Here is a 57120-nt window from a genome sequence, read left to right on the forward strand (position 1 = left end):
AATACCAACCCCAATCTTCTGTCTCAACTTCATCAAATGTCTCATGACCGCGTTGTTTAAAGTTTTGGCGAAGCATTTCAGCTAACGAATGTCCAAAAATTAGATTGATATCATTACGAGGCTCATTGATGATATCGAATTGCTTCGATTCAAAGGTTAAAAGTGTCATAATTTGCCTCTTTTTGTTCGTTTGAAAGAGGGATACACGAAACAATCTAAGTTTTGATTTACGACTTTACACAATTGTTATTTTTTCTGCGAAAGTCTGGTCAGTACGATAGGAATGTAACTCGTTATCAATGTAGAGTTCTAGTCTATGAGCCCACTCTCAAAAAAGAATCTGAAAGCAGCCGTGATAGAATATCTGCCGCTGGCGTTTGGATTGCGTATCCCGGGATTTATCAGAATCCATTTTCGCTATTTTGCCAGCAATCCTTTTATCTGGCTCGTGCTTGTCATTGCGCCTTTCATCATCGGCCTTATGACATTGTCGATGATGAACCAACACTGGGAAGAGGTGGCCCTATCGGGATGGCAGCGCTTTTTCATCGTTCTTTTTATCATCGCGATTGCGTTTTATTTTGCGGAACGTCACCGTAAATTCCGCCGTTTCTACGTGATAGCTATTCCCGGAATGGTGATCCTTAACGGACTGTTTCGGTTTGTGTTTGATGGCGGACATCTCTTTGGCGGAATTGTTACTTTTGCTATTTTAGCCCTTATACCCGCTTGGATATTGGCTCACTTTTCTATGGGCATGGGCTACCGGATGCTTAGTAATGGCGCGGATAAAAATTACCGCCCGGGGCGAGATCTTTATATGCAAGGGCATTATACCAAAGCGTTTTTACATTTAGAGCCTGCGGCCAAACGCGGCCACATGAAGAGTCTTTACCTGATGGGGCATGCCTGTGAGAATGGTCATGGCCGTCCGCAAGATAAAATCAAAGCCGCCCGCTTTTACGATAGATCAGCCAAAAAGGGTTACCGCAAAGCTCATGCGGCCTTTGAAGCCTTATTTAAGAGTTTCAGCGCGAAAGAGGTTGAGGCTTATGAAGCTGACCTTGAGATTAAGGGTCATGAGGAGCTGTTCTGACTGTGTTTAATGTATACGGTGATGTAAATCGCCTTTAGTGAAATTCAGTCTGCCAAAATCGCGACGATAGCCACGGATATCGCAAGGCTCATTTTCGACACAATATTTGACGGCTAATACCCTGCTTATTTCACCGCCGCTTGAAATTCTATTGTAAAGCTACTCGGGGTTAATGTGCCTTCGCTCATGCTACCTTTGGGGGCTATGCAGATAAATGTGATGTCTGGGTCATAAGTTCCAGAAGGCGTATCAGAACACGCTGCAAAATTAGCTGGCGCAGTTACAGATTTAGAAAAAGCCAAATCCGTAACAGGGTTAAATGTTAGCCCGCTATCATTATCTATAAAACTTACAGACCCCGTTTTAAAACTGAGCTCAGCGGGCATGGCGTCAATAATTTCAAGGCTATCTGTATCAATGGCGCCGCTTCCTGAATTCTCAACGTTAATGTCATAAACAACGTCACTGCCGGGAATGGCATAAGGGCTAGAATTTCCCGAATACATCTTAACGTCTTTATTAGCAGTCATATTTGGCGCTTGATTGTTATCAAAAATCCAATAACCAACATTCTCGGATGTATGAGTTCGAGTCTTATCACCAGCGACAACTTCTTCATCAATCGCCCAGCTGATTTGGTTAGAGGGAAGGGGATCGTTACCATAAAGGACAGCCCACCCACCTTGACCCCCATCCTCGCCTTGCTGTGTAAGAATGCCGATGTCAAAATCACCTGAGACCGTGTAATTATAGGGTGGATTATTGCCAACGCCCGCACCGCTATCCGGTCCTACGGCGGCAGCGAACGAGATATCATTGACTGTGCCGCTACTGGCTTCGATGACAATATAGCCCAGTGTTTCAGCCGCGCGGGAGCCGTTAATTTGGCCAATATGTTTGCCCACACATATACCGTCCGCTTGACCTGAAAAGAATGCGCCATTGCCGCGCGAGTCGCAATCATAGTTCCAAAATACACTCGCATTTGCATCGTTGAAGCTCATGACCTGTCCGACAACATGTGGATTGGCATATGTTTGAGTGATATCTGATGACACGTCTTCATTATTGATATTTCCCCATCCGCCCGGAACCGAAAGCCCGCTTGTTTGATCGGAAATTACCTTGCGGGCTTCGTATTTAAGCCCGCCGCTATTATAAGCGCCTTCGTCGGAAATAACGCAATGTACGTCAGATGGTGTCACGACAGAGCTATTTTCATATTGCTGAATGCGAAGCTGAAAGCTGGTAGAGGTAATATTTTGTATGCGGGTTACGACGGGCGGCGAAGCTGCGCTGGGCAAGTTATAGGTACAGACAACTATCGCATCACTATAAGTATTTTCCAGAGCGACAGTTTGCCAAGCCGCTCCCACATTTGGAACACGCTTTAATTCCAAATTATCGGTCATTATTTGCCCATATGCGGGCGCACTCATCATCAATAAGCCCGGGCAAATCATAGATAATAATTGCCGCATCATAACATAAGTATATTTTACGCTTTATTTACTAGGACTGAATGACTGTGCCTAATGCCGTTAAACAGATTTAACCATAAATTGACCTGTTTAGGTGGAAGTCTGTCTGTCAATTTGAGCTAATTTTTCCCAAAACTGTTAAAAATAGGGATTTACTCTCTCAGTTGATAAATCCGCACATAATCTATTTCCATCCGTGCGGGGACAGCTTTTTTGCTTATGCCTTTCTTCCCGCCCCACGTTCCGCCTATGGCCATGTTCAGAATAATGTGGTGAGGGCGATCAAAAGGCCAGCTGCTTTCGCCCTGGCCGTCATTCTCATAACGAAAATAATCTTGGCCATCCATAGCCACGGTGATGGTTTCAGGCGTCCATAAAAGACTATGGGTGTGAAAGGCCTTGCAAGCTGTTTTTACCTTTAAGGTTTCCCCGACTTGGTTGTTAAGTAGGTGATTATAGTCGCCAGTATGTACCGTTGCGTGGAATCGTTTTTTATCGTGGCCGACATATTCCATAATATCGATTTCGCCGCTATCGGGCCACGCACCAGGCTCTTCAGGCAATGTCCAAATGGCGGGCCATAAACCACGCCCGCACGGCATTTTTGCGCGGATTTCAAAATAGCCATATTGCCAAGCGCTCTTGCCTTTGGTGTAGAGACGGGCAGAGCTATAGTCCTGTCCGCCGTAATCCATAAAATCTTTCAATACATCGCCATCTTTATGCGCTTCGATAATAAGATGGCCTTTTTCGATACGTGCATTTTTGGCACGGCTTTCTGAATAATATTGTTCCTCTTCATTCCACCACCCATCTTTATTGCGGTAAGTATCATAAGCCCATTTCGCGGGGTCAGGCAGGCCTTCAACCTCAAATTCATCAGACCAGACCAAGCCATAGCCTTGGGGCAGAGCAGGAACCAGTTGGTCCGTGGCCTGTGCCATGGCTGCTGCACAGCAGCAGAGTGCAAACAAAGCCAAGGCTGTATGAGTGAGGGCGTATAAAATGGTTCTCATTATAGAATGATAGCGGTGTTTTTACGCGGGACAAGACTGTTTCATTCGTGCCGAGCCCGAGACAGACCCTAAGCCAGACGCATAAACAAAACCCGCGCCGCACCCCATGTCTTATCGGCGAGGACTTCAAAGCCTCTTGGGTCTAATTCCGCGTCTTTGCTTTCTTCTAAAATAATAATGCCATTTTCGGCTATCAGGTCATAGTCTTTTAGGCGTCTCAGCACAGGTTTCCACATCCCCTTATTGTAAGGCGGGTCCATGAAAATATGGGTAAAGGGGCCGCGGAGATTTCCGGGCGCGATCTTAAGCTTGGTTGCGTTATGACGGTGCAAACGTGTGCAGCCAAAGAGGCCCATCTTATCGACATTTTCTCTGATAGCGCCGCGGGCTTTGGGCTCGGTTTCAACGAAAAGGCAGAACGCCGCCCCGCGCGATATCGCTTCTAATCCAAGTGCTCCGCTACCGGCAAATATATCCGCAACAATAGCGCCTTCAAGCTGCGGCGCCCAATCCGCATGGGCAAGAATATTGAAAATAGACTCGCGTGTTTGATCACTGGTCGGGCGTGTGTCTTTACCTGAAGGGGTGGCAATATTTCTGCCGCGAAGTATGCCTGAAACTATCCGCATTATTTACGCCGCCCGGCTGGCTTGTTTGCTGTAGGCTTTCCTTTTGCGCTGCCCTTAAAATTCATCTTACGTCCACCGCTTGAGCCTCCGCCGTAACCGCTGCCGCCAGACTTATTTTTCTTGGCTGGCTTATGTGCAAATTTACCACGGCCCGTTGGCGCCGGCTTTCCGTCGTCTTTCTTCCCGTCTTTGGCGAAGCGTTTTGCGCTGGCATGGGTGCCGCGCTTAGGTTTAGACACGCGCTGTCCTTGAGGGCGCGCTAGTGGTTCAGGCACATCGATAAGGTGCCCGACCTGTTGTCGCAGAACACGGGCTTTGACTTCTTCGACCTCGCCTTTATCTAAATTGCCTAATTGGAAGGGACCGTAAGACACACGAATGAGGCGGTTCACGTGCAGACCAAGCGTATCGAGTGCGCGGCGCACTTCACGATTCTTTCCCTCGCGCAAGATCACGGCAATCCATACATTATCACCTTTCTGGCGTTCAAGCTCGGCTTCAATCGGGCCCGTTAGAATACCGTCAATTTTTATACCAGCTTTCAGCCCATCTAAATCGGCTTGGGTTACATGACCATAGGCTCTGACGCGGTATTTACGTTGCCACGCCGTGCTAGGCAGCTCTAACTGCCGCGCGAGTTCACCGTCATTGGTGAGCAGCAAAAGGCCTTCTGATGTAATATCCAAACGGCCAATAGAAATGACGCGGCCCATCTCTTCGGGCAAGCTGTCAAACACCGTCTCGCGGCCCTTTTCATCTTTGTGCGACGTCACAAGGCCGTCTGGTTTATGATAGCGCCAAAGCCGCGGCGGCTCTTTATCCGCGATTGGGTTATTGTCAAATAATACCACATCTTTCTCTGTGACCTTAAAGGCTGGCGTGGTTAGGGTTTTGCCATTGACCTTAATGCGTCCGGCTTCAATCAGCTTCTCGGATTCACGCCGCGAGGCGACACCTGAGCGGGCGAGGAATTTTGCGATGCGTTCGCCGTTGGGATTAAATTCCATGGTTGACCTTATTCGCCGCTCATATGAAGAGGGCATATGACTGATGAGGACTATATGCGCGAGGCGCTCCATGAAGCGCAAGCCTCTTCTGCTTGCGGGGAAGTGCCTGTCGGGGCAGTGATTGTCAATGCAGTGGGGCAGATTATCGCGAGAACCGGAAATGCCCCTATCAGTATTGTCGATCCAACGGCACATGCAGAAATTCTCGCTATACGAGACGCCGCTTATAAGGTGGATAATTACCGCTTAAATGGGACCACCCTCTATGTGACGTTAGAACCTTGCACCATGTGCGCGGGGGCGATTTCAAATGCCAGGATTGGCCGTGTGGTTTACGGCGCAAGTGATCCCAAAGGCGGCGCTGTGAAAAACGGCGTAAAGTTCTTTGAACAAACAACATGCCATCACAGACCCAAGGTTACGGGCGGGGTTTTGGGAAAAGAATCCGCGGAATTGCTTAAGGGCTTTTTCAAAGCGCGTCGAAGAAAATGAAAACTAACCTGCGTGAAGTCACTACCGCGCCGCTTATGGGTGAGGCGCAAAGCTCGGGTTTTGGGGGCCGAAATCTGGGCTACCTTTTGGCCCTGATTGGGACGGTTTTCTTTTCGATGAAATCGATATTTGTTAAGTTGATTTATCAGCCTGTAGACGGGATGGCAATTAACAGCGTTGAAGCCATCACCATCATGGCAATGCGTCTTGGGTTTTCCACGCCGATTTATGGACTAATATTGTGGCTCGCCTTGCGGCGGCGCAGGCAGCAAGGCCTACCGCCATTGCTGAAACGGGATATGGCGCTCGCCGCGTGCCTCGGACTGCTAGGCTATTACATCTGCGCTTGGTTGGATATTGAGGGGATTAAATATATCACCGCGCAGCTAGAACGGCTGCTACTGTTCACCTATCCCATTTTCGTCTTTATTTTTGGCGCGATGTTTTTTGGAAAGCCGCTGACCAAACAAGCAGTCTTCGCCGTCTTCATCGCCTATGCGGGTATCGGTTTAATTTTTGCGGGCGGTGATATTGCTGTCGGGCTTAATGTGCCTTTGGGCTCTGCCATGGTTTTGCTCTGCGCGGCGTGTTTCGCGTTCTTTCAGCTTTTCGCAAAGCCCATGATAGGGCGGCTGACAAGCCCGGTCTTTACCTGCTGCGCCATGCTGGGTGCGGGCGTCATGATTGCAGTGCATTTCACGCTTGAGAACGTAGTGTTGGGCGATGTGTCAGAAGTGTTGAACTTGCCGCCGCGTATTTGGCTCTTGGGTATTGCGCTGGCGTTTTTCTCAACGCTGTTGCCGTCCTTTATGGTCAATCTGGCGATTTCGCGCGTTGGGCCTCAAGCAACTTCCGCAGTCGGTATGATTGCGCCTGTCTCCACAATTTTTCTCGCGATATATGTCCTCGGTGAACCTTTCGCGTCGATAGATGGAGTCGGCACGCTCATCACTGTATCAGGTATTGCGCTTTATACTTACTTTGACAGACGGGCTATATCATCCCCGCTAAAGTCAAACCTCTCCACAGATAAATAATTCCGACGACCGTCACCAGATATTTTGTGTAGCTTTTGAAATGCACATCCGAGAGGCGGTGCAAAATACGGGTCCCGACATATGTCCCTAAAATGATGCAGGGCACAGCCACCGCAAACACCCAGAGCGGCGGTAAGGTGGTCAGGCCAAAAGCTGCGATAAGTGGCAATCCAAAATAGATAATTTTGACCATATGAGACGCAAACATGGTGACGGCTTTAGTCGCCACGATTTCTTTGCGGGTCAGGCTGGTTTTTACATAAAAGAAATCCAGTGCAGGGCCCGCGACACCCGCGGACAGGTTCAGCCCCATCACCACAGCACCACATAATATTGCATGGACGGGCTTGGCCGCGTCACCTTGGAACACACCTTTAGGAAGCCAGAGTATAAAGGGCAGTAAGCCTAACACAATAAAGAGTGTGGCTTTATTCGGCACGAAGGCAATAAACGCCAGAACGGCAATTGCTGGAAGCGCGCCCAGCAATGTGAAGCCCAAAATATCCCACCGAATATCCGGGCGAAGGAGCCAAGCCCGGGACGAATTACTCACGCTCTGCACCGCACCGTGTACCACCATGGCTTCAGCTACGCCCATGATAGAAGCAATGATGCCCATAAAGATCATGCCGCCTGCCATGCCGAATATACCTGAAATACAGGCCGTGATAGCGGCAGAGATAAGAATCAGCGCGGCGATTTTCATGCGACTATCTTACCTTTGAAACCTCTGCGGGACAGGGTTAAACCGCCCCTCATGTTAAAAGCCATGACAAAACGTGATTTTTGGAAATATCTGACCCGGGTGCATAAATGGGCGGGTCTTATTCTTGGTATTCAGATTGTAATCTGGTTTGCATCTGGGTTATTTATGGCGCTGTTTCCGATTGACGAAGTGCGGGGGTCGCATCTGGCAGAGAAAGCCACTTGGTCTCTGACCGATGCCAAAGTCATACCGCTTGAGATTGCGATGACGGCTTATGATGGGAACCTTACAGGGGCGTCTTTAACTTCAATTGCGGGAGAGCCCGCCTATGCGTTGATTGGGGATAAGGGTACGCAGCTTATCAATGCCCGAACCGGAGAGCCGTGGGAGCCTGTGGGGGAGAAGGCTATCCGCTTGGCTGCGGATAAATATTATAAAGGGGATGGCGAGATTGCGGCGCTAAAACGCCTGATCGAAACGCCAAAAGAATATCGCCGCCCTCCGCCCGTCTGGCAAGTGCAATATGATGATCGCGCAAAGACGCGGCTTTATTTGGATGCGCAGACAGCCGAGCTTCTCGCGGTGCGGACCAAGCTTTGGCGGGTTTATGACTTTATGTGGATGCTCCATATTATGGATTATGACACACGCGATAATTTCAACAGTTGGTGGCTTAGGCTCGCCGCGTTTCTGGCACTACTCTTTGCGATAAGCGGAATGATGCTTGTCGCGCATCGAGTATTCCTGCGGCCTAAGCCAAAACGTAAGCTTAGTTAAATGCACCCTTGCGCCAAAGTTTCCATCCAAGCACTGGGGAGCAGATGACGGGGTGTTTGCGCTGGAAGGGGGTGGGCTCAATGGTAACGCCTGAGTGGTTTTTTAGTTTCCGCAAGACATAATCTAATCCGCCTTCGAATGTCGCGGCGCTGTTAATGACGCGGATGGCTGTCATGGGTTTGCCGAGGAGACGGCGGACAAACCATTTGGTTTTTGTGGGGCCAGCGGGCAAGTCCGGCAGAATATATAATCCGTCTTTATCTGGGAGGCCGTAAAGCGCCGTTGTTAGCCTTGCATAGCGCTCTCCATAGCGATCTACGATTTCCGCCGCGCGGCCTTCACTGCTCTCGGGGCGAAGTTCCGTGCGGTAGCTTTCATAAAAGCCTTTGGCCCAAAATTCAGTTGACGTGATGGGCCTGTCTATGAGCGGCGCAATCTGCGCGGCCATATGCCGAACCGCTGTTTCGCGCGAGGCCATCAAGCGCTCAGCCACCATTTCCTTCTTGGGAAACAACATCACGCTGGGCTGACAAAACCGGCCCCAGACCATAGAGAGCAAAGCGTGGGCCCCGCAGCGTTTTTCAAATTCCGCGATGGAAATAATGGAATATTTACACGTGCTGAGCACACCATTTTCATCGGTTTGTTCGTAGTAATAAACGGCAGGTGGGATGAGGCGGTTAAGCATTGCGCGCAGCGGGTTCTGATGGGTCTTGCGATAGCTATCCACCACAACATAAAAATCGAGCATTTTTTCGGCCGTCTCCAAATCGCGCAAAGACGAGCCATAATACATAAAAGCTTGAACGCGCCCGGGATGCCGCGCGGCGATAGCTTCGCAGACGGATCTCACCCGCGCATTCGGGGCCACATTTTCCTCAGCCAATATATTTTTTATCGTCTCGCTCATGAGGCAAACCGAATAGGCCGTGTTGCGCGAATTTTAAAGCCTTTGGTTAATTTCAGAACTTCACCATCTAAAACGCAAGGCCCTTTATACTGATATGTCAAATCATCCGCCGTCCAGCTATACATACCGTCTCGGCTGCGGTCTTTTGATTTGTTTCCCAGCCAGAGACTGGCGACATGGCGCACAAGCTTTTGATATTCGCCTGCCACATATGTCACGCGCAAGGGACGGTCCCCTTCGCCCCAAAACGGATCAAGACCGAGCATAAGGCCCGGCAGGGTGGTGACAATCGTGCCTAAATGCGGACCGCGTAATTTTTGTTGGCCGTCAGCTTCAATACTCAATTTTACTTTGGTGGGGTGCGTAATCCGGCTTGTTCCAGTCGCGCCTTTTAGAATGCCGCCAATAACTGCAAGCGAGCCGCCAATACCTCGGTCATGTAATTTGTCTTTGGTATAATCTGTAACCTGCGGAAGGGCGCCAGAAGAAAATAGAAAGCCGTAATATTTGCGTTGTGCTTTATCTTTGATACGAAGCAACGGAGCGTGTTTCAAAGATTTATCTGCGCCCAACGCTTTTGCTACCGCTTGAGGGGTTGCGGCGGTCAGGCCAATATTTCGCGCGACTTGATTAGTGTTACCGCCCGGCACAATTGTGAAAACGGGCAGGTTGCGCGCTTTTTCCTGCCGCAGAAATTCCGTCAATATGCCTTGCACCGTCCCGTCACCGCCTTCGATAACGATATGTTCGGCTTTTGCCAAAAGGGCTTCTTTAACGAGGGCATCCACATCGGAAAAATCACCGACATCGCGCAATATGGCATTATGCTGCTCAGCTAATTGTGGGAGGAGAGCGCCCTTTTTTGCGACCTTTGCACTGGCGGAGTTAATAACGAACCATGGCCGTGCGGTCTGCATGGCCTAAAGGCTTTCGGCTTTCAGGCAAAGCCATGTCCCTAGAATGCCAAAAAAGACAATTGGCATTGCGATAGCAATGGGCACAGGCATCCCGCCTGATGCTGCAAATGTGGCCATGGCGCCGTCCAAAATCAGGAATAAAAAGCCGCCCGCTAAACCAATAATTAGCGCTTTATCGCCTGTATCTTGCCGCGCCGTGCGTTGCATGAGCGGGACCGCAACTAAGAGCAGTACAAAAGCTGCTAAAGGACGCGTGATACGATGCGCATGCCAAAATGTATATGCAAAGCGGGGTTTGGAACCTGAATTACCGCGTTTAGAAAAGTTACGCATTTCAGATATGGATAGGTCGCGAGGCTCAGCCGCCAATCGCGCAATGGATTTGGGGTCTTGGCGTGTTTCCCAGAGGCGCGGATTTAGCTCTGTGGAGGCGGAGCGGGGCTCGCCATCCGCGCCTTTAACGGGCAAGACCTCAACGCCCTCTAACGTCCAATTGCTGCCTTCATATGTTGCGCGTTCAGCCCATATAATTTCTTCAACGGCGCCAGAATCTGACCGGGCATAAAGCTCAAGATTGCCGAGTGTGTTATAATTTATTCGTCTGGACGCTTTGATAATACGGCCATTATCTTCAAGCCAGAGCGGGTTATCGGCTGTAATATTTTTGACTTTATATTCTCCAATGCCCCAAGCTTGTAGAGACCGCACTGCGGGGGCGATACTGTAATCAATAATCGTAATCGATGAGAAGGCTGCGGCCAGAACAACAGGTGTCATTAACAAAAGCTGTTTTGGCACGGATATACCAAAGCCGAGCAATGCGACAAGCTCATGCTGTCTTATCAATTTTACAAAGGTCAATAATATCGCCACGACAATGGTGAAGATGAAAATACGGTCGAATATTACAGGGGCTCTCAGCGCCATATATTTAAACGTATCGGCAAATCCGCCGCCGCCCCCCAGAATATCACTACCATTTGCGAGGCTGTCCAAGAGCCCGATAAGCACCAAAAAGCCAAACACTGTTGTCAGCCATGTGCCGATAAACATTTTGGACAGGTAAGACAGAAACTTAAGCATTATCCGGCCTCAGCTCCAAAGCGGTGAATGGCTTTAATCTTAGAGCTTATCTCTCCTTGGATATGGCCCATGTAATGCGACACAGAGGTGAGCGGCGGTTGTCCCATTTTATAGGCGCTCTTACGGAATATCCATAAAGCGAAAAGGGCGACGCCAATAATTATCGGCCAAATGCCGGCCCAGGGCGGTATCTTTCCTGCCGCGCCCAGGCTCTGTCCAAATTCTAAGGCTTTTTGCAAGGAAATGAGGAATATAACCCCTATCGCAATGCCCGCTGAGGACGGGTTGCGACCATAATTCAATCCAAAGGGCACAGCAATAAAGGGCAGAATAAGCAGTAAAACGGATTTGGCCAAGCGTAGGTGTAGCGTTGCATTATTTATATCGGCATTCACATTGAATCGGGTAACATTTCCTTTTCGGTTCTCGAGAAGCTCAAGTGAGGTCATTTCGCGCTCATCATCACCGCGCTGGCGAAAAATAACAGGGCTAGCAGCGCCCGCTATAGAACTACTTTCAAATTGCAGATCGCCATCCAATTTTTTACCTTCGACGACGCGGTAAATTTGTCCCTTTGAAAGCTGCAATACGGGGTCCATAGTTTTCTCGCGAATGATGATTTCGCCTTGGCTTGCTGTGGTCAAACGCACGCCAACTTGACGATATCCGTCCATCTGTTTTTCATAGATAAAAATAGGCCCAATAGCGGCGCCCGGCAGGTCTGTCCCGGCAAAGAATGTCCGGTTCCCAACACTGGTAAAAGTGCCTTCGCGCAGGGCTGCCGTGAAAGATTGTTGTTTCACAGAATGCTCAACTTGGCGATAATTATAGCGGCCCACGGGTTGCATGTAGCCTTCGATAAAAAGCGTGATGACAGCTAAAAAGGTCCCTAAAAGCAAAAAGGGTTTGGTCATGTGAAAGAGCGAAATGCCCGACCCAAATGCGGCGGTCAGTTCGCTTGAGCGGCTAAACCGGTCCACTGTGATGATAACGCCAAGCAGAAGCGCCATAGGCACGGCAATGCCTAAATAATAAGGTAAAAGGTTCACAATCATTTGTGATGTATCACTCGCAGGATTTGTCGAAGTGGCGACAACCTGAAAAATTCTCAGCAAGCGCTCCATTAAAAGTACGCAGCAGGCGAAGATAATGAGCCCGCCAATGGTAACGGCGGCTTTTTTCATGAGATATCGGTTGAGTCGGTCCATATGTTAAATTGCTGTGAAATCGCCTTTACTTAACGGGGCCAAATACCCATATGATAGCCAAGAATGGCCAAAACATTAAAGGCCGCAATATAGAGGCTTATCGGTGAAAGCAAACCACGCAGGCAGATTTTTTGCATCTCTGACGACTTTGTCATGTTTGGCGCTTATGTCAGCGCCTGCATTCGCGAATGATGATTACAAACCCGGAGACCTTGAAGGCGAGCACGGTACAATATCTCAAACCGGCTTAGAGACCGGGCTTGAGCTCTATGACCGAGACGCGGATGACACATGCGTGCCCGGGGCTCTGCAGATTCGGGCCACTGTTACAAATGTATCCAAAGAAGGCATGGTGAAAGTCGAGCTCTTTGGCGAAGAAGACTTCATGAAAAAGTCAGGTAAGCTTCGTCGTATCCGTGTTCCCGCTGAAGATGGATCAGTAAAAGTCTGCATTAATCTTCCGGCGCCCGGGGAATATGCACTTGTCGGTTATCACGATAAAAATGGCGACCGAAAGCTGAAAAAGGCTTGGAACTTTAAGCCTAAAGAGCCTTATGGCGTCTCCAATAATCCGAAAATAGAAAGTCTGCGCTTGCCCAAATGGTCAGAGGCCGGCTTCCAAGTCCCCATGAACGGGGTCGATATCACGATGGAATTGATGGACCCTTAGAGCGGCGCTTTTAAGCCTAAAAGGTTGACCTAAAGCGGAAAGATTAGCACAAGCGGCGCAAATTTGCGTGGAGGCTCTGTGCCAGCATCATCTTTGGATATTCTGCCTGTAGAGGGCAAGGCGATGACGCGGCGTTTTTTGGCTGTGCCCGATAAGGTTTATGCAGATGACCCTCATTGGCGGTCTCAATTGGGGTTTGAGCGCGCGGCGCATTTAAATCCTAATAAAAATCCGGGCGCTGCAAGCCTGGAAAATCGACAGCTCTTTATAGCCGTACAAGATGGCAGGGATGTCGGGCGTATCGCCGCCTTTATCAATCCGGCACATAACGCACATTCTAGTTCCAATGACGGCTTTTTCGGCTTTTTTGATTGCATAGCTGAGCCTCAGATCGGGAAGGCTCTCTTGGAGCGGGCAGAAAGCTGGCTAAGTGATCGCGGCGTGAATAAAGCCATAGGCCCGGCACAATGGAGCGTGAATGAGGAATGCGGTCTTCTCATTGACGGTTTTGAGACACCTCCCGTTGTGATGATGCCTCACGGACGGCCCGCTTATCAAGAAATGATTGAAGGGCAGGGATTTCTCAAAGCTACGGATATGCTGGCCTTCCAAGCGGAGTTGGCGGCAGGTTATCCGCGCCCGAAAATGACGCAAGCCATGGTCAGGTCTGCCGCGCGAAATAAGGATATTGTTATTCGCCCGATGCGGCCCTCTAAATTTATGGAAGACGTGAATATCGTTATGGGCATTTTTAATGATGCCTGGTCTGAGAATTGGGGTTTCGTGCCATTTTCTGACAAACAAATCACCCATATGGCCAAAGAAATAAAACCCATCATGTTCAAAGAAGGCATGTGGGTGGGCGAATATAAAGGTGAGCCTATTGCCTATATCTGGATGATCCCGGATTTGAACGAGGCCATCCGCGATCTTGGCGGCTCTATTTTGCCATTTGGCTGGGCCAAGCTGTTATGGAGACTAAAAGTCAGCGGGGTAAAGCAAGCGCGTATTCCGCTCATGGGTCTTCGAAAAGAATATCATAATACGCGAACAGGCCTCTCTATTGTGGCGTCTCTTTGCGAGACGGTTTTTGATGCCGCCCGTCAAAAAGGCTTTACCCATTGTGAGTTGTCCTGGATTCTCGAAGACAATCCCGGCATGATTGCTATTTGCGAACAAGCCAGCGCCAAAGCTTATAAAACTTATCGCATGTATGAGAAAAATCTCTGATGCCAAACACCTTAACATCTGTTTCGGTGCTCATTTTAGCGGGGCAGCGCGAAGGCGTGGTTGATCCGCTCTGCGCGGCGGCGGATGTTGAGCGCAAGGCACTAATTCCGATACTCGGAAAACCTATGCTGAATTATGTTTTGGATGCTTTAACGGCTGCGGGGTTGTCATCACCATTTCATGTCAGCGGCTTTGACGCGGATTATGATGCGCGCTTAGTGCAATCACCGTCTGCGCCTGGTCCGGCGGGGAGTGCTTATGCCGCTTTGACGGACGGCATATCATTTCCGTGCCTTGTCACGACCTGTGATCATCCGCTTTTAACCGTCGAAATGCTGGAAATATTTATATCTGGCGCCAAAGAAAGCGGCGCAGACTTTTGTGTGGGATTAGCGCCCAAAAGCGTGATTGCGCCGGCCTACCCTGAGACCAAGCGCACCTATTGGAAATTTTCTGATACCCCAGTTTCGGGCTGTAATTTGTTTTATGTTGCCAATGAAAAAGGCTTGGCCGTCATAGAGTTTTGGAAAGACGCGCAACATTTGCGCAAGCAGCCGCTCAAGCTTGCCCGGATGATTGCTTGGGGCTTGGTCGCCAAATATTTAACGGGCCGCCTGACTTTGGCGGAGGCCTTTAACTATGTCTCCAAACGGTTAAACATTAAGGCAGCGCCTGTGATTATCCCAATCGCTGAGGCCGCCATTGATGTGGACAAACCCGTCGATAAAGAGCTTGTCGAGCGCATCCTATCAGGGCGCGCCGCATGACCCCGAACCTGATTGTTGACTCCAAACACAGTGTCGGGAAACGGATCGCCGCCAATACGGGCCTTATGATGGGGTCTAAAGCCTTAGCGGTTATCCTCGGCCTTGGCAGTATCTTAATTGCAACAAAGAATCTAAGCGCGGCAGAATTGGGTATTATTCTCTTCCTTCATGCTTATATGCTTTTCTTTTCGGAGGTCACGGCGTTCCAGTCTTGGCAATCTCTTATTCGCTTCGGAACGGATGATATAAAAGAGAATGATGCACCGCGTCTGGCCAAGCTCATGCAATTTGGTGTCAAGATTGATGCAATATCGGCTGTGTTTGGCTTCGCGATTTCAGTTGCGATATTTTCATTTATTGTGTGGCTGACCAAAGCATTTCCTGATGTGTTCTCGCGGGCTGAGAATTTTAATATTTCGGATTTGCGAAATATTGCGGCGCTATATTGTATTTTGATTTTGTTTAGACAACGCGGGGTCAGTATCGGCGTTTTTCGGCTTTTCGATAAATTTCACATCCTTGCTATTCATAGTTTGATCATGCCGACCACGCGATTTGTTGGCGTCCTCATAGCGGTGATTACAGGTGCAGGTTTCTCGGGATTTTTACTGGCGTGGTTTTGCGGGTCACTGACGGCTTATATTTTTCTGCCGCTTATGGCGCTTTTTGAGTTGAAACAACGTCATATGGTGGGCTTGCTCTTTCGCGCAAAATCATCGCTGCGACATCCACGTCCCGGATTGTGGCCGTTTATGATCAAATCCAATATCGATTCAACACTGGCGGCCTCCACTGCCCATTTGCCTGCGCTCTTGGTCATGTCAGTTTTTGGTTCAGCTTGGGTGGCCGTTTACCGTATTGCAGAAGAGGCTGCGAAATTACTGTCTGAAGGCTTTAAGCTTTTGGACCAGGTTATTTATCCTGAACTCGCCAAGATGGTTAGCCTTGGACAGGCCGATAAAATCTGGCGCTTGGTGACCCGCACAGCTGTGATACTTTTAGGCTTTGGACTTGTGATAGCGGTCTTGGTGCAAATTGGCGGGCCTGAATTGCTAAGCCGTATTTTTTCTGCGGATTACGAACAAGCGGCGCCGTTAACGTCACTCTTAGTTCTAGCTGCTGCTCTTATGGGCATTGCGGCTCCGCTTTACCCTGTGCTTTATGCGGCGGATCATCCCGAGCGCGCCATATATGCGCGCGGGACCGGGGTCTTGGTATATATTTCCGCCTTTTTCATCTTTAGTTTTACAATTGGAAAAATGGCGCCGGGTTGGGCCGCTATTTTGAGTAATGCGTCAGCCGTGATTTTGCTTGTCTTTTTGGCGAGGCACACATTGAAAAATGCTGTTCGAGAGCAAAAACAGGATAGTCTAACAACGAAGCAAACTTTCATGCCTAAGCTGAATTTGATCGGTGTTACAAATGCTAAAATCTGGGGACTCCCCTTGAAGGAATGGCAAGAGCGGGCCTTTAAAAAGGCTGGTACTGACCAAACACAGACGTCCAAAGAGACGGTTCATATACATATTGATTGGATATTATCGTCCGCTTTGATGAAAGCTTTTGTATCTGGCGGCAGGCGGGCTCTAATTGCAGGGAATATAATTATCGGCGTCAATGGTGTTGATAGTCAGGCTGCAAAAAGTCTCATAGGGCAGAGCGTAAATGCTCTTAAGGAAACCAATATCAAAGCGGCCTATCCCGAAGAACTAGATGATGGATATAACAAGGCCCTCCGAAAGACAGAGCCGCCTTATGCGCTTAACGTCAACGAAACACCTGTAGCTGATATTATGCGCCGGCAATTTGCTAGCTCTTATAAAGGCATTACAGATTTTGTGACGAAATGGATTTGGCCTCTGCCGGCTTTTTATGTCACGCGAGCCTGTGCTGCGATGCGGCTAACGCCCAATATGGTTACGACCGTTGGATTAGTTCTGACATTTGCGGCCATGTATTATTTTTGGCACGGGCAATGGGCGTTGGGCTTTCTGACAGGGTGGCTCATGACCTTTTTAGATACGGTTGACGGTAAGCTTGCACGGACAACGATGACTTATTCCTGGTGGGGAAATATTTATGATCACGGTATCGATTTAATACATCCGCCTTTTTGGTATTTTGCCTGGTTTGTCGGCCTCGGCAACGCCTTTCACTGGGATGAGATTTTAACGCAGCCCATGACATTTGCGATTGCAGCGATATGCGTGGGTTATATTGTGGATCGTATTATTGAAGGCATTTTCCTCGGACAGCACGGATTTCACATTCACGTTTGGACGAAAGTAAATTCGGCGCTACGTTTCTTTATTGCGCGGCGTAACCCGAATATGTTTATTTTTATGGTGGGTATTTGCCTTTTACCTTGGGCGGCGGACGCTGGGCATTGGGGGTTTTACGCTGTCGCGATTTGGACGTGGGTCTGTATCGCATTTAATATAATCTCTGTAATAGCGGGGATGTTGGTCAAAGGGCCTCTTCAAAGTTGGATGGATGCGTGATGAGCAATATTGCCGTTTTCGACTTAGATTACACGCTTACTATACGAGGGACATGGGGGCGGTTTGTAGTCAAGACCGTCAAATATAAGCCGTGGCTCTGGCTGCCTCTTGCGTTTTCTGCTGGTTTTACACAATGGCGTTACAAACAAGGTCATCTCCCGCGCATTCGCGTGAAACAAGCCATGATGCGTTGGAGTATGGTCGGTAAGTCTCGTGAAGTCCTAGAACAACTCGCGAAAGAATTTGCAGAGACTGAGGTCACCCATGGCCTTCGTCCCGGCGCTGTGAAAGCATTAGAGGCCCACCGGGCACAGGGGGATGTGATTATCATCGCTAGCGCCGCCGTCGATCTTATCGTTTCACCCATAGCTAAACGCCTAGGAATTGAGCATTGGGTGGCGACAGATATGAAATGGGAGAGCGAAAAGCTTGCCCCTGAATTTGCGTCAGACAATTGCTACGGACCGCAAAAATTACTTCGCCTCAAGCAGTTATTAGCTGAGAGCCCTGAACTGAAACAAAATAACACACATATCACAATGTACACGGACAGCTATTCGGATATTGATATTTTACGGTTTTGTGACACAAGTGTCGCTGTTAATGCTGATCGTAAGCTCACTAAGGCCGCCGGGGATGAAGGTTTTGAGTTGGTCGATTGGGGTTCATAATAAAACAGGGTTGTATAAACATGCATGCTATTATTCTATCCGCGGGCCGGGGTTCGCGGCTACTTCCCCTTACCACTGATATGCCAAAGTGTCTTCTGCCTGTCGGTTTGAGGTCCGTATTGAATTTGCAGCTCGATACGCTGTTCCATCAAGGTATTAAAACAGCGACCGTCGTGACGGGCTTTAATGCTCATATGGTCAAAGATGAAATCAAAGCGCGCCAAACAGGGCCACATGTTAAAACGCTCTATAACCCTTTTTTTCAGGTTGCGGATAACCTGGCCTCTTGCTGGATGGCGCGAAAATCTATGAAGCAAGACTTTCTTTTGATTAACGGAGATACGCTATTTAGCCCAGCTCTTTTGGATAAAGTGCTTAGCGCACCCGCCAAAGACATCACCGTGACGATTGATAAAAAAGGTCATTATGACGGTGATGATATGAAAGTGTCGCTAGAGGGTGACCGCTTAATAGCGATTGGCAAGACTCTGCTCGCGCAACAAACACATGGCGAGTCTATCGGTATGCTCCGTTTTATGAATGACGGGCCTCAAATTTTCAGAGATGAGCTTAAGCGCCTTATGAAAATTGAAGACGGCACGAAGAGCTGGTTCCTCTCAGCCATTCACGGCCTAGCCCAAGCGGGACAACGGATTGACACGACTAATATTCAGGGCTCAACATGGGCCGAGCTCGATACCCCTGAAGATTATGAAATTTGCCGGGAGCTCTTTGGAAATAGCGAAATGGCACGTAAGCAATTCAAGGCTATTTGATCTGAGCGTAGGCCTTACGCAGTTAAACGAAACAGGAGTGGTAGGGCGAAATGAAGCTTCTTAATAAAATGATGACCCGCTTTGTGAAAGTGGGGCAGTTGACGATTATTGATGCGGATGGAAAGCCGCATGTCCATGGCCCTGGCGGAGAGCCTTCCGCGACTGTGCGTCTTATGGATAAGAAACTCTATCGCTCTCTCTTTTTTAATCCCGAACTCAAAGCTGGCGAAGCCTATATGGACGGCACCTTAATTTGCGAGGCGGGCGGCATAAGAGAATTTTTGCGCGTCTTTGCCATGAACGCGTCTAACCTGCGCGGGCAGGGCCATCAGAAACGCCTGAGAGCGTTTTATAAAAAAGTGAAGCGATTTCATCAAAGCAATACGCTGATCACGGCGAAGCAAAATGTGGCGCATCACTACGATATTTCCAATGATATGTATAAGCTCTTCCTTGATGAGGATATGCAATATTCTTGCGGATATTACGCCGATCCGAGCGACTCACTAGAGACAGCGCAGCGCGCCAAAAAAGCTCACGTCGCGGCAAAACTTAATATAAAGCCGGGTAATACGGTTCTTGATATTGGCTGTGGTTGGGGCGGGCTCGCGCTTTATATTGCCGAGAATTTTGATGTGCATGTCACGGGCGTCACTCTGTCCAAAGAGCAACATGCATTAGCAACAGCGCGCATTGCCGAGCGAGGCCTTGAGGGCAAAGTCGAATTTATCCTCAGTGATTATCGCGACCTGACGGGACCGTATGACCGCATCGTCTCTTACGGCATGTTTGAGCAAGTCGGCGTGCCGCATTTCCTCGAATTTTTCACTAAAGTGAATGATCTTATGGCTGATGATGGCTGTATGCTGCTTCACTCCATTGGCCGCCGCGGTCAACCCGGCTCAACCGCCCGCTGGATTCGTAAATATATTTTCCCAGGTGGCTACTCGCCTGCTTTGTCCGAGACTTTAGCCGAGATAGAAAAGTCTGGCCTTTGGGTTACGGATATTGAAATATTGCGATTACATTATGCAGAGACCCTTTTGGCCTGGGATGAGCGCTTTCAGAAAAACCGCGCCCAAGTTGCCGAGATGTTTGATGAGCGTTTTTGCCGGATGTGGGAATTTTACCTGATCGCGAGTGAGTTTTCCTTCCGCTATAGTAAGAATATGAATTTCCAAATTCAGCTGTCAAAATCTGTCAATGCCTTGCCAATGACGCGTGATTATATGATAGAGGCCGAGCGAAAACTCAATTCAGCTTAAGGCCGCCCATTCATGGCATCTACTGTCGAAAAACCAAAGCATCTGACCAATCCGCGCCGCGCCTTTGTGAAAAAAACGGGTAAGAAGCTCGTGCGCAAAATTGCGGCCTTTCAAGCCAAGCAATCCCGAGTGCCGGATACGCCCAAAATCTCTAATGAGCATTTCCCGTTTCTGAAAGACTTCACGGATAACTGGGAAACTATACAGGCTGAGGCGAAAGAGGTCTTGAAATTCCGTGAGGTTATCCCAGGATTCCAAGATATTTCACCCGATCAATATCGCCTCGCGACAGAGAATAATTGGAAGACTTTTGTGATTTTTGGCTTTGGAGAACGGCTTGAAAAAAATGCCGCGCTTACGCCCAAGACAGCTGATATCCTCGAAGGCGTACCCAATTTGCAAACGGCGATGTTCTCTATCCTTGCGCCAGGCTATCATATCCCAGCCCATAAAGGGGTGACCAAGGGTATATTACGTTCGCATATCGGGCTCATCATTCCTAAAGACCGTGAGAAATGCCGCATCCGCGTTGATGATACGATTACCGCATGGAAAGAAGGTGAGATATTTGTCTTTGATGATACTTATGAGCATGAGGTCTGGAACGAGACGGATGAGGAGCGCGTCATCCTGCTCTTTGATTTCGACCGCCCGATGAAGTTTTGGGGACGGTTCTTAAATAAGACATTTCTGCAAATCATGAAATTTACTGCCTTCTACCAAGATCCCAAGAAAAACCTGCAAACCGCCGAAGAACGCCTAGAAGCGGCCATTCGTAAGGCCGATGCCAATATGGAAGCCATGAGCGACCCTGCGGCGTAAGGCTATACATTGAAGTTTTGTGGTTTTCTGATAGTCCTAATGCATGTCATTTAATGAGACGCAGAAATTCAGCAGCAAAATTCTCTGGTTCATGCGCGTGTCTTTAGTTTTGACGCTTCTTGTTTTACTTTCTGCTTTTTTTCTAGCTGGTGATGCTAATAATGGTCTTATTCTAAGCCTCATAGCTCTCATTTGTGTGCCAGTATTTTTGATATTAGAATTTTGTCAGCTTAAAACTAAAATTGATGCCAAAGGCATCGACTTGAATTTTCGTCCCTTCACAAGAAAATATTATGCTTGGGCTGATGTCCAAGATGCGAAGCTTATCAATTATGGCTTTGTCGGCGGTTGGGGTATTCGCATGACCTTAAAATACGGAACCGTTTATAATACCCAAGGCCAAGAAGGCGTTTTGCTCACTATGAAGACAGGCAAGAAGATCGTTATCGGGACACAGCGTAAAACCGCTATGCAGGCAGCTTTGAATAAATTTTTCAAGGCTTAGTTACAGCCCTCTGACATCCCATTCAGTGCCTATTCAGCTTTGAGCGTCTATTCCGTGAATGAACAGACGTTCGCTTTTGGCCTCGTTTAAGGGGCCAAATTTCACTTTATATGAGAAGTTATGACTATGGATATTATGAATCTTGCCAAAGGAATGTTGGCCCAAAAACTCGGCGGAAATAGCGACGCCGTTGGCGATGTTATGAATAGCCTGTTGGGACAGGGTGACAAAATGGATATTGGCAGTCTCGTAAGTGGTTTTAAAGATAAAGGTTTGGGCGATGTGGCCGAGTCTTGGCTTGGCGATGGTGAAAATGCGCCTGTTTCGGCAGACCAACTTAAAGAGGTGCTTGGCGGGGACCAAGTCGCGGCTGCGGCGGAGAAACTCGGTACGGATGAAGGCTCATTATTGGGTGGTCTGCAGGATGCTCTTCCGCAGCTCATTGATAAAGCGAGCAGCGGCGGGTCTTTATTAGACTCTGTTGGCGGCTTAGGTGGTCTGGGCGGTATGGCGAAGAAATTTCTCTAGGCCATCTTTCGATATATTGATGTTAAGGCGTGCCATCCGGCGCGTCTTTTCATATGGCTAGAGCTTAAGCGGCAGAGGCTGAGGTCTTCGCCAGGGTGAAAAAGAATGTTGAACCTTGGCCGGGTTCTGACTCAACCCAAATTTTCCCGCCGTGACTTTCCACAACTTTTTGGCAAATAGGCAGTCCGATACCATTACCTGCATAGTCTTTTCTATGAAGCCGTTGAAAAATTTCAAAGACCTTTCCTAAATGTTCGGGCTTTATGCCAATGCCGTTATCTTTGACAGAAAACTCCCAATGGCTCGCCAACTCTTTGCTGCTGACATGAACCTTCGGCTGCACCTCTGCGCTCTGATATTTCAGGCCGTTACTGATAAGGTTTTGGAGGAGCTGAAAAATGGAGCTTTTATTTCCATAAATGACGGGTAAGGGGTCTGAGGAAATTGTTCCGCCAATAGATTCGAGTTCAATAGACATATTTTCTTTGACAAGCGTTATCACGGTATTTGTGTCAAGTTCATCTTTACTAATGCCGCCACTGCCTATGCTGGAATAGGTCAAAATATCTGCGACAAGTTTTTGAGCAAAGGCGGTGCCATCCAAAATTTTGTCTAAGAAGAGACTGCCCTCCTCGTCATTCTCGAGCTTGTCGGACATATGCATTTTCAAAAGATCTGCAAAGCTTCCGACTTGCCTTAATGGCGTTTGTAAATCGTGAGAGCAGTTTTGGGCAAAGCGCTCAAGATTTCCGTTGGACTCAGACAGTTTTTGGACGGCTTGGCTAAGCTCCTCTGTGCGTTCTTCAACCAGACTCTCTAAATTAATACGGCGGTTAATCATTGAAGCCAAAGTGAAAGCTAACGCGGCGCTGAGTAAAATACCGACAATCAAAATCAACGGCGGTACCCATTCAAATCCTGCGCCTGTATAATTTGTGGTGGACGTGACCTTCCATGTCCGACCTGCAAAGCTGATCACTTCATCCCGCCGGCCTTTATAGTTTTGGGGCGCAATGCCATAGATGGCCATGGGTTTTGCAGTGTCGGTTATGTCTTCCAGGTAATATGTTACGTCGAGATCCGAAGTGATTTTTTTCTCTATAAGCGTTCCCACCTCGAAAAGTGCGCCTACCATTCCTCTGACGTCAGTCTCACTGGGGTTTGAAGGGACGGCATATGGGTCTTCAAATACAGGGTTTATCAGCATGACGATTGTATTATTACCGAACTCCTCTGGGCCGTTTATGGGGGCCGATGCGGTTACGGTTTTATTGGTGATGCCCATTCGCAGCGCGGGGCCACCTATAGGCAGTGAAGACATATCAAGACCAATTCTGTTGATTTGTCCTATAAGAGGTTTGGAATAAAGCACTGGAAAGTAAGTGTCTTGCGGTTTGGCGACAATAATATTGCCAAAACCGGCCCCGCTAAGAACCTGAAAATTCTCTGAATAAATTTCCTTGAGTGTCGTTTCGAATTTACCGCGATCAGAGTGCTCAACCCTTGGAAGCCACGCATACAGAATGATCGAGGGGTGATCATTTAAGACATCTTTTGACAGCTTTTTAAATTCCTCTAAGCCTATGTCCTTTTTGATATTGTGAAAAGAGGTGAGGGCATTCACGGAAGCCGCGTTATTATCCAGTGTTTCCTGTAAGCGTAAGAGCATCACATTGCTCTGAGCTGTAAATTGCGCGTCTTGGACTTTCTTATGTTCGTCCAGCGCAAACAGATAGGCTGAGATTGCGACCAACAATCCGATTGCAAAAGCAAGTGCAGCTACGCCATATGGTTTTAGATCTCTTATAGCGCCATCCCCGGACTTGAACTTTGAAGACCGTAACTTACTTGAATATGGTTAAAATAGTTTTAGTCGAACCTGTCGTTAATGCGCTGTGAGTGAATATAAAAGTTTGGCATAGTTATTATCCGAGCGCTGTTTTGAGAGATTATAGGCGCCCTCTGTTATATCTAAAACATAACCCTGCTCACTGAATGCCTCATCTCTTGTAAAAATCAAAATTGTGCCTGCCTTAAAATCGTCTTTTTTTGTACCTAGAGTCATTGCGAAGAGGTTTTTGTGATGAGAGGATATAGGTATATATGCGTCCGGGGCGGCTTCCTCTAAGCGGTTCCCGGGTAAGGGCCATATATAAACGGGTACATGATGAATGGGCTTTTGAAGATAGCTTTCCAATGTGCCGCGTTTATTCATGTGCTCGCCGCTAAGAAGCCAAATATCATTCGTTTCAAGGGCTTTTGCGATTTTTTGGAGGGAGGCTTGCCGGGGAATATGGCTACCACTTTCCCAATTGGCGACAGTGGATTGCCCGACGTCACATGCTTTTGCAAGATTATCCTGAGACAGGCCTAATTCTTTTCGGCGGTCTTTTATACGTTGAGCGATACGTTGGGGCATAAAACTCTCTAAATATTCGTTTATCAAATAATTATTAGAGTTTATTACGTCTAAATTTATGTATGTGCAAACATTAAATATGAAGAATTTAATTAAAAATTACATATATTTCATGATATTAATGCGAATAGCACAGCGAGTATGAATGTAATCTGAAAGTTGCCATCACGACTATATTACAAATTTTTTATCAAAAAAACGAATGAAATTTCTTGAAAAACTAAATCGCAAACCTTAAATGATAGTCACGGGTGGAGCCCTAACTATTTCACCGCGCCAGTATCAGGGACGGTTCTGACGCAACAACTTATGAGGATTGCTATGAAAGGCGATTATTGCACACGGGAAGGCGCTGAGCGTCTTAAAGATCAAATTGAAGCTTATTGGGCTGAACGAGGGCATGATGTCCGAGTCAATCTCATTCAAGGCGGATTTCTGGCTTCTATGAGATCAGCGCGCACAGATGTTCGCTCAAACCTCATAAATGGCGTTCCGACACGCTCAACAGAGAACTTTGCTTAGTCTGTGTTTGTCTGAAGGCAAACACAGACAACGTTTGGGCCAAAGGCCCGAACGCACAAATCTCAAAAAACGATCACACTTAGGTCGCTTTTTTGAGATAGTCCAAGACCCAAATTCACAGCGCTAAGGCGCTGTTTTTTATGCGCTCAATTCAATGGCTGCCGGTAAAATCTCACGGAAATTGCGCAATATCCGATCCCCGCCTAGTTTGACCACCGGAATTGTTGAATATCCATAGACCATCAAAAGACATGGCACTTTGGCATTTTTAGCCGAAAGCATATCTGGAAGACTATCTCCTACCATAATAATTTTGCGGCTGCGGCCGCGATGACCAGCCGCTTTCCAGATGTGATCAGCATAGGGTTTATTGCGCACCAGATCATCACTCCCAACAACCCGCACAAAAAGCCGCGAGAGTCCCAAGGCTTCAATCAGAGGCCGGGCCAAATATCCGGGCTTGTTCGTGCAGACTGACAATTCAGCGCCGCGCGCTTTCAGTGCTTTTAGAGTATCGACAACACCGGGAAATGGGGTGCTTAAGCGGCAAATATCCTCGGCATAGAGTTCCAAGAAAAGTTTTTGCAATTCATCTATACGCGATTCATCCACAGCGTGATTAGCGCGGGCCAACGCCCCATTTATCAACGCCCGCGAGCCAAATCCGACCGCTTTGCGAGCTTCGGTAAAATCTGTCTCGGCTAAGCCTTCCTCTGCAATAACGTCATTTAGCACTCGCACCAAATCCGGCGCTGTATCAATCAAGGTGCCGTCCAAATCAAAGCAGAGTGATAAATGTGTAAGAGTAGACATGAATTACCCAAAATAGAATCGCGTTATGTGTCAGCATCGTTTAATGAGCGGTCAAGTCAACGCCTGCGAATCATATTGGAGCCGACCATGACCACGCCACGTGCCGCCGTTATTCTTGCTGCGGGTAAATCCACCCGCATGAAATCCTCACGGTCCAAAGTGCTGCACCATGTGGGCGGACGCTCTATGCTCTCATGGGTGGCGGACTTAGCGCGCTCTGCTGGCGCCGATAAAATTGTTTGCGTTGTCGGCGAGGGGAATGCGGATGTACGCGCGGCGGCAGAAGAGCTCGGCCTAGAGATTGCGCTGCAAGAGCCGCAACTTGGTACAGGCCATGCTGTTAAATGCGCGCAAGGCGCCCTCTCAGGGTTTAAAGGCAATATGGCCGTGCTTTACGCGGATACGCCCTTTGTCAGCCATAAAACGCTAGAGCGGGTATTCAAAAGCCTTGATAACGGAACGGACGTAACCGTGCTAGGGTTTGAGCCCGAAGAGCCAGGCTTCTATGGCCGCTTAATCACAGAAGGCGGCGAGTTGACAGCCATTGTCGAAGCCCGTGATGCCTCTAATGAAATTCTTGATATTGGCCTTTGCAATAGCGGCGTTATAGCGGCTTCCACGCAGGATATGTTCTCAGCATTGGAACGTGTCGGAAATGACAATGTGAAGGGCGAATATTACCTGACGGATATTGTCGAGATTTTGCGCGGTGATGATAAAACAGCCCGCGTGATTACTGCGGATGAAAGCGAAGTATTGGGCGTGAACTCCCGCCTTGATCTGGCGACCGCCGAAGTCGCGTTTCAGATGGGTATGCGTCAGGCTATGCTTACAAAAGGCGTCACCTTACGAGATCCTGATACGACGTATTTTTCATGGGACACGGCTATATCAGCCGATGCTGAAATTGGCGCTAACGTCGTCTTTGGCCCGGGCGTAAGCATTGCCAAAGATGCAGTTATTCATCCTTTCTGTCACCTTGAAGGCGCTAAAATCGGGGAAGGGGCTCAGATTGGGCCATTTGCACGGCTGCGGCCCGGAACTGAAATGGCAGCAGGCACCAAGGCCGGGAATTTCGTCGAAACCAAAAAAGCCAAAATCGGTAAAGGAAGTAAAATTAATCACCTCTCTTATATCGGCGACGCCGAGGTCGGCGAAGGCGCAAATATTGGTGCAGGAACAATCACCTGTAACTATGACGGCTATTTCAAACATAAGACCGAGATTGGAGACGGCGCCTTTGTCGGGACAAATTCTTCGCTCGTCGCCCCTGTTAAAATCGGGAAAGGCGCTTATCTGGGAAGCGGCGGAGTGATTACCAAAGATGTGCCCGAAGGGGCGCTTGCTGTGGCGCGATCAGAGCAGGTAAATAAAGAGGGCTGGGCGGACCGATACAATACAGCTCAAAAGAAACGCAAAGCAAAAAAGTAAATAAAGTTATGTCACAAGCAAAAGAAAATGCCGCGATGGCGGCGCTCGATTTCGTCGAAAGCGGCATGACATTAGGTTTAGGGTCTGGCTCTACGGCAGAGGTATTTCTAGAACGGCTTGGCGAGCGTATTGCGGGCGGGCTCAAAGTACAGGGTATCCCCACCTCTCAGCGCACAGCTGATGTTGCCGAAGAAAACGGGGTGCCGCTTGTCGAGCCTGATAAAGTCGAATCCATTCAGCTGACCATTGATGGGGCGGATGAAGTTGATCCGCAATTTTCACTCATTAAGGGCGGAGGGGCGTGTCTTCTGCGCGAGAAAATTATTGCTCATGCGTCCGAGCGCATGGTGGTGATTGTCGATGCCTCTAAGATGGTAGAAACCCTCGGGGAATTTGCACTGCCTATTGAAGTAGATCCATTTGGTATGGCCCTAACGGCGGAACAAATCTATGCAGCCTTGATGCAAAGCGGATGTGAAAATGCGCAGACCGTATTACGCCAGAAAAAAGACGGCTCCGGCCCGCTGGTCACCGATGGGGGGCATTACATACTTGATAGCCGTTGCAAGAAAATCCCCAAACCCGCCGATACGGCACATATGCTCAGCCAGATTCCCGGAGTGATGGAACACGGCCTGTTCATTGATCTCGCAGATGTGATTATAATCGGCGAGACAGACCATGCCAAAGTGATGGAGTTGGCGCGTGAATAAGAATCAATTTTTGGTCTTGTTTGTGGCCTGCTTTCTTGTGGCTTGTGGAGCACCAGAAAAACTTACGGAAGACGGCAAGAAGAATTTGTCTGAACAGATTGCTCAGCTGGAAACATCAGAAGCTTTTAACTTAAAAGGAAAGACGCCTACTGAAGAGCTACTTTATTTGTTAGAATTACCAACGCAGATGAAATCCGCAACTTTGATTGTGTTAGATGGTCAATTGGAAACTTTAGAGGCTTCGGGTCGAGAGAAAGAGGCAAACGAACTGCGTAACAATCGACAATTACTCTTGAAAGCTATGGATGAAAACATGGCTTCTTATGTTGAGTCTGCAGCAGAGATTTATGAACAGATCTTCACCGGCCCTGAGATTGCTCGCATGAATGAATTATATCGAGATCCTGTAATGAGAAAAGCTGTTAGCACTCAGCTTAATATTCAACAAAAAATTATTCCCGTTGCAGAAACTTGGGGTCAAAAAGTTGGTAAAAGATACGAAGAGTTACTATCTGAAAAGTCAGATAAAGACTAAAATTGAAAGTAAAATATGCCTGAATATGATTACGACCTATTTGTTATTGGTGCGGGCTCAGGTGGAGTGCGTTCGGGGCGGCTTGCCGCGCAATTGGGTAAACGCGTTGCCGTGGCCGAAGAGAGTAAGCCTGGCGGGACTTGTGTCGTGCGCGGCTGTGTACCTAAGAAATTCATGGTTTACGGGGCAGATTACGGCGCGGCGATTGCTGAGGCCAAAGGCTATGGTTGGACGGTCAAAGATGCGTCTTTTGATTGGCCGACTTTGCGCGATGCGATACAAGATGAAGTGAACCGCCTCTCCGGTATCTATTCAAATATTTTAGAAAAAAATGCCGTGACGCTCTACCGTGAACGCGCGGAATTTGTTGATAAACACACTGTGCGCCTCTCAGAGACTGGCCGTGAGGTCACCGCTGAAACAATTTTAATCGCTGTGGGCGGCCGTCCTTGGATGCCTGAAATTCCAGGCGCGGAACATGCGATTATGTCTGATGATGCGTTTCTGCTCGGTGAACTTCCGGAGAAAGCCCTGATCATTGGAGGCGGTTATATCGCCTGTGAATTTGCAGGTATTTATGCAGGTATGGGCGTTCAAGTCACGCAAGCCTATCGCGGCGGCGGATTGCTCAATGGTTTCGATGCTGATGTGCGCGAAGCCGTGCTAGAGGTGCAAAGAAATAACGGTATTGATGTGCGCTTCAGCGTCTCACCGAAAGAGATTAAAAAGACATCGGGCGGCTATATTGTCACCTTTGATGATGGCAGTAAGATCGGTACGGATCTGGTCTTTATGGCAACTGGACGCAAACCCTACACAGCGGCATTGGGCCTTGAAAATGCGGGCGTTAAAACAGACGATAAGGGCGCTATCATTGTCGATAAATATTCAAAATCGAATATCAATAATATCTATGCCGTGGGTGATGTGACGAACCGCGTAAACCTTACGCCTGTGGCTATTCGCGAAGGCGCCTGTTTTGTAGAGACGGTCTATAAGGACAATAAAACCGCCTTTGACCACACAGAAATCGCCAGTGCAGTCTTTACCCGTCCGCCCGTTGGCACGGTCGGCGTGACTGAGGTTGAGGCAAGAGAAAAATATGGCGATGACTTTATTGTCTATTCCACAAGCTTCCGCCCCATGAAAAACGTTCTCGCGGGAAAGCCGCAAAAATGCATGATGAAGCTGTTAACGCATGGAAAGAAAGAGACCGTGATTGGCATACATATTGTCGGCGATGACAGCGCAGAAATTATCCAAGCGCTGGGGATTTGCGTCAAAGCTGGCCTCACGAAAGCCGACTTTGATCGCACCTGCGCCGTTCATCCGACTCTGGCCGAAGAGATTGTAACGCTGAAGCCCAAAGAGCTAAATAAGACGACCGTGGTGAGCTAGATGCTTGTAAAGTGCATTATGCGAAGCCGTAATGCACTATTGAGCATGGAACTAATCCACCGCTACGTCACTTGCGAATCTATTTGGATTCCCCTGCGCCCCCCGCTATAGCACCGTTATGACAAAACGCATCGCTCTTTATCCTGGAACTTTTGACCCTATGACATTGGGGCATTTGGATATTATGAAGAGGGCGAGTAACCTCTGTGATAAGCTTGTCGTGGGCGTCGCAATTAACCGCAGCAAGGGACCCCTCTTTGCACTAGATGAGCGCGTTGAAATGGTGGAACATGTGGTTAAGCCTTTTCGTGACCGTATAGAAGTTGAAGTGAAACCTTTCGAAGGTTTACTGATACATTTTGTTGAAAGCGTTGGGGCGAGCATGATAGTGCGCGGCTTAAGGGCTGTTTCGGACTTTGAATATGAGTTCCAAATGGCCGGAATGAATGACCGCTTGAACCCGGATATTGAGACAGTATTTTTGATGGCAGACCCGCAATATCAAACCATTGCCTCGCGCCTCGTCAAAGAGATTGCAAGGCTGGGAGGGGATGTTTCTCAATTCGTCACACCGGAAGTTGAGCTACGCTTAAAGGACAAATATTCATGATGAAAAAGACTTTGATTGCGCTCTTAACCACAGTCGCGCTAAGCACCTCTGCTTGTGCAGGTGAGGAGCAATCCTCCGTAACCAAAACGGCCCAGACAGCCGTAAAGACAGCGTCCGCAACTATGAGCCCCGGGCTCAATGCTCCCGAGGAGGCGTGGCGAGACCTAGACCCTGAAAACACACTATATATCGATCTGGAATATGGCCGTGTCGTGATCGAGCTTTACCCCGAAATCGCTCCGCTTCATGTGGCGCAAATCAAAACGCTGGCGCGCCAAGGCTTTTATGATTTGATTACTTTTCACCGCGTTATTGACGGATTTATGAATCAAACGGGCGATCCCAAGGGTGATGGGTCCGGAGACTCTCAATTGCCGGATATCCAAGGTGAGTTTACCTTCCGCCGACCTCCCACAATGCCTGTGACGCTGGTCGGCGCACGCAGCCAAGGTGGTAAAGAAGTGGGCGTTGGGTTTTACAAAGCTCTCCCGGTTGCAACACAGCCTTCCTCGCAAGCTATGTTGACAAAAGACGGTAAAGTCGCAGCTTTCGGCCTTCATTGCAAAGGCGTGACGTCAATGGCGCGAACATCAGACCCCAATTCCGCGAATAGTCAGTTCTTTTTGATGCGTGATATTGCGCAGCATCTGGATGCTCAATATTCGATTTGGGGCAATACTGTTCTAGGACACGAACATCTTACGAAGATTAAAGTGGGGTCTAAAGGTGAAAATCCTGATTTTGTGCCTGACGTCATGAAGAAAGTGCAGCTCGCAGCCGACGTTGCTGAGTCAGACCGCGTAAAGCTGCAGGTTCTGAAAACAGACAGCCCGGCCTTTAAAAACTATTTGAAGACAAAAAAGAAAGCGGACGGGACATATCCTGACATTTGCGATATTCGCGTCCCGACACGCCAACAATAAGGATTCTATATAATGGCTGAAAAACTTACACTAACGCTCGATGCGAATGATGGCAAAAGTGGTGATGTTGTCATCCTTCTGCGCCCTGACCTTGCGCCAAAACATGTCGAGCAAATCACTAGTCTTGCCAAAGACGGTTTTTATGATGGGCTAACATTTCACCGCGTCATTGATGGATTTATGGCGCAAGGCGGGTGTCCAGACGGAACAGGTATGGGCGGAGCGAAACAGCAAATTCCAGCTGAATTTAGCCGTCATCCCCATATCGAAGGTGTCTGCTCTATGGCGCGGTCATCAAACCCAAATTCGGCGTCCAGTCAGTTTTTTATCTGTTTGGATGATGCATCATTTCTCGATGGCCAATATACCGTTTGGGGTGAAGTTGAGAGCGGAATGGAGCTTGTCCACGCGCTTCCAAAAGGTGAGCCGCCACGCTATCCGGGTAAAATCGTGAAAGCGACTGTTTCCTAGTTTATAAATCAGGGGCCTTGGCTCATGAAAGTCAGCGCCTTTGATTTCCACCTCCCTGAGGAGAGCATTGCTTTGCGTCCCGCTTCACCGCGGGATAGTGCCAAACTCTTGCGGGTTTCAGGGCAGGGTGAGTTCAGCGACCATATCGTCAGTGACTTGCCGTCGCTTCTGCGCAAAGGTGATGTGCTCGTCCTTAATGAGACTAAGGTTCTCCGCGCCGCCTTAAGAGCGACGCGCCCCGCTCGCGCCCATGGCGGCGGCGGGGATGTGACGGTTGATGTGAATCTCCACACAGCCTTATCGGAGAATGAATGGCGAGCCTTTGTTCGGCCCGCCAAGCGTCTGCGCGATGGCGATGAAGTTCACTTCTCGGACAGCTTATCTGCCACAGTGTTCGGCAAGCAGGATGGCGGCGATGTCGGCTTGCGGTTCAATCTTAGCGGCACAGAACTCTCCAGTTCCATTGAAGCCATAGGCCAACCGCCGCTCCCGCCTTATATCGCCCGCAAACGAACCGTCGATGCGCAGGATATTGAGGATTATCAAACGGTTTACGCGGACGGCAAAGCCGCTTCTGTGGCTGCGCCAACAGCGGGGCTGCACTTTACGCCCGAAGTTTTTAAAGCGCTGGAGGCAAAGAGCGTTCAAATCGAACGGCTAATGCTGCATGTCGGGGCAGGGACATTCCTCCCTGTCAAAGCCGATGATACAGATGAACACCATATGCACAGTGAGTGGTATCAGATTGCGCCAGAGACTGCCGCGCGGATTAATACCGCCAAAGGTGAAGGCCGCCGCATAATCGCCGTCGGTACAACGGCGTTACGCGCGCTCGAATCCTCTGCCGTTAATGGCCGTGTCAAAAATCTCACTGCTGATACACAGATATTTATTACGCCGGGGTCTCAGTTTTATATAATTGACGGCTTGATGACCAATTTCCATTTGCCAAAGTCAACGCTCTTTATGCTCGTTAGTGCTTTGGCAGGCCTCGACACCATGCAAGACGCTTATGCGCATGCTATCAAAACGGGCTATCGTTTCTATAGCTATGGCGATTCAAGCCTGCTATGGGCGGCGGAAAAATAAGAGACGAAAACAAGTAAAGAGATATGGCTAAGTTTCCCTTCGATATTCACGCTAAAGAAGGCAAGGCCCGCACAGGTGTGTTGCGCACGCCGCGCGGGGATATTCGCACGCCAGCCTTTATGCCCGTGGGCACAGCGGGCACGGTGAAGGGGCTTTATATGGACCAAGTCGCGCAGACCGGGTCTGACATTATACTTGGCAACACCTATCACCTGATGCTCCGCCCAGGGGCCGAGCGGGTGAAAAAATTGGGCGGACTTCATAAATTTGGGGGTTGGACAGGTCCAATACTGACCGATTCTGGCGGGTTCCAAGTTTGGTCGCTCTCTAAATTGCGTAAAATGACCGAAGAGGGTGTTGAGTTTCAAAGCCATCATGACGGCTCTAAACATATGCTCTCGCCTGAACGCTCTATTGAAATTCAAGCTGATTTGCTCGGCGCGGATATTTCTATGCAGCTTGATGAATGCACAGAATTTCCGTCACCCTATGAAGCTGCTGCGAAGTCGATGGAATTGTCTCTACGTTGGGGCAAGCGGTCACTCGCATATTTCGGCGAACGTGAGAATCAGACATTATTCGCGATTGTCCAAGGCTCTACATTTGAGGATTTGCGCCGCATGAGCGCTGAGGCGAGTGTGCGCGAGGATACGGCTGGCGGTTATGGCGGTTATGCTATTGGCGGCTTAGCTGTGGGTGAGGGGCATGAGGCCATGTGCGAAACGATTGATTTTACCGTGCCTCACTTACCTGAAGATCGCCCGCGTTATTTGATGGGTGTTGGCAAGCCGATCGATCTCGTTGAGGCCGTCGCGCGCGGGGTGGATATGTTTGACTGTGTGATACCCACGCGCTCAGGTCGACATGGCCAGGTTTGGACGGATGCCGGGCCTTATAACATCAAAAAGGCGCAATATGCCGAAGATGAAAGCCCGATAGATGAGGATATCGACTGCCCCGCGAGCCAAAATTACTCCAAAGCTTACGTGCATCACCTTATACGTTCGGGCGAACTTTTGGGCGCCATGATTCTTAGCTGGCATAATATCGCTTACTTTCAGCACTTAATGGCGCGTATGCGCGGCGCTATAGCGGCAGGTGAATTTGTAAGCTTTGCCCAGAATTTTAGAAAAAATTGGCAAGGGTAAAATTCCGTTCAATTATTGCATAATGCCGCATTTTTGGGGGTTGACGATATGAAAACGTCCCCCTAGATACCCCACACCTTTTATAAGGTTGCCTGAATTGGGCGCCCGTAGCTCAGTTGGTAGAGCGCCTCACTTTTAATGAGGATGTCCACAGTTCAAGTCTGTGCGGGCGTACCATTCATAATTAGTTCACAAAACATTAATAAAAGAGCGGAACTTCGTTAAAGTGATGTATTTCAGCAACTCTTTTACAAAAAGCCTTAAAATCTATGAGATTAAGGCCTTACAGAGGGTGGTCAATTGGAACTAATTGCTGTAACGAGAGTTCAACATTAACATCTCGCAACCACGAGAGTTATGTCAACGCGCCTAGGGGCGCACATTAATAACAAGTGGCGCTCTGCCATTATGGAGGAAATAAAATGAAGTCACGGCTTCTTATTGCAGCAGCATCAGCTGCATTGATGGCAGCGCCATCACTCGCGTCCGCAGACGATACTGAAGGTTGGTATTTACGCGGTAACGCCGGTTACGGTGTTCATACAGATATGGATCTTACAGGTGGGATGGTTAGCGGCCAACATGGTAATGGTCTTCAAAGCGAAGGTAATGTCGCAGGTTCACTTGGGCTTGGTTACGACATGGGTAACAACTGGCGCCTTGAGCTTGACGGCGCAACGCTTTGGACAGATTTTGGATCCATTAGCCAAATTCCGAGCACGAGTGCAAAACTTCGTACAAACACACTCATGCTCAACGCCCTTTACGACTTTGATGATTTTGGCCGTTGGGAGCCCTATGTGGGTGCGGGTATTGGTATCGTTCGCGGCAAAGCCAATTTAATTGCTCAGGATTTCCTAGCGCCTCTTACAGTTGCTAACCCAGCTTGTCCTGGAGCCCGTTCATTGTTAGTCAATCGTGACCCAGGTGGACGAATTCAGCCAGAAAACTGTGCTGTATCTGATTCAGACACTGCTTTGGGATATCAACTTCTTGCAGGTCTTGGTTATGATATTTCAGATAATTTGAAGTGGGATACACATTATCGTTACCTAGATTCAGGTGAGATGGATTTTGATGGTGTTCGTACGAATGCTATCTCAGGCAGTTCAAATGCAATCAACGTCGCTGCAGGTGGTATCGGCGCTCACTCGCTTATGACAGGCTTCCGCTACTTATTTGGTGAGAAGAAAGTAGCCCCACCGCCTCCGCCGCCAGCACCTGTTGCTGATTTTGCATGTTGGGATGGTTCAATGGTCTTTAATGCGGGCCAGTGCCCTGCTAAGCCCGAGCCTGTACAAACATGTTGGGATGGATCTGTTATTCCAGCTTCATCAACTTGTCCGGCTCAGCCACAAACATATACATGTTGGGACGGTACATTGGTCTATGATCAAGCCCAGTGCCCTGCACAGATCTCACAGCGTGGTAACGATGTAACAGCTCTGTGTTCTGAGCAATATCGCCAAGAAATCATCTATTATGAATTCGATAAAGGTCAATCTGCTGAAACACGCAATGCTATCAACCGTATCCTTGATATCGGTCAATATTGTAATGTCGATAATATCCGCGTCGTAGGTCATACAGACCGTTCAGGTTCTGCCGCCTATAACCTGGCTCTGTCAAAGCGCCGCGCCAAAGATGCACGTGACGAACTTGTACGTCAGGGTATTGCTGGTGAGCGCATTACGTCAGAAGGTAAAGGTGAAACTGAGAACTTTGTACCAACAGAAGATGGTGTCAAAGAGCAGCTTAACCGCCGCACAGAAGTGCTTATTTCCTTAGGATCAGTTGGCGTTATCAACTAGTTTTGGGATAAATATGTTAAGAAAACCCGGCTTTGGCCGGGTTTTTTTTTTGGCCTTTTTTGAGTTTGAGGTGAGAAAAACACTGTTGCATATTTAATTCACAACAAAATCTATTGCAGTTTGGCAGATATTTTTGCTTGTAAAAGAATATTTTTTCCTTGTAGGAGTATTCCAGACTATTATTTTTAGGTTTGTGGGAGGATACACAATGAAAATGAAATTATTATTAGCTACGGCATCTATTGCCTGCTTAGGGGTTGCAACATCTGCAAGCGCCCATGATGACGCAGGTTGGTATTTACGCGGTAACGCGGGTTACGGTGTTCACACAGATATGGACCTTACAGGTGATATGGTTAGCGGCCAACACGGTAATGGCCTTCAAAGCGAAGGTAATGTCGCAGGTTCACTAGGTCTGGGTTACGACTTTGGGAATAACTGGCGTCTTGAGCTTGACGGGGCAACACTTTGGACAGACTTTGGCTCAATTAGCCAGATCCCAAGCACAAGTGCAAAACTACGTACGAACACGCTTATGCTGAACGCCCTATATGACTTTGACAATTTTGGCCGTTGGGAACCTTATGTAGGCGCTGGTATTGGTATTGTTCAAGGTAAAGCCAACTTGGTCGCACAGGACTTCTTAGCGCCCCTTACAGTTGCTAACCCCGCTTGTTTGGGCGCCCGCTCACTTTTGGTCAATCGTGACCCCGGCGGTCGCATCCAACCTGAAAATTGTGCTGTTTCCGACAAAGACACAGCACTTGGTTATCAACTGCTTGCAGGTCTTGGATACGACATTTCAGATAATCTGAAATGGGATACGCATTACCGCTACTTAGATTCAGGTAGCATGGACTTTGACGGCACACGTACTAATGCTATTTCTGGTAGCTCAAACGCCATTAACGTTGCTGCCGCAGGTATTGGAGCTCATTCCCTTATGACAGGTTTCCGCTACCTCTTTGGCCATAAGCACACAGCTGCTGTCGTGCCGCCACCTCCGCCACCGCCACCTCCTCCTCCGCCACCCCCCCCACCGCCACCCCCGCCACCACCCCCTGTGCAGTATATTGATTGTCCAGACGGAACCGTTGTTGTGGCTGGTAACTCATGCCCGATTGTTCAGCCGCAGATCACTTACGTGAACTGTCCTGACGGGAGTGTTGTGGTTGAAGGAAATGCTTGCCCGATTCAGCAGGTTGTGCGTCCAAACTTGAATGTTTGCGGCTCATCTAATGTTGGAATTTTCAACGTCAACACATCTGCTACGCCGAAGCAAATGAGCCGCTTGGGTACATTGCCTGAATTTGGTGATTCGCACGGCCTAACGCCTGACCAGTTCTATCAAAAGCTTCAAAATCGTTATAGCACAAGCGCTACAGATAAAGCTTATCTGGATTATCTATTCAAATCTATGGGTTATTCTAACGGTTTTGCGGATGCACAATCTTACATGTTCTCAGAAGATGTTCTGCCTGTCGGCACTGCGGGTCTTCTTGGTCTGGGTAAGCAGCATCACTACAACTACTCAGTGCTGCCGAGTAATGACCGTGATCGCCAAGCTTTCCGCATCCAGTCAGCGAATGGCGTTGTTGTTCACTTCATGAAGACATGTGGCAACTACTTCTACGGTTGCGAATAATCTTTGCACTATAACCTTCTTATGACGGAGCCTCCGGGCTCCGTTTTTTTATGCCTTGAAAATCTAGGGCTTTAGAATTTTATTTCCCTTATGGCTCTGCTAGGTAAGCTAAAACACTTTAGGAGCCTATGTGCCGCAACTTTCTCTGACATCTTCTGAAAACAGTTTCATTGACAAGTTGGATGACTATGCATCCGAAATGCTCTCAACAGTCGAGACGTGGTCTGCTCAAAATTCAGGAAGCCATAATCGCAGTGGCCTTATTGCAATGCGGGCTATGCTTTCAGAACGCTTTTCAGATTTACCGGGGCAAATAGAAGAAACGGCTCTTCCAAATGGTGAATTTGTTTCAAAAACGGGTGATGTTGAGACGATAATATATGAACCCGCTTTGCAAGTCTCCGTGCGTCCAGAAGCACCTGTTCAGCTCGTTTTGACGGGTCATTACGATACTGTATTTCCCGAAGATTTTCATTTTCAAAATCCTGTAAGGGTTGATGAAGATACGATCAATGGCCCGGGGACCGCGGATATGAAAGCTGGGCTTATGGTTATGCTGACCGCACTTGAAACATTGGAGCGCAGTGATAACGCTTCAAATGTCGGTTATAAAATTCTCATGAGCCCCGATGAAGAAATTGGGTCGCCAGGATCGTCTGCTCTCCTTGCAGAGCTCGGTAAACGCTCTCATGTGGGCTTAACTTATGAACCTGCGCTTGCGGATGGGTCTATGGCGGGCGCGCGCAAAGGAAGTGGAAATTTCTCTCTTATTATTAAAGGCCGCGCGGCACATGCAGGGCGAGAGCATCATATTGGACGGAATGCAATTGCGGCTATGGCTGAATTTATTGGCGGTATAGAGGGGCTGAACGGACAACGTGACGGCGTCACATTTAATATCGCAAAAATCGATGGAGGAGGGGCCTATAATATAGTGCCTGAGCTTGCCATTGGCCGTTTTAATGTGCGTATGAAAGAGACTGAAGATATGGATTGGATACAAAGTAAACTTGATGATTTAGTCGCAAAGCTCAATCTCAAAGATGGTATCCACGCCCATATGCATGGTGGTTTTACGCGTCCTCCCAAGCCTATGGCTCCAGCCAACGCTAAAGTTTTCGATTGGGTAAAACAAGCTGGTGGTTTGCTCGGTCAAGACATAAAGTGGGCGCCTAGCGGAGGAGTTTGCGAGGGAAATAATCTTTGGGCATCGGGATGCCCTAATGTCGATACGCTCGGCGTGCGCGGAGGGGATATTCATTCTGATCGTGAGTTTATGAAAATTTCAAGCCTTGTCGAACGGGCACGCCTGTCCTCTGTTATTTTAATGAAATTGGCAAGCGGTGAATTTGATGCGATTGCTGCAAAAAAATTGGCTACGCAATGTTAGTGACGCGTCCTGCCAGACCTGATGACCTGGACGCGATTTGCCATTTGGCAGAATTAGCGGGGCCAGGCTTCACATCCTTGGCCGTAGGCCGTGAAGCTCTATCCGCGCGTTTGAATAAATCCGTTGCCAGTTTTGAGGGACGTAGTTCTATATCCCCGAATCATGTTTACCTGTTGATGCTTGAGGATATGGATAAAAATGAAATTGTAGGAATGAGTGCTGTAAAAGCGCAAGTCGGTATTCAAGACCCTTTCTTTAATTTTCGTATTCTGAAAGTCGCTCAAAAATCTGCTGTTACGGGCTCCCGTTTTGACATGGAAGTCCTCGTTTTGGTTAATGAATATGCGGGCGCAACTGAAGTCGGATCTCTGTTTATAAAAGATGGTTACCGCGGGAGTGGTGCTGGACGCCTAATTTCTCAATCGCGTTACATGCTTATTGCGGCGGATTGCGCGCGCTTTGGAGAGCAAGTTATTTCAGAGCTTCGCGGCCGGGTCAGCGAAGCGGGCGAGTCGCCTTTTTGGGATGCAATTGGACGTAAATTTTTCCGCATGGATTTTCATGAAGCTGATAAAATTTCAGCTGAAAAAGATAACCAATTTATTCTTGATCTGATGCCCAAACATCCGATTTATGTCGCGCTCCTGCCCGATGCGGCCAAAGAGGTTATTGGAAAAACTCACCCTGCAGGTGTCGGCGCGCGCCGTTATTTAGAGGCTGAGGGGTTCCGCTATGATGGGAATATTGACATTTTCGACGCCGGGCCATCGCTTAGCGTACCGCGCGATGACTTAACAACAGTCAAAGATAGCCGCCTTGAGGTTATTCACCTAGCCGCGAAGGATATTGATCTTCCTTTGGTGGCTATGGTCAGTAACGATTCCATAACTGACTTTCGCTGTGTTTTGACGAATGTCGCCTTTATTGACAATAAACCTCATATCGAAGCGAAGGCTTTAGAAAATCTCAATTTATCAGATGGCGATACAGCCCGTATTTGGATTAAACGATGAAAAAATCTCTCTTTGTTAATGGCACTTGGAAAGAAGGTCATGGCGATATGTTCGGCTCTATAAATCCTTCTAACGGCCGAGAAATCTGGTCTGGCCTCGCGGCCAATGATGCTGATGTTGATGCCGCCTTTGACGCTGCGCATAACGCTTTTGAAGGGTGGTCGCGCACGCCACTAAAAGAGCGCATGGCCATTGTTGCGCGGTATAAAGATCTCGCGATGGCTGCGAAACAGAGCATGGGCGCGCTGATTGCGAAGGAAACCGGAAAGCAATTATGGGACGCCCTAGGTGAGGGAGGTGCGCTCTCGGCTAAGGTTGATATCTCATTGACGGCCTATGAGGATCGGACCGGTGCCTTGACCCGCGAAACGGCTTTTGGTCATGCCGCGCTTCAACATCGGGCGCACGGGGTCATGGCCGTTTTAGGGCCTTATAATTTTCCAGCGCATCTGCCTAATGGCCAAATCCTTCCGGCTTTGATTGCAGGGAATACGGTGGTGTTTAAACCGAGCGAACAAACGCCTGCCGTTGGCGAAGCCTTGATAAAACTTTATGCCGAAGCGGGCTTCCCTCCTGGGGTTATCAATATGGTCCAAGGTGCGCGGGAGACGGGCGCCGCTGTGCTTGATCACCCGAAGTTGGGCGGTGTTCTCTTTACGGGCTCAGCCAGTACTGGAGCCTTTATTCATAAGAAATTTGGGGGACGGCCTGAGATTGTTTTGGCGCTGGAAATGGGCGGTAACAACCCGCTTATTGCTTGGGACGTCGAAGACGCTGATGCTGCAGCAAGTCTTATTGCGCAATCGGCCTTCATAACAACGGGTCAGCGCTGTACTTGTGCCCGCCGCTTGATTGTGCCTGATAATGAACACGGCGCAGCTATCATTGCTGCCACAGCCAATTTTATTGACCGCATGAGCCTTGGCGCTTGTGACGAAGAGTCTACTATCGGCCCGCTCATCAGCGCCGATATCGCTTTGCATGTTGTGAAGAACGCTAACGCGCTTGGAGGTAAGACTATTCGCGCCGCAAGCATCTCTGATCAGGGTGCCGCTTATGTTACGCCGGGTCTTTATGACGTCACTGATGTTGAGGTCAAAGATGAAGAGATTTTTGGCCCGGTCTTGCAAGTAATCCGAGTTTCTGACTGGGACGCCGCGATTAAGTCTGCCAATGATACAAAATTCGGTTTGGCGGCTGGATTGATTTCTGATGATGCTGACCTTTGGGATGATTTCCGCTTGCGTATCCGCGCAGGAGTTGTGAATTTTAATCGGCCCACCACGGGAGCCGCAAGCTTCTTACCGTTTGGCGGCCCGGGGGCTTCGGGTAATCATAATCCCGGCGCTTATTATGCAGCTGATTTTTGTGCGTGGCCTATGGCAAGTCAAGTGGCTGGATCTCCTGAAAACCTTCCAATGAAGGGATTGAAATCATCATGAGCACGATTGCCCAAGAAGCAAATTTTGACGGCTTGATTGGCCCGACGCATAATTATGGCGGCCTTTCCGATGGCAATCTCGCCTCAGCCAATAATGCCGGATTGGTTGCCAGCCCCCGGGCCGCTGCGCTGCAAGGTCTTGAAAAAATGAAAACGATGCATGAAGCTGGTCTGCGCCAAGGTATCCTGCCGCCGCAACAGCGTCCGCATTTACCGACTTTGCGCCGCGCCGGATTTACCGGGACAGACCAAGACGTTTTTGAGGCGGCCTGGCAGCATGCGCCGCGCCTTATGAAAAACTGCCTATCAGCCAGTTCAATGTGGGCTGCCAATGCGGCAACTGTAAGCCCGTCGCCTGACAGCGTGAATGGCCGCTTACAGCTGACGCCCGCCAATCTATCGACCATGTTGCACCGCTCTATTGAACATCCTCAAACACAGCGAGCTTTGGAAACCGCCTTTCCATTTGCGGATGTGCATCAAGCCCTGTCCGAGCAGTCTGTTTTTGCAGATGAAGGCGCGGCTAATCACGTTCGCCTGTGTGAAAGCCGTGGGGCGCAAGGGGTTGAGCTTTTCGTCTATGGCCGTGATGGCTATGCCGCGCATCGTCCGGGCTATCCCGCCCGTCAAACACGTCAAGCCAGCGAAGCGATTGCGCGAAGCCATGGCCTTGACCCTGTTCGCACCGTTTATGCGCTGCAGTCCGACGCTGCCATTGATGCGGGCGCTTTTCATAATGATGTTGTCTGTGTTGGCGCGATGCAAACGCTCTTCTATCATGAGCTTGCTTTTGCGGACACAGCGAAAATGCAGTCTGATATTCGCGCCGCTGCAAAAGGATTATTTGAACCTATATTCACTGAAGTTCCGCTGGCGGAAGTTTCGATTGCAGATGCCATTAAAGCTTACCTGTTTAATTCCATGCTTGTTCAGATGCCGGGGGAAAACCGCCTGACATTGATTGCGCCTTTGGAGACAGAAGAGAATATAGCGACCAAAAATTACTGCGATAAGCTTGTCGCAGGAAACGGGCCTATTGGTCATGTGCATTACGTTGATGTCCGCCAATCCATGCGCAATGGCGGCGGGCCCGCCTGTCTGCGTCTGCGCGTGACCTTAACGGATGCAGAATGGGCGCAGGTAAATGAAGGGAACCGCTTTTCACCGGGCCTCTATGAGACCTTGAAAGAATGGATCACTAAACATTACCGCGAAGAGTTGGCCCCCGAAGACCTAAAAGACCCTGCTATAATGATGGAGAGCTTTGAAGCGCTCGATGCCCTGACCCGCATTATGGGCTTGGGTTCTGATTTCTATCCGTTCCAACGCGGCGATTAAGCCATGAGTCTGCTTGAGATTTCCGCCAATATTATGACAGCATTGGCTATTTTTCTCGCTGGCCGAAATAGCGTTCATACATGGTGGATAGGGATCACTGGCTGTACCTTATTTGGGGTCCTTTTCTTTGGCGCAAAGCTTTACGCGGATGTGACCTTGCAAGTCTTCTTTGTCGGAACGAGTCTTTTAGGGTGGTATAGATGGGTCGGCGGGAAAGAAAGAACGCCTTTGCCCATTACCCGCACTAAAAGACAGACTTTAGGATTATCCATTATTGGTGGAGTTATTGTCGGCGCGTTTTATGCTTCTTTATTATACAAATTTACGGATGCCTATGCCCCGGGATGGGACACAGCGCTTTTAGTCGGGAGTGTTATTGGACAGCTCCTTCTGCTGAACCGGAAGATTGAAAATTGGGGCTTTTGGTTATTGGTCAATACGATTGCAGTGCCTTTATTCTTTAGCCGCGGTCTCTATTTGACCTCGTGTCTTTATGCCGCCTATTGGGTGCATGCGATTATTGCCTATCGAAAATGGAGCCTAGAAATGGCCGCGCAGAGATAATGAAGTCCTTTAAAATGGGATAAATTGTCCCTTAATTCATTCGGCTTCCTAATTTTTGATACAGCTCTCCTGCGGGTCGAGTCGGCTTTTTTAAACGAAAGCCGCGAAACGCATGAAAGCCTTGATAAAGGGCAGTCTGCGGGCGCCGCGCCTGAGGCACGCCTGGGAATACTATAAACACAGGAAACGACTCCCGCAGCGGTGATTTTATCTGCGCGTAAAGGAACGTCGCAGAGGCCGGCATCTCAGCGGTCGTAACTCCGCCGCGCCCTACCTCACCGTCCCGCCTTAACAAACCTACGCGATTGTCTGCCCAAAAGCGGGAACGCCCCACTATAGCCCAAACTCGGCTAGACAAGGATTTAGTATTCTTAACCCGCAAAGATCACAGGGATTACCGCGGATTTATCCAAGGATAGATAGCTTCGCCTGCGCCCATTTCACTGTGAAACACTTTGCTCGATTCACGCATTGCCGCATGTTTTATGTGTGGAGCGGCGACTTAAATTGCATTTTTGGGATGCAAGCGGCTCTCTGTGGAGCGGCCTGTGGATATTTTAAGAAATGATGCCTCACTAGATGATTTTGGGAGTTGGATTTCGTCTGCCAATTCCGTTGAAGAACTTCGGGGCTATATCGAAACGCATTTAAGATGCGGCGCAATTGCGGCCTTGGCCTATACCGCGTGGCCTGAAGGACCAATTGGTGGAGGCCAACTATCTGAGATATCGCAGGGCCATATGAAAATGCATTTTGGTGTGTCGGCAAGGTCGCGCCACCATATCGAAAGCCAATTTGAGCTTTCGTATATGAGGGAGAGTCTCGACCCATTTTGGATGGTTTTAAAAGATGAGTCCTTCGCGAAATCCTTTGGTGGATTCCAGACACGAAAATTCCATAAGGCTTTCATCATTCCGCTTGCGGAAACAAAAAATCTAAACGGCTATATGGCATTTCAGTTTTATGAAAACAGAGTTTTCACATCACACTATAAATCCAGTCTTATAGAACTCTCGCAAATGATACATGGCGCATATGCGGATTTGGCTCAGGCAGAAACAGAATTATTAACGCCCCAAGAATTGGATATTATAAGATGGGCCGCTTTGGGAAAGAGCGACCACAAGATTGCAGAGATTATAGGACTGACACCGCAAGGTCTTGAGCGTCATATGAAGTCTATTTTTAAAAAGCTAGGCGTCTATGATCGGATTAAGGCCGGACTGATGGCTATTGCGCTGAGGTTAATCTAAGCCCTGATTGCCCAGAGACCTTAAGCAGCTTTGTTTATAATTTTCTGCCGCGCCCCGGCCATTCCACGACCAATACACCCATGCGCCTTGCACTTTGCTTGACCTCTTGAGAGGCGTAACCCAAAACATGTAAGGCGCTTTTGGGGTGACTGCGAGACAGCGTCTCGAGACCGGAAATGAGCTGCGGTGATTGCGCAAGATAATCGGCATAGATAGGCCATATGGCAGTGCCGTCCCGGGACATGATAATCGGGTTGGCACTTTGACTAATATAATTCACGACCTCTCCGCCTGCTGCTAATTTAGCCATATATTCATATGTGGTAATATGGCTTTCAGCATTGTGGCGCTGCGCGATATCAGCGGCATCATGAAATAACCTCACGGCAAAAGCTTTATCGGGCAGGGCGTCCAAGGCTGTGAACATGCGGCGGCGAAGAGCTTTGGTATAGGCGGAGTTTTGGTAAAAATTATCAATGGCTTGCGGGTCTGTGCCCCAGGCTTTCAAGGCCTCTTTCTCAAAATTTTTGCGGCGATGTGCGTCTTTATATTGACCGACAAATTCGCCGTTATTGACATAACCCACACCTGTAAAAGCGGGGCTGACATAATCTATTCCGGCTTGTCCCATACCGAGTTTAATGGTGGTACCAGTATAGGCATTAGCATAGGCTAGGCGGTCTATTTGTTTGCGGTAAGCTTTATTTTCTGTTTGGGGGTCCGTTCCAAATTCCGCGTGAAGACGGCGGGAGGCATTATGTTTCCCAGCCAAGGAATTTACGCCGGACCAAATATCGCTTCCTGCCTTTTCTACGCAGCCAAGGCCGGAGCATTTTGTGCCTGCTGCGCCTTTGGTTATGCGAAGCGCGGTCACGCCAAGTTCTCCCACGCCGCCTAATAAATTACCGGCAACCTCGCCGACCTGCTCGGGAACAAAAAGCACGGCCTCTTCGACGTTGCTTATATCTCCGGCGCGGTTCACAAGACCTTTGCCGAGGCGGTAGGGCGTTTCGACTAAATTGGTTGTGCGGTTCTTGGCGGACCCTAATATCGCGCCGCCTGTTGAGCGCTGACGCAGGGCTTCTGTGGCATGTATTTCGCGGATGCGGGTTTTGGTCTGTTCGGTGCCGGTGATACTCACTGTCTCATAAGGCGTTTCGATCTGGTAGGTGAGCATAAAGCCGTCAGAGCTAGCTCGGGACATGACGCGGTGATGCGGGCTTTGCATATAGTCTGCACCCAAATATTGCGCGGCATTGACAGACATTTGGGCCTGAGCCGAAGCTGTAAATGCGAGGAGAGCTGCTCCTGTTAAAAATATACGCCGTAATCTCATATCCCATATATAACCAAGGCGGGATAAAATACAAATTACATTAGGCGCGACGTCCCCCGGCATTGGCGTAGTCTTGGCTGCCTTTTGTATAGATCTGGTCTGTTTCAAGAATATCTGTGATGGGATGGATATGTTTATCACGGCTCATTTTCTCATAGAGCGGGCCAAAATCTTGCTGCGTGGCTTTGAATAATTCTTCGAAGCTTTCAATCGCGAAATAGACCTGCTGGAAATCATCAATACGGTAATCTGTATGCATGACTCGTTCCAAGTCAAAATGAAGGCGATTGGGGGAGGGGTCGTCCACGGAAAAAACAGACTCGGTGCGGGAGCTTACAATGCCCGCGCCGTAAATGCGCATACCAGCATCTGTTTTCATCAGCCCAAATTCGACTGTGTACCAATAGAGCCGCGCGAGGTTTTTAAGGCAGTCATGTTGGAGCGCCCGCAATCCGCCTTGACCATAGGCTTGCATATAATCGGCAAAGACAGGCCGCGCGAGAAGAGGAACATGCCCGAAAATATCGTGAAAGACATCTGGCTCCTCTAGATAATCCATTTGATCGCGCCCGCGAATAAAGCGTCCTGCAGGAAAGCGCTTATTGGCCAGATGGGTGAAGAACACATCGTCAGGGACAAGGTGAGGCACCATAACGACTTCCCATCCTGTGAGAGCCTTCAGTTTTGGATTTAAGACCGACAGATCAGGAATGCCGCCCAGGTTCAGATCTAAGGCTTTGAGCCCGTGGTAAAATTCAGGAACAGCACGTCCTTTCAAAACGTCGATTTGCTGGGCGTATAAGCTGTTCCAAATATCATGTTCATCTTGGCTATAGCGGTCCCATTTTTGCGCGATGGTGAAATCGACTGCGGGGGTCTGCTCAGCTATGACGGGGTCGTTGAGTGGCATGACTCCTATATGGGAAGGGAGAGGTGAAAAATCTCTAACGATAATTGCGCAAATGCAGCAAAATTCTCTATTCAGCAGGCTCTTTCTTTTTCTTCTTGCCAAATATACCCAGAAGCGCGTCTTCGACAGACGGTTCTTTAGGCGCTGTCTTTTCCGCTTCGACGTCCGCAGGCGTTGTTTCTGAAGAGGTGTTTGCATCAGTTTTAGAACCGCCAAGCAATCCGCCCAAAAGATCACCGACAACTTCTTCGGTTTTCTTAGGGTCAGACGCGCCAGATGTGTTCGGCGTCCCAGAGCTGCCTTGAGTGCCGCCATTGATAAGGCCGCCGAGAAGGTCTCTCGCTGTGCCGCCCACTTGTTCTTGGATGAGGCTGCTAGCTTCGGCGCGGGCACGATCTGCGGCGATGCGGCCGAGCATGTCTGTGTCGAGGCCAACTTTGGCACTCCCAAATCCGCCCTTAATTTCAATAGGAATACCAAAGGCCCCGAGATTACTGGCGCTTTCTCCGGTCAGGCGCGGGCGAAGACCAAAATCTATTGTTTGGTTACCCAGGTCAATTTGGCCACTGCCATCCGCTAAGACGCCGAGACCTTGTAAGGTGAAACTATTGATCGAGGCGACGCCGTTCTCAATTTTGACCAAGCCTGCCAAGTCTTGGAATTTCGTTATTTGGCTAGGGCCAATACCTGAAGGAATACTGCGGCTTGTCAAAGCTTGGTCAAGTCCGGTCAAAAGTGCCGGTAAATCTACGCCTTTAATAACGCCGTTAAGTAACTTAAAATCACCTGCGCCGTTAAGCGATTTCATAATATCAGCTTGGCTCGCGCCCCGTCCGCTGATTTTAAAGCTACTGCCGAGCTCGCCTTCAGCCTGTGTGAACCCTGCGACAGAGGCAAGGAAGCTATTAGAGTTTACGTCATTCAGTCCAATATCCAAGGAGACTTTAGCTTCAGGGCCTGAGCCATCAAGCGTTGCGATCATCCGGCCCAATCCGCCGTAAAGCGCAATATTGGGCATATTAGCTGTCATCACGCCGCCGCGTAATTTGGCGGAAATATCAGATTGTCCCATCGTGATGCGGTCTGTTTTTATATTGGGTGTGCTGAAATTAAAGTCACCATCTACGCTGCGCAGCGGCGCTGTATTGATCGGCGCCGTGCTCCAAGGCTGAATTTCGCCTGTCGGATTTTGCGCTGAATAGGCTGCCATATATGGCGATAAATCAAGTCCGTCCAAATCCATCTTGCCTGTGACGAAAGGTGTGGCGGGCTTCAAATTTACCGAAAATGTACCTTTGCCTTTAATATCGTCCAGCGCTATTTTCGCATTAGTAAACTGGATATTATCCGGTGTGCCTTTCACGGTTCCGTCCACAGAAAAGGGACCAAAGATATCACCGGATTTAGTGCTTGGCGGGAGCTCAGTTCCGGCTGTTGTCGCCACTTGGCGTAAAGACGGGATATCTATATTCAGCGTGCCGTCCAGTGAGGCCCCGCTATTCCATGTCGCCGTGCCGTCATAGCGGCCATTGATTTGTCCGCCGGATAAAGCCGCATTGAGGCGAGGAAGCATAATGGCTTCGCCTTGGCCTGAGACTTGGCCCGCAATCGCAATTTTGCCGATGGCGTCCGCATAGGGGACTTCGGTTGCTGTCACGGAGGCAAATTCCGAGAGAGAGGCAATTGTGACGTCAAATTCACCATCATAGGCCGGAACGTCTCCAAGGGTTGCGCCGCCCTTATATTGGCCGCTGACAATGCCGCCATCCGTCTTGGCGCTCACGCCAGAGAGGCGTATGGTGTCGCCTTGCATGTCAACCGTGCCCGAAGCCTTTAGATCTTGCACCGCTTTGGCTTGAGGTAAGTCCATCTCAAGCGCGGTAATAATCTGTGGAATGGAGGTGATGTCAGCAGTGAAATCACCTTTAGCCGAAAGCGCCTCACCATAAATGGCTGAGCCTTTAAAGGTTCCGCTCAACCCGTCACCTGAAATATCGGCATTGATATTACTAGCGGTAAAGCCTGTGTCTTGACCCGCAAGATCTGCGGTTAAATTGACAGCGCTGAGGAGAGATAAGCCTTTGACATCTTGTCCGAGCTTTTGTGCCAAAGCGGCGACATCTTGCGAGTCGAGTTCTACGCGGCCATCGAAGATCGGTGTCTCTGCCAGAGTCGCGTCACCCTTAAAGGCGGCATTAAAGCGTTTCCCTTCGGCTGAAATGTCCGCGCCTTTGGCTGTCAGAACGGCCCCGTCATAGCCGTAATTGCCCGATAGCTTAGCACGACTGACGATATCCGCATAGGGCACTTCTTTGGGCGAGAGCGCTGTGAGCTTGGCCATGTCAGACACATCACCGTCCAGATCGACATTAAAGACAATATCCTGTCCTGCCAAAAAACGGCCCTTGGCGGAGATATCCGCAAACTCTGTTTCAAGCGCTAAGCTGACAGGGGCTTCTTTTCCGTCCAAAAAGGCGCGGATAGAATCCAATGACAGTTTAACTTCAACGGGCGTATCGTCATAGATCATTGATCCGTCAATTTCGACAGTTTGCGTAAGGCTTGGCAGAGAAAAATCCACATTAACGTCTTTGATAGCAAGGTCAGTCCCCGAGACAGCATCGCTATAGGTCACTGTTCCGTTCTCAAGGCTGAAAGCGCCGATATTGGGATCGACCTCACTATAGCGGCCATCGCGCTTAAAAGGGCCACTATCCACGGGTTCGGGCGCAGTCTCTTCGGGCTCGCCAAAGGTCCAATTGCTTTCACCATTTGCAAGCTTTTCCAGATTGATAGCGGGGTTTTTCAAACTAAACGAAGCAATCTCAACGCGCTTTGAGAAAAGCGGGAAGAGTTTGATGCGGGCGCTCATGGCGTCCATTTCGGCGAAATTATCGGCCTTAAATCCGTCCGGATTAACAATCTCAACGCGGCCTGTATTGGCTTTGATAAGCGGGAAGACACTCAGCTTAACATCGCCTTGCACGCGCACATCACGTGCTAGCTCACGGCTAAGCTGCGTCTCTATATTTTCTTTGTAAACCGATGAGGGAATGAGCGAGGGTAGCGCGATGAGGCCCCCGACCAGAATAACGCCTAAAATACCTGTGCCAATAAGCAGCTTTTTCATAATGTTCTCCTGCGGGCGTAACGTCCCGCCGCCAACTATGTTCCAAGTTTCTCGCAGTAATCCGCGCGATATGAACCTGAGCATAATATTTATGTTCAGCTCTTCAAAGTCTCAAATTTAGCCCTTCTGATGTTTAAAATTACAGTCAGCCTCTGTATTTCTCGTCTGATTATGGCTATAGTTAATGTAAGGGTCATGAGGACGGCCCCAAATTGGAGATACTTATGTGCATGAATCACTGCGGAACGAACGAAACTCACGAAGATAAAGATATGCTTGCGCGGCGCAACCTTGTGCAAGCACTTGGCGCAGGCGCGATTATTACAGCGGCACCGGGGCTCACATCTTGCGCAACAAATGCCGAAACGGGTCGCAAGCAGTTTTTAGGATTGGCTCCAGGTAATGCGCAGCTAAATCAGATGGCCGGGGCGTCTTGGGCTGAAATGAAATCTAAAACACCGACCTCCACCGATCCGCGTTACACGGGCCGGTTACGTAATATCGGCAGCCGTATTTCCAAAGGTGCTGGCAGAGGAGATCAGAAATGGGATTATGAAGTCTTTGACTCCGACTCCAAAAACGCCTTTGTTCTTCCCGGTAACCGTGTTGGCTTTTACAAAGGCATGATGGATTTTGCCGATAATGATGACCAAATCGCAGGAATTATGGGCCACGAAGTTGGCCACGTGTCAGGACAACATGCTCGCGAGCGTTATTCGTTGCAAATGGCCTCGCAAGCGGCTGTTGTCGGCGGGGCGGTCATTGGCGGCTCCACTATCAGCCGTGGCTGTAACAAATATCAAGGTACGCAGCGTCAGCAGTGCCTAAATAGTGCCAATCAGAAAACCCAATATTTGGTTCAAGCTCTTGGCCTCGGGACAATGATTGGCCTTGTTCTGCCTTATTCGCGTAAACATGAAGCTGAGTCTGACAAGCTTGGCGTAAATTACATGCATAAAGCTGGTTACAAGACAACAGAGTCGGTCAGGTTATGGGAAAAAATGGCTGAGAACAGCCCGAGCCGTCAGCCGACATTCCTCTCAACTCACCCAGATCCTGCGTGGCGTGCGCGTGAGCTTGATGCTTATATTCGACGTCAAGAGAAAATGGGCTCACAAGGCTTTAAGAATATTCAAACTTAAGTCATTAAGTTCAAAAGATACTTGAAGAGCGGCGTGGCTTGGGCTAAACGCCGCTCTATTATTTTGGGCCGCTTTAGCTCAGTTGGTTAGAGCGCTGGTTTGTGGAACCAGAGGTCCTTGGTTCGAGACCAAGAAGCGGTACCATTCTCCTTTTTTGTAAATGACGATGCTGGAATATCAGCGACCCACTATCCTTGAGTTTGATCAGTTTAAACTGTTGAGAGCAAATGAGGATTAAGTCAGCGGTTTAAAACGACCATAATAAGGTACTTGTGGAAAGCTTGACTTCAAATCGAGATTGATAGAGTTTTGGAAGATGCAATCCTTTAATTCAAGCACGTCTTGGGTCACTTATAGGAAAATTCTGAAAACAGAGTTTTCAATTGATACTCCGCAGGAAATTGTTGAACATCGAAAGTCTATTTTAGGCCACTTAATTCGATTGGATGTGTGGGAGCCTGATCAACATGCAAAAGGCACAATCATTTTTGTTCATGGCGCGGGTGGAAATGGTCGTCTCGTAGCACCCTTCATACAAGGCCTAGAGGAACTGGGGTGGAGGATTATCGCACCAGATTTACCAGGGTATGGGCTAACAATTCCACGCATAAATTATAACTGGTCATACGAAGAATGGCCTAAAATAATTGCCAAACTCGCCGATGAACAACACGGGCCTGTTGTCTTGCTCGGCGCTTCAATGGGTGGACTCACTGCTGTACATTCTGCCGAATGGACGAATAATATATCAGGAATCATTGTCACAACTCTTGTTGACCTGTCCGATGCTAAAGTCCTAGCCAGCTGCGCTAGGTGGCCCATATTGGGCTGGCTTTTTATATTTGGTATTAAATTCATTCCGAGGCTACTAGATCCAATCCGCATTCCGCTGTCTCTGGTAGCTCCGATGAAATCCATGAATGCCAACCAGAAGATGAAAAGATATTTTACCAAAGACAAACTCTTAGGTGCGAATTGGAAGCCATTTCGATTTTGGCGATCAGTCTTCAATTATCACAAAAAGAATATTCAGTTATCATGCCCATTATTACTCATTCATCCAGGGGACGATGACTGGACGCCCATACAACTTAGTCTTGACCGATTAGAATCGATTGAGGCTCAAAAGGATTACAAGATACTTACCAATGGTGGGCATTTGCCACTTGAGGCTCCCGCAATTGACGAGCTGCGTAATCATATTGCCAGTTTTATCGGAGTTTTGACAGACTTGTAAATCTATTGAACGCCTCAAATCGCTCCATCTAAGTTGCCAATTAATGACTGTTAATTCCGCGCTACAAGATGCTTAGAATTCCTATTTTAATGCACCCTAGTGTGCTTTGAGTAGGGCATATATATATACCGAAACCGCCTAAAATCAGAACCTTTTGGGTTCACAGGGGCACGGCTCATGTCTGTTTTAGGGTTTGACCTATGATAAATGAGAAGAGGCCAGCCAGTATCAGGGCAACGACTATTATCATAACTCCCAGAGGCGGATTGCCAGCTGTGTTGGTCTTAACGATATAGACGATATAGGTTAAAGGGAGCGCTCCTACCAAGCCTATCAAACCAATTGAATACCCTGCCCAAGATTCACCTTTCCGAAAAGGTATGAGCAACAAAACCAGCATGAACAGGCCATTTGCGATACCATAAAACCCTCCGCCGTTTAGAAGGGCCTTTAATAAAACTTGGTAGGATGGCTCAAGTCCTTGCCATGATGTTTCCAAAGCCTCCAAATGATAAGGCATAATTTGTGATCGGGATGCGTAAAGTAATCCAATTAAAATTGAGGCGAACGTCGCCAAGCCGTAAAGCCAAAAAGATATTTTTAACGCGCGGGAATGCATAAGCCCAACTCCAAAATTACAATATGAATGCTAGTGATGTGGCTTTGTAAAAGCGAGTCTCTTTCATTTTTATTTGAAAAAGGTGCATGGCGTTTTCTTGAAACCAAGTTTTACCCTTTACTTAAAACAAGTTACGTTATGTGGCATGCCTGCTCCGGCTGGCGAAGCAGATATTATGCGGCTTAAATCCTCTGTGGATTTAACCCATAAGCGAGTAGGTTAAGACCTGATTTGCTAGCGCAAGGCATGTCGGGTTTCACACCATGAATTCGCTGAAGCCAAAGGTTCAAGCCGACCTGCCGCGTCCGTCGTCGTTTAAACGGTTATAAGCCCAAGATGCTTCTCCATGATATCGAAATCTCTATCTGAATGCAAAAGTTGGTGTGTGTTCTCAATGCAGAAAGTTGCAATTAAAACATCAATCGTCTTTCGGACAGTTAGGCCTTTAGCTCTTAGGCTGCGATAGTTTTCAGCGCTGGCTATGGCGATGTCATGTCCAATCATTGGCGCAAATATTAGCGTTTCCAAGGCCGTTTTTGCTGTTTGGTAATCGCTATCACGCCGAAAGCCTTGCAAAACTTCTGTTAAAATAAGATCGCCAATCATAATTGGCTCATGGCCTAGAAATGTATCTAGCCTGTTTGTTTCCCGCGTCTCAGTCCCGTTGAAATAGTCAATCCAGACCGAACTATCGACGACAATCACGTGTCGCGCCGCATATCCTCTAACGCGCCGTCCCATTTGAGCTTCCCGCGTAACTGTTTCAACCGGCCTTGATTTTTTGTGCGTATAAAAAGACGCAAGCTTTCTTCAACGGCTTCGCGTTTCGTTTTGAAGCCACCCGCTTTCAATACGTCCTGCATAAGTATGTCGTTAATATCTATATTTGTACGCATGATGAGCCTTTGTGTATATATTATTATTTTATACACATTTTGACTTATTTTGCAAAGGGTAAGTTTGAGCTGAGTTGGTTAGATCGCGGGTGTTTTAGTTACATGATGTAAGACTTAGGTCTCCTTTAATAACACACTGTTTACCATAAGTGCCTAAAACGAGCCCATGGAAAAGCTTGCCCTTAAATCGCTGAAAGCGGCGGATGTTCAAAATGCCGTGCGCCATCCCGATGAGGTTTCGCGCTCATTGGCGGCGCAGCGCGTGTGCCGTGATATACGCAACAAGGCCTTGAGCGAAGACGAAAGGGCGTTTGCCCATAAAATTCTTGAGCATATTGCTCATGACAGTGCGGATATGGTGCGCCGCGCCCTAGCGATTACGCTTAAGAATTCACCAAAATTACCGCGGGATATTGCTGTGAAACTCTCACAGGATATTGAGAGCATCGCCGTACCGATTTTAACTCATTCTCCTGTTTTTACCGATGAGGATCTGATTGAAATTCTAAAATCCAAAGCGGCGGCAAAAGCCATCGCTGTAGCAAAGCGTATCTCTGTGAGCGATCATGTTGCCCGCGCGATTATTCGCTTTGGAGATAGCCGGGCTGTCGCTGAAATCGCGGCAAATGACGGCGCCTTAATTTCCGAAGAAACAGCGTCTCAAATGCTAGATATATATAAAAATGATGACCTCATCGCGCAGAGTATGATTTTGCGCAGAGACCTTCCGCCAAGAATTGTCGAGAAGATGATAACTTTGGTCAGTGATGATATGGTCATTAAGCTCACGCAGCGCCATTCAGTCTCTGCGGATGTGGCCATTGATCTGGCAGAGCGTAGCCGTGAACGCGCCGTTGTTGATTTTATAGATCAAGCTTGGGTCACAAAAGATTTAAAGAGTCTGGTGCGGCGGATCTATGCCGAAGGCCGTTTAACGCCGTCATTACTTATTCGCGCGATATGTTCAGGACAGATACGTTTTGCAGAACAAGCCCTTGCGATTATGTCTGGGGTTAGCGTTCAAAAAGCAGTTCTTATGATCCATGATGGAGGGCCTTTTGGATTAAAAGCCCTTTGCGCAAGAGCGGGACTGAACGAGAAGACTTCCAAGATTATCCATGCCGCTGTTGTAATTTACCGCGATCTTGAAATATCCGGCCTTGACTATGACCGCGCTAATTTTCAGGAGTTGATGATAGAGAGAGTCCTAACGTTACCCTTTGATTTGCCCGAAGCGGATCAGCTTTGGTTCTTAGAAAAATTGGACGGGTTTTCTGACGTTACGCTGAATTAAAACGAAAAACGGTTAAGGGGCGAATTGCTCTCTTAATATTTTTTCGCCAAGCCCATGTTCTTTATCAAATAACAGTGTCAAGGATGTGCCGTGGTCCTGGGAGACTTTGACATGGGTGATATTGCGGATTTCCATATTATCCGCAGAGGCCGCAACAGGGCGCTTAACAGGGTCTGCAATTTCAAATTCTACGGTGGCGTCGGCATTCAAAAGAGCTCCGCGCCAACGTCGGGGCCGGAAAGCGCTTATCGGAGTGAGGGCCAAGATGTGCGATCCCAAAGGCACAACGGGGCCATGAGCTGAAAGGTTGTAGGCTGTCGAGCCTGCGGGCGTGGCAAGTAAAACACCATCCGCTATCAGGCGCTCAAGACGTGTTTTACCGTCCACGATAATTTTAACATGAGCGGCTTGTTGGGTCTGCCTGTAAAGTGAAACTTCGTTAAAGGCGAGCTCGTCATATGTTCCGCCCGCCCCTTTTGCCATCATCTTTAGCGGCTTAACTGTTGCGGCTTCTGCAGCTGCGAGGCGCGCGGGCAAATCCTCTTCACTATATTCATTCATTAGAAAGCCGATCGTACCTTTATTCATCCCATAAACCTGCAAGCCGCGGCGAATGAGCGGCATATTTCTGCGCAAAGTGCGGAGCATGAATCCATCTCCGCCAAGCGCGATAATGGCGTCTGCCTCAGCAGCATCACAATTACCGTATTTCGCAGTGAGTGCGTTCCGAGCAGCTTTGGCCTCAGCGCGGTCACTGCTGACAATAGCCAGTTTCTCAAATGATTTAGGCGTAGCGCTCACAAGTTCTCCGTTAAGTTAGGGCGGCTATAGCATTTGACCTTAGGCAGGTGCAAAGCCTAAAACAAAGAGGGAAGTTTGCGGGGATAAAACTTGAAGTCTGGCTTATTTATATACTTAATGGCAATTATTGCCCTACTCCTTCCGCATATGGCTCATGCGGGCGCTTGGAACCTGCCGCCGGGGGAGGGGCAGATTATCTCGACTTATAATTATAGCCGCGCAGATAAGGCTTTTACAGATAGAGATGATTTAGGCTCTGAGGTTGAATTTACAAAATCGGAAATGAGAGTTTTTTATGAGCATGGCCTGACACCTCACGTAACAGCAGTTGTGAATGCGGCGCACCAAACAATTAATTATGACGGTTTGGGAAGCTCCATAAGTTTCAAAGATTTTGACGAAACTGAATTGGGGCTACGCTATGAGATTAAGCGGCGGGAGGGTTTGGCGGTTTCGGTTCAAGCCAGTTATATCATTGGCGGCGGACCTCCTAATTCCATTTTGGATATTGGGGATCGAGATGATAGTTTTGAACTGCGGGGACTTTGGGGGCAAAGTAAGGAGTTTGAAAATTATGTTCTGTTCTTTGATGCTCAGGCCGCGATTAGGGCGCGTAATACAGATCGTGTTCAGGACTGGCGCACGGATTTAACCTTAGGGTGGAAAGATAAGAAAAAACTCATGGCATTGCTTCAGGGCTACCACACTCAAAGAACCAGTTTTGGCCGTGACGGCTTTATTGTGCCTGTTCAAAAACGTACCAAGCTCCAAGCTTCAATAATTTATGAATATAAAAAGAACCGCCTGGTACAGCTTGGTTATTTGCAAACGCTTGCCGGACGAAACATCGTCAAGGAAGGCAGTGTAAGTTTTGGCACATGGATACGGTATTAGAGCCGTATAATTATGGTGTTGTTTTGGCTTTCATATAGAGCAGGACTGCGTCACGATCCTCTTGTTTCTTTATACCGACAAAACTCATGCGATTGCCTTTCATAAAGGTTGAGGGCTTTTGAATATAGGCATCAAGCGTTTCATCAGTCCAAATCACGGCAGAAGCGGCCATAACTTTGGAATAGTTGAAACCCTCTTTTGCACCGGCCTTAGCCCCGTAAACATTCCATAGATTTGGGC

58 protein-coding genes and 2 tRNA genes (2 of these 60 only partly in view) are annotated in these 57120 nt (G+C 48.6%); 38 read left to right on the forward strand and 22 right to left on the reverse strand.

Features of this window, described 5'->3' with window-relative positions; all coding sequences use genetic code 11:
* A protein-coding gene (locus tag F569_RS18845; protein WP_051279505.1) for a hypothetical protein crosses the window boundary here: on the reverse strand, positions 1-169 show its 5' end (the start). The gene continues 254 nt to the left of window position 1, outside the view; only the first 169 of its 423 coding nucleotides appear in the window; its start codon is at positions 167-169; the stop codon falls past the left edge of the window.
* Between the two features lie 147 nt (positions 170-316).
* On the opposite strand from F569_RS18845, the gene F569_RS0106800 reads away from it, so the two are divergent.
* Positions 317-1096 carry an SEL1-like repeat protein gene (locus tag F569_RS0106800; RefSeq protein WP_026941587.1) on the forward strand — a complete coding sequence of 260 codons (780 nt, stop codon included), beginning with the start codon at positions 317-319 and terminating at the stop codon, positions 1094-1096.
* 125 nt (positions 1097-1221) lie between these two features.
* Here F569_RS0106800 and F569_RS0106805 read toward each other — a convergent pair whose 3' ends face one another.
* The 4 genes from F569_RS0106805 to F569_RS16925 all read right to left on the reverse strand — a co-directional run bounded on the left by F569_RS0106805 (position 1222) and on the right by F569_RS16925 (position 5229).
* Complete coding sequence (locus F569_RS0106805; protein ID WP_154813670.1) at positions 1222-2508, reverse strand: hypothetical protein; 1287 nt, start codon at positions 2506-2508, stop codon at positions 1222-1224.
* 221 nt (positions 2509-2729) lie between these two features.
* A complete protein-coding gene (locus tag F569_RS0106810) occupies positions 2730-3593 on the reverse strand; it encodes a glycoside hydrolase family 16 protein (RefSeq protein WP_084168881.1) in 864 nt (287 codons plus the stop codon).
* 68 nt (positions 3594-3661) lie between these two features.
* Entirely contained in the window at positions 3662-4222 is a 561-nt protein-coding gene (gene rsmD / locus F569_RS0106815) for a 16S rRNA (guanine(966)-N(2))-methyltransferase RsmD (protein ID WP_026941590.1), read from the reverse strand.
* Complete coding sequence (locus tag F569_RS16925; protein ID WP_084168883.1) at positions 4222-5229, reverse strand: pseudouridine synthase; 1008 nt, start codon at positions 5227-5229, stop codon at positions 4222-4224. Before F569_RS16925 ends, rsmD begins: the two co-directional genes overlap by 1 nt.
* Before the next feature lie 36 nt (positions 5230-5265).
* Here F569_RS16925 and tadA point away from each other — a divergent pair, with 36 nt between their 5' ends.
* On the forward strand, positions 5266-5721 hold the full coding sequence (gene tadA / locus F569_RS0106825; protein ID WP_034387975.1) for a tRNA adenosine(34) deaminase TadA: 456 nt from the start codon (positions 5266-5268) through the stop codon (positions 5719-5721).
* Positions 5718-6758: a DMT family transporter gene (locus F569_RS16930; RefSeq protein ID WP_051279506.1), complete on the forward strand. Its 1041-nt coding sequence runs from the start codon at positions 5718-5720 to the stop codon at positions 6756-6758. Before tadA ends, F569_RS16930 begins: the two co-directional genes overlap by 4 nt.
* Here the strand turns inward: F569_RS16930 and F569_RS0106835 are convergent.
* On the reverse strand, positions 6715-7464 hold the full coding sequence (locus F569_RS0106835) for a sulfite exporter TauE/SafE family protein (protein ID WP_034387978.1): 750 nt from the start codon (positions 7462-7464) through the stop codon (positions 6715-6717). The two genes, F569_RS16930 and F569_RS0106835, sit on opposite strands and share 44 nt — an antisense overlap.
* A gap of 63 nt (positions 7465-7527) precedes the next feature.
* Here F569_RS0106835 and F569_RS16935 point away from each other — a divergent pair, with 63 nt between their 5' ends.
* Positions 7528-8241 carry a PepSY domain-containing protein gene (locus tag F569_RS16935; protein ID WP_162143752.1) on the forward strand — a complete coding sequence of 238 codons (714 nt, stop codon included), beginning with the start codon at positions 7528-7530 and terminating at the stop codon, positions 8239-8241.
* Here the strand turns inward: F569_RS16935 and F569_RS0106845 are convergent.
* From F569_RS0106845 to F569_RS19970, 5 genes are read right to left on the reverse strand one after another with little or no spacing between them, the layout of a single operon-like run.
* The gene (locus tag F569_RS0106845) at positions 8234-9151 is read right to left on the reverse strand and encodes a hypothetical protein (RefSeq protein WP_026941593.1); all 918 of its coding nucleotides are present in this window, start codon (positions 9149-9151) and stop codon (positions 8234-8236) included. The genes F569_RS16935 and F569_RS0106845 overlap by 8 nt on opposite strands.
* On the reverse strand, positions 9148-10068 hold the full coding sequence (locus F569_RS0106850) for a diacylglycerol/lipid kinase family protein (RefSeq protein WP_026941594.1): 921 nt from the start codon (positions 10066-10068) through the stop codon (positions 9148-9150). Before F569_RS0106850 ends, F569_RS0106845 begins: the two co-directional genes overlap by 4 nt.
* A gap of 3 nt (positions 10069-10071) precedes the next feature.
* Complete coding sequence (locus F569_RS0106855; protein WP_026941595.1) at positions 10072-11151, reverse strand: LptF/LptG family permease; 1080 nt, start codon at positions 11149-11151, stop codon at positions 10072-10074.
* Positions 11151-12335: an LptF/LptG family permease gene (locus F569_RS0106860; RefSeq protein WP_026941596.1), complete on the reverse strand. Its 1185-nt coding sequence runs from the start codon at positions 12333-12335 to the stop codon at positions 11151-11153. The genes F569_RS0106855 and F569_RS0106860 overlap by 1 nt, the downstream gene beginning before the upstream one ends.
* A gap of 53 nt (positions 12336-12388) precedes the next feature.
* Positions 12389-12514 (reverse strand): hypothetical protein, encoded by a 126-nt coding sequence (locus F569_RS19970; RefSeq protein ID WP_267879445.1) that lies wholly within the window; start codon positions 12512-12514, stop codon positions 12389-12391.
* Positions 12515-12525: 11 nt separating this feature from the next.
* Between F569_RS19970 and F569_RS16940 the strand changes: the two genes are divergently transcribed.
* The 10 genes from F569_RS16940 to F569_RS0106915 all read left to right on the forward strand — a co-directional run bounded on the left by F569_RS16940 (position 12526) and on the right by F569_RS0106915 (position 22094).
* Positions 12526-13029, forward strand: coding sequence for a DUF2141 domain-containing protein (locus tag F569_RS16940; protein WP_051279510.1), 504 nt, complete (start codon positions 12526-12528; stop codon positions 13027-13029).
* Positions 13030-13107: 78 nt separating this feature from the next.
* Positions 13108-14259 carry a hypothetical protein gene (locus F569_RS0106875; protein WP_154813671.1) on the forward strand — a complete coding sequence of 384 codons (1152 nt, stop codon included), beginning with the start codon at positions 13108-13110 and terminating at the stop codon, positions 14257-14259.
* Positions 14259-15026: a nucleotidyltransferase family protein gene (locus tag F569_RS0106880; RefSeq protein ID WP_034387984.1), complete on the forward strand. Its 768-nt coding sequence runs from the start codon at positions 14259-14261 to the stop codon at positions 15024-15026. Before F569_RS0106875 ends, F569_RS0106880 begins: the two co-directional genes overlap by 1 nt.
* Positions 15023-17527, forward strand: coding sequence for a CDP-alcohol phosphatidyltransferase family protein (locus F569_RS18850; RefSeq protein ID WP_051279512.1), 2505 nt, complete (start codon positions 15023-15025; stop codon positions 17525-17527). Before F569_RS0106880 ends, F569_RS18850 begins: the two co-directional genes overlap by 4 nt.
* The gene (locus tag F569_RS0106890; protein WP_026941600.1) at positions 17527-18198 is read left to right on the forward strand and encodes an HAD family hydrolase; all 672 of its coding nucleotides are present in this window, start codon (positions 17527-17529) and stop codon (positions 18196-18198) included. Before F569_RS18850 ends, F569_RS0106890 begins: the two co-directional genes overlap by 1 nt.
* A 20-nt stretch (positions 18199-18218) precedes the next feature.
* Positions 18219-18974: a phosphocholine cytidylyltransferase family protein gene (locus tag F569_RS16945; RefSeq protein ID WP_034387988.1), complete on the forward strand. Its 756-nt coding sequence runs from the start codon at positions 18219-18221 to the stop codon at positions 18972-18974.
* Positions 18975-19024: 50 nt separating this feature from the next.
* Positions 19025-20239: an SAM-dependent methyltransferase gene (locus tag F569_RS0106900; protein ID WP_026941601.1), complete on the forward strand. Its 1215-nt coding sequence runs from the start codon at positions 19025-19027 to the stop codon at positions 20237-20239.
* 12 nt (positions 20240-20251) lie between these two features.
* Entirely contained in the window at positions 20252-21061 is an 810-nt protein-coding gene (locus tag F569_RS16950; protein ID WP_051279515.1) for an aspartyl/asparaginyl beta-hydroxylase domain-containing protein, read from the forward strand.
* 43 nt (positions 21062-21104) lie between these two features.
* Positions 21105-21566: a hypothetical protein gene (locus F569_RS18855; protein WP_026941602.1), complete on the forward strand. Its 462-nt coding sequence runs from the start codon at positions 21105-21107 to the stop codon at positions 21564-21566.
* 120 nt (positions 21567-21686) lie between these two features.
* A complete protein-coding gene (locus tag F569_RS0106915) occupies positions 21687-22094 on the forward strand; it encodes a YidB family protein (protein ID WP_084168887.1) in 408 nt (135 codons plus the stop codon).
* Positions 22095-22158: 64 nt separating this feature from the next.
* Here F569_RS0106915 and F569_RS18860 read toward each other — a convergent pair whose 3' ends face one another.
* A complete protein-coding gene (locus F569_RS18860; RefSeq protein WP_051279517.1) occupies positions 22159-23847 on the reverse strand; it encodes an ATP-binding protein in 1689 nt (562 codons plus the stop codon).
* Between the two features lie 132 nt (positions 23848-23979).
* Positions 23980-24513 (reverse strand): helix-turn-helix domain-containing protein, encoded by a 534-nt coding sequence (locus F569_RS18865; protein ID WP_051279520.1) that lies wholly within the window; start codon positions 24511-24513, stop codon positions 23980-23982.
* A gap of 321 nt (positions 24514-24834) precedes the next feature.
* On the opposite strand from F569_RS18865, the gene F569_RS0106930 reads away from it, so the two are divergent.
* Positions 24835-25035: a hypothetical protein gene (locus F569_RS0106930; RefSeq protein WP_034387991.1), complete on the forward strand. Its 201-nt coding sequence runs from the start codon at positions 24835-24837 to the stop codon at positions 25033-25035.
* A gap of 138 nt (positions 25036-25173) precedes the next feature.
* On the opposite strand, the gene F569_RS0106935 is transcribed toward F569_RS0106930, so the two are convergent.
* Positions 25174-25848, reverse strand: a complete 675-nt coding sequence (locus F569_RS0106935; RefSeq protein ID WP_026941605.1) for an HAD-IA family hydrolase — start codon at positions 25846-25848, stop codon at positions 25174-25176.
* An 87-nt stretch (positions 25849-25935) separates the two neighbouring features.
* Here F569_RS0106935 and glmU point away from each other — a divergent pair, with 87 nt between their 5' ends.
* From glmU to F569_RS0107035, 18 genes are all read left to right on the forward strand, one after another.
* Positions 25936-27279 (forward strand): bifunctional UDP-N-acetylglucosamine diphosphorylase/glucosamine-1-phosphate N-acetyltransferase GlmU, encoded by a 1344-nt coding sequence (gene glmU, locus F569_RS0106940; RefSeq protein ID WP_026941606.1) that lies wholly within the window; start codon positions 25936-25938, stop codon positions 27277-27279.
* Positions 27280-27287: 8 nt separating this feature from the next.
* On the forward strand, positions 27288-27992 hold the full coding sequence (gene rpiA / locus F569_RS0106945; RefSeq protein WP_026941607.1) for a ribose-5-phosphate isomerase RpiA: 705 nt from the start codon (positions 27288-27290) through the stop codon (positions 27990-27992).
* Positions 27985-28527: a DUF2059 domain-containing protein gene (locus F569_RS0106950; RefSeq protein ID WP_026941608.1), complete on the forward strand. Its 543-nt coding sequence runs from the start codon at positions 27985-27987 to the stop codon at positions 28525-28527. The genes rpiA and F569_RS0106950 overlap by 8 nt, the downstream gene beginning before the upstream one ends.
* A gap of 15 nt (positions 28528-28542) precedes the next feature.
* Positions 28543-29925 (forward strand): glutathione-disulfide reductase, encoded by a 1383-nt coding sequence (gor, locus tag F569_RS0106955; protein ID WP_026941609.1) that lies wholly within the window; start codon positions 28543-28545, stop codon positions 29923-29925.
* Between the two features lie 118 nt (positions 29926-30043).
* Positions 30044-30535: a pantetheine-phosphate adenylyltransferase gene (gene coaD, locus F569_RS0106960; protein WP_026941610.1), complete on the forward strand. Its 492-nt coding sequence runs from the start codon at positions 30044-30046 to the stop codon at positions 30533-30535.
* A complete protein-coding gene (locus tag F569_RS0106965) occupies positions 30532-31458 on the forward strand; it encodes a peptidylprolyl isomerase (RefSeq protein WP_026941611.1) in 927 nt (308 codons plus the stop codon). Before coaD ends, F569_RS0106965 begins: the two co-directional genes overlap by 4 nt.
* A 12-nt stretch (positions 31459-31470) precedes the next feature.
* Positions 31471-31929, forward strand: a complete 459-nt coding sequence (locus tag F569_RS0106970; protein ID WP_026941612.1) for a peptidylprolyl isomerase — start codon at positions 31471-31473, stop codon at positions 31927-31929.
* 24 nt (positions 31930-31953) lie between these two features.
* Positions 31954-33018, forward strand: coding sequence for a tRNA preQ1(34) S-adenosylmethionine ribosyltransferase-isomerase QueA (gene queA / locus F569_RS0106975; RefSeq protein WP_026941613.1), 1065 nt, complete (start codon positions 31954-31956; stop codon positions 33016-33018).
* 23 nt (positions 33019-33041) lie between these two features.
* A complete protein-coding gene (gene tgt, locus F569_RS0106980; protein ID WP_026941614.1) occupies positions 33042-34166 on the forward strand; it encodes a tRNA guanosine(34) transglycosylase Tgt in 1125 nt (374 codons plus the stop codon).
* Between the two features lie 101 nt (positions 34167-34267).
* Positions 34268-34343 (forward strand) — tRNA-Lys (locus tag F569_RS0106985).
* A 245-nt stretch (positions 34344-34588) separates the two neighbouring features.
* The gene (locus F569_RS0106990; RefSeq protein WP_026941615.1) at positions 34589-35977 is read left to right on the forward strand and encodes an OmpA family protein; all 1389 of its coding nucleotides are present in this window, start codon (positions 34589-34591) and stop codon (positions 35975-35977) included.
* 208 nt (positions 35978-36185) lie between these two features.
* On the forward strand, positions 36186-37622 hold the full coding sequence (locus F569_RS18870; protein ID WP_026941616.1) for an outer membrane protein: 1437 nt from the start codon (positions 36186-36188) through the stop codon (positions 37620-37622).
* A gap of 130 nt (positions 37623-37752) precedes the next feature.
* The gene (locus tag F569_RS0107005; protein WP_026941617.1) at positions 37753-39012 is read left to right on the forward strand and encodes a hydrolase; all 1260 of its coding nucleotides are present in this window, start codon (positions 37753-37755) and stop codon (positions 39010-39012) included.
* Complete coding sequence (locus F569_RS0107010; protein WP_026941618.1) at positions 39006-40025, forward strand: arginine N-succinyltransferase; 1020 nt, start codon at positions 39006-39008, stop codon at positions 40023-40025. The genes F569_RS0107005 and F569_RS0107010 overlap by 7 nt, the downstream gene beginning before the upstream one ends.
* Positions 40022-41467 (forward strand): succinylglutamate-semialdehyde dehydrogenase, encoded by a 1446-nt coding sequence (astD, locus tag F569_RS0107015; protein WP_026941619.1) that lies wholly within the window; start codon positions 40022-40024, stop codon positions 41465-41467. The genes F569_RS0107010 and astD overlap by 4 nt, the downstream gene beginning before the upstream one ends.
* Positions 41464-42804 carry an N-succinylarginine dihydrolase gene (locus F569_RS0107020; RefSeq protein ID WP_026941620.1) on the forward strand — a complete coding sequence of 447 codons (1341 nt, stop codon included), beginning with the start codon at positions 41464-41466 and terminating at the stop codon, positions 42802-42804. The genes astD and F569_RS0107020 overlap by 4 nt, the downstream gene beginning before the upstream one ends.
* A 3-nt stretch (positions 42805-42807) precedes the next feature.
* Positions 42808-43368, forward strand: coding sequence for a nicotinamide riboside transporter PnuC (gene pnuC / locus F569_RS0107025; protein WP_026941621.1), 561 nt, complete (start codon positions 42808-42810; stop codon positions 43366-43368).
* A 548-nt stretch (positions 43369-43916) separates the two neighbouring features.
* Positions 43917-44621 (forward strand): response regulator transcription factor, encoded by a 705-nt coding sequence (locus F569_RS0107035; RefSeq protein WP_154813673.1) that lies wholly within the window; start codon positions 43917-43919, stop codon positions 44619-44621.
* Positions 44622-44655: 34 nt separating this feature from the next.
* On the opposite strand, the gene F569_RS0107040 is transcribed toward F569_RS0107035, so the two are convergent.
* From F569_RS0107040 to F569_RS0107050, 3 genes are all read right to left on the reverse strand, one after another.
* Positions 44656-45957 carry a hypothetical protein gene (locus F569_RS0107040; RefSeq protein WP_154813674.1) on the reverse strand — a complete coding sequence of 434 codons (1302 nt, stop codon included), beginning with the start codon at positions 45955-45957 and terminating at the stop codon, positions 44656-44658.
* A gap of 40 nt (positions 45958-45997) precedes the next feature.
* On the reverse strand, positions 45998-46867 hold the full coding sequence (phhA, locus tag F569_RS0107045) for a phenylalanine 4-monooxygenase (RefSeq protein ID WP_034387997.1): 870 nt from the start codon (positions 46865-46867) through the stop codon (positions 45998-46000).
* Between the two features lie 67 nt (positions 46868-46934).
* Positions 46935-49997: an AsmA family protein gene (locus F569_RS0107050; RefSeq protein WP_162143753.1), complete on the reverse strand. Its 3063-nt coding sequence runs from the start codon at positions 49995-49997 to the stop codon at positions 46935-46937.
* Between the two features lie 224 nt (positions 49998-50221).
* Here F569_RS0107050 and F569_RS0107055 point away from each other — a divergent pair, with 224 nt between their 5' ends.
* From F569_RS0107055 to F569_RS0107065, 3 genes are all read left to right on the forward strand, one after another.
* Positions 50222-51139: a M48 family metallopeptidase gene (locus F569_RS0107055; protein ID WP_026941626.1), complete on the forward strand. Its 918-nt coding sequence runs from the start codon at positions 50222-50224 to the stop codon at positions 51137-51139.
* A gap of 67 nt (positions 51140-51206) precedes the next feature.
* Positions 51207-51283: transfer RNA gene (locus tag F569_RS0107060), tRNA-His, on the forward strand.
* A 172-nt stretch (positions 51284-51455) separates the two neighbouring features.
* A complete protein-coding gene (locus tag F569_RS0107065; RefSeq protein ID WP_026941627.1) occupies positions 51456-52376 on the forward strand; it encodes an alpha/beta hydrolase in 921 nt (306 codons plus the stop codon).
* Positions 52377-52551: 175 nt separating this feature from the next.
* On the opposite strand, the gene F569_RS18875 is transcribed toward F569_RS0107065, so the two are convergent.
* The 3 genes from F569_RS18875 to F569_RS0107085 all read right to left on the reverse strand — a co-directional run bounded on the left by F569_RS18875 (position 52552) and on the right by F569_RS0107085 (position 53891).
* The gene (locus tag F569_RS18875; RefSeq protein ID WP_051279522.1) at positions 52552-52995 is read right to left on the reverse strand and encodes a hypothetical protein; all 444 of its coding nucleotides are present in this window, start codon (positions 52993-52995) and stop codon (positions 52552-52554) included.
* A gap of 315 nt (positions 52996-53310) precedes the next feature.
* On the reverse strand, positions 53311-53700 hold the full coding sequence (gene vapC / locus F569_RS0107080) for a type II toxin-antitoxin system VapC family toxin (RefSeq protein ID WP_026941628.1): 390 nt from the start codon (positions 53698-53700) through the stop codon (positions 53311-53313).
* Entirely contained in the window at positions 53697-53891 is a 195-nt protein-coding gene (locus F569_RS0107085; protein ID WP_026941629.1) for a type II toxin-antitoxin system VapB family antitoxin, read from the reverse strand. Before F569_RS0107085 ends, vapC begins: the two co-directional genes overlap by 4 nt.
* 166 nt (positions 53892-54057) lie before the next feature.
* On the opposite strand from F569_RS0107085, the gene F569_RS0107090 reads away from it, so the two are divergent.
* Complete coding sequence (locus F569_RS0107090) at positions 54058-55185, forward strand: DUF2336 domain-containing protein (protein WP_026941630.1); 1128 nt, start codon at positions 54058-54060, stop codon at positions 55183-55185.
* Positions 55186-55197: 12 nt separating this feature from the next.
* Here F569_RS0107090 and F569_RS0107095 read toward each other — a convergent pair whose 3' ends face one another.
* Entirely contained in the window at positions 55198-55986 is a 789-nt protein-coding gene (locus tag F569_RS0107095; protein WP_026941631.1) for an NAD kinase, read from the reverse strand.
* A gap of 117 nt (positions 55987-56103) precedes the next feature.
* On the opposite strand from F569_RS0107095, the gene F569_RS0107100 reads away from it, so the two are divergent.
* Positions 56104-56880, forward strand: coding sequence for a hypothetical protein (locus tag F569_RS0107100; RefSeq protein WP_026941632.1), 777 nt, complete (start codon positions 56104-56106; stop codon positions 56878-56880).
* A gap of 10 nt (positions 56881-56890) precedes the next feature.
* On the opposite strand, the gene F569_RS16980 is transcribed toward F569_RS0107100, so the two are convergent.
* Positions 56891-57120, reverse strand: the 3' portion of a protein-coding gene (locus F569_RS16980; RefSeq protein ID WP_084168889.1) for a c-type cytochrome. It continues 214 nt past the right edge of the window; 230 of the gene's 444 nt are visible here — the last part of the coding sequence; its start codon lies off the right edge, out of view; it ends in the stop codon at positions 56891-56893.

This window comes from Hellea balneolensis DSM 19091, from assembly GCF_000428525.1.
GTDB lineage: Bacteria > Pseudomonadota > Alphaproteobacteria > Caulobacterales > Maricaulaceae > Hellea > Hellea balneolensis.

Bases quoted from the DNA above. Each gene is read 5' to 3' on its own strand.
- F569_RS0106970 (WP_026941612.1), top strand. From the start codon at position 31,471: ATGGCTGAAAAACTTACACTAACGCTCGATGCGAATGATGGCAAAAGT.
- astD (WP_026941619.1), top strand. From the start codon at position 40,022: ATGAAAAAATCTCTCTTTGTTAATGGCACTTGGAAAGAAGGTCATGGC.
- F569_RS0106805 (WP_154813670.1), bottom strand. From the start codon at position 2,508: ATGACCGATAATTTGGAATTAAAGCGTGTTCCAAATGTGGGAGCGGCT.
- gor (WP_026941609.1), top strand. From the start codon at position 28,543: ATGCCTGAATATGATTACGACCTATTTGTTATTGGTGCGGGCTCAGGT.
- F569_RS18850 (WP_051279512.1), top strand. From the start codon at position 15,023: ATGACCCCGAACCTGATTGTTGACTCCAAACACAGTGTCGGGAAACGG.
- rsmD (WP_026941590.1), bottom strand. From the start codon at position 4,222: ATGCGGATAGTTTCAGGCATACTTCGCGGCAGAAATATTGCCACCCCT.
- F569_RS0106850 (WP_026941594.1), bottom strand. From the start codon at position 10,068: ATGCAGACCGCACGGCCATGGTTCGTTATTAACTCCGCCAGTGCAAAG.
- F569_RS0106810 (WP_084168881.1), bottom strand. From the start codon at position 3,593: ATGAGAACCATTTTATACGCCCTCACTCATACAGCCTTGGCTTTGTTT.
- F569_RS0106880 (WP_034387984.1), top strand. From the start codon at position 14,259: ATGCCAAACACCTTAACATCTGTTTCGGTGCTCATTTTAGCGGGGCAG.
- F569_RS16940 (WP_051279510.1), top strand. From the start codon at position 12,526: ATGTCAGCGCCTGCATTCGCGAATGATGATTACAAACCCGGAGACCTT.
- F569_RS0107020 (WP_026941620.1), top strand. From the start codon at position 41,464: ATGAGCACGATTGCCCAAGAAGCAAATTTTGACGGCTTGATTGGCCCG.
- F569_RS0106890 (WP_026941600.1), top strand. From the start codon at position 17,527: ATGAGCAATATTGCCGTTTTCGACTTAGATTACACGCTTACTATACGA.
- F569_RS0107010 (WP_026941618.1), top strand. From the start codon at position 39,006: ATGTTAGTGACGCGTCCTGCCAGACCTGATGACCTGGACGCGATTTGC.
- F569_RS0106990 (WP_026941615.1), top strand. From the start codon at position 34,589: ATGAAGTCACGGCTTCTTATTGCAGCAGCATCAGCTGCATTGATGGCA.
- F569_RS0106935 (WP_026941605.1), bottom strand. From the start codon at position 25,848: ATGTCTACTCTTACACATTTATCACTCTGCTTTGATTTGGACGGCACC.
- F569_RS0106900 (WP_026941601.1), top strand. From the start codon at position 19,025: ATGAAGCTTCTTAATAAAATGATGACCCGCTTTGTGAAAGTGGGGCAG.
- tgt (WP_026941614.1), top strand. From the start codon at position 33,042: ATGGCTAAGTTTCCCTTCGATATTCACGCTAAAGAAGGCAAGGCCCGC.
- tadA (WP_034387975.1), top strand. From the start codon at position 5,266: ATGACTGATGAGGACTATATGCGCGAGGCGCTCCATGAAGCGCAAGCC.
- coaD (WP_026941610.1), top strand. From the start codon at position 30,044: ATGACAAAACGCATCGCTCTTTATCCTGGAACTTTTGACCCTATGACA.
- F569_RS16935 (WP_162143752.1), top strand. From the start codon at position 7,528: ATGACAAAACGTGATTTTTGGAAATATCTGACCCGGGTGCATAAATGG.
- F569_RS0106930 (WP_034387991.1), top strand. From the start codon at position 24,835: ATGAAAGGCGATTATTGCACACGGGAAGGCGCTGAGCGTCTTAAAGAT.
- F569_RS0106800 (WP_026941587.1), top strand. From the start codon at position 317: ATGAGCCCACTCTCAAAAAAGAATCTGAAAGCAGCCGTGATAGAATAT.
- F569_RS0106835 (WP_034387978.1), bottom strand. From the start codon at position 7,464: ATGAAAATCGCCGCGCTGATTCTTATCTCTGCCGCTATCACGGCCTGT.
- F569_RS18875 (WP_051279522.1), bottom strand. From the start codon at position 52,995: ATGCATTCCCGCGCGTTAAAAATATCTTTTTGGCTTTACGGCTTGGCG.
- F569_RS18865 (WP_051279520.1), bottom strand. From the start codon at position 24,513: ATGCCCCAACGTATCGCTCAACGTATAAAAGACCGCCGAAAAGAATTA.
- F569_RS0107065 (WP_026941627.1), top strand. From the start codon at position 51,456: ATGCAATCCTTTAATTCAAGCACGTCTTGGGTCACTTATAGGAAAATT.
- F569_RS18870 (WP_026941616.1), top strand. From the start codon at position 36,186: ATGAAAATGAAATTATTATTAGCTACGGCATCTATTGCCTGCTTAGGG.
- F569_RS0106845 (WP_026941593.1), bottom strand. From the start codon at position 9,151: ATGAGCGAGACGATAAAAAATATATTGGCTGAGGAAAATGTGGCCCCG.
- F569_RS16945 (WP_034387988.1), top strand. From the start codon at position 18,219: ATGCATGCTATTATTCTATCCGCGGGCCGGGGTTCGCGGCTACTTCCC.
- F569_RS0107050 (WP_162143753.1), bottom strand. From the start codon at position 49,997: ATGAAAAAGCTGCTTATTGGCACAGGTATTTTAGGCGTTATTCTGGTC.
- F569_RS0107055 (WP_026941626.1), top strand. From the start codon at position 50,222: ATGTGCATGAATCACTGCGGAACGAACGAAACTCACGAAGATAAAGAT.
- F569_RS16950 (WP_051279515.1), top strand. From the start codon at position 20,252: ATGGCATCTACTGTCGAAAAACCAAAGCATCTGACCAATCCGCGCCGC.
- F569_RS16930 (WP_051279506.1), top strand. From the start codon at position 5,718: ATGAAAACTAACCTGCGTGAAGTCACTACCGCGCCGCTTATGGGTGAG.
- F569_RS16925 (WP_084168883.1), bottom strand. From the start codon at position 5,229: ATGGAATTTAATCCCAACGGCGAACGCATCGCAAAATTCCTCGCCCGC.
- F569_RS0107040 (WP_154813674.1), bottom strand. From the start codon at position 45,957: ATGAGATTACGGCGTATATTTTTAACAGGAGCAGCTCTCCTCGCATTT.
- queA (WP_026941613.1), top strand. From the start codon at position 31,954: ATGAAAGTCAGCGCCTTTGATTTCCACCTCCCTGAGGAGAGCATTGCT.
- F569_RS0107085 (WP_026941629.1), bottom strand. From the start codon at position 53,891: ATGCGTACAAATATAGATATTAACGACATACTTATGCAGGACGTATTG.
- phhA (WP_034387997.1), bottom strand. From the start codon at position 46,867: ATGCCACTCAACGACCCCGTCATAGCTGAGCAGACCCCCGCAGTCGAT.
- F569_RS0106965 (WP_026941611.1), top strand. From the start codon at position 30,532: ATGATGAAAAAGACTTTGATTGCGCTCTTAACCACAGTCGCGCTAAGC.
- F569_RS18855 (WP_026941602.1), top strand. From the start codon at position 21,105: ATGTCATTTAATGAGACGCAGAAATTCAGCAGCAAAATTCTCTGGTTC.
- pnuC (WP_026941621.1), top strand. From the start codon at position 42,808: ATGAGTCTGCTTGAGATTTCCGCCAATATTATGACAGCATTGGCTATT.
- F569_RS0106860 (WP_026941596.1), bottom strand. From the start codon at position 12,335: ATGAAAAAAGCCGCCGTTACCATTGGCGGGCTCATTATCTTCGCCTGC.
- F569_RS0107090 (WP_026941630.1), top strand. From the start codon at position 54,058: ATGGAAAAGCTTGCCCTTAAATCGCTGAAAGCGGCGGATGTTCAAAAT.
- F569_RS0107100 (WP_026941632.1), top strand. From the start codon at position 56,104: ATGGCAATTATTGCCCTACTCCTTCCGCATATGGCTCATGCGGGCGCT.
- F569_RS0106915 (WP_084168887.1), top strand. From the start codon at position 21,687: ATGACTATGGATATTATGAATCTTGCCAAAGGAATGTTGGCCCAAAAA.
- F569_RS19970 (WP_267879445.1), bottom strand. From the start codon at position 12,514: ATGACAAAGTCGTCAGAGATGCAAAAAATCTGCCTGCGTGGTTTGCTT.
- glmU (WP_026941606.1), top strand. From the start codon at position 25,936: ATGACCACGCCACGTGCCGCCGTTATTCTTGCTGCGGGTAAATCCACC.
- rpiA (WP_026941607.1), top strand. From the start codon at position 27,288: ATGTCACAAGCAAAAGAAAATGCCGCGATGGCGGCGCTCGATTTCGTC.
- F569_RS0106855 (WP_026941595.1), bottom strand. From the start codon at position 11,151: ATGCTTAAGTTTCTGTCTTACCTGTCCAAAATGTTTATCGGCACATGG.